We start from the raw sequence: 46,006 nt of genomic DNA, 5'->3' as shown, positions 1-46,006 counted from the left end.
ACCGCGTGCGCACAGGTGCGCACCCTACGACCTGCGATGGCTACGGACTACCTGCAAACCATCCGCTACATCATCTCGCCAATGATCTCGACGATCTCGTCGCCGTACGAGGTGAGCTTCTTCTCCCCCACGCCCGATACGCCGCGCAGCTGGTCGAGCGAGGTCGGCTTGACCTTGGCGATTTCGCGCAGCGTCGCGTCCTGGAACACGACATAGGCCGGCACGCCGTGGGCGCGCGCGGTCTCGACGCGCCACCAGCGCAGCTTGTCGAAGATCGCCTGCTCGGACTTGGACAGCTCCGTCTCCTCGTACCCGCGCGGACTGCTGACGCGCTTTGGCTTGACCGGTTTCTGGTACTGCCGTAGCTGTACTTTCTGCTCACCCTTGAGCACCGCGCGCGCCAGTTCGGTGAGCTTGAGCGAGCTGAAGGCTTCGTGGTCGACCGTGACGAAGCCGAGCGCGATCGCCTGGCGCAGGATAGCGCGCCATTCCTGTTCGCTGCGGTCGCTGCCCACGCCGTACACTGACAGCTTGTCGTGGTGCCACTGCATGATCCGTTCCGATTCCGCACCGCGCAGCACGTCGATCACGTGTCCGGCCGCGAAGCGCTGGCCAACTCGATAGATCGTCGACAGCAGCTTTTGCATCGGCACCGTGCCGTCGAACGAGACCGGCGGGACCAGGCAGGTGTCGCAGTTGCCGCACGGGCTGGAGCCTTCGCCGAAGTATTCGAGCAGGCGCATGCGCCGGCATGACAGGGTCTCGCACAGGCCGAGCATCGCATCGAGCTTGGTCGACAGCACGCGCTTGAAGTTTTCGTCGGCTTCGGATTCGTCGATCATGCGCCGCTGCAGCACCACGTCCTGCAGGCCGTATGCCATCCAGGCGCTGGCCGGCATGCCGTCACGCCCGGCGCGTCCGGTCTCCTGGTAGTAGCCCTCGATGCTCTTGGGCAGATCAAGGTGGCACACGAAGCGCACGTCCGGTTTGTCGATGCCCATGCCGAACGCGATCGTCGCCACCATTACGATGTTCTCTTCGCGCAGAAAACGCGCCTGGTTGGCGGCGCGCTTCGCATGCTCCATGCCGGCGTGGTAGGGCAGGGCCTTGATTCCGCTCTCGTTCAGGAACTCGGCGGTTTCCTCGACCTTTTTGCGCGACAGGCAGTACACGATGCCCGAGTCGCCGGAATGCTCGGTGGTGATGAAGTCCAGCAGCTGCTTGCGGCCGTTGGTTTTTTCAACAATCGAGTAGCGGATGTTGGGGCGGTCGAACGACGAGACGAACTGGCGCGCGTCCTCCAGCTGCAGCCGGTGCGCGATCTCGGCGCGCGTCATGCGGTCCGCGGTGGCGGTCAGCGCGATGCGCGGCACCTGCGGGAAGCGCTCGTGCAGGATCGACAGCCGGATGTATTCGGGCCGGAAGTCGTGGCCCCATTGCGAGACGCAGTGCGCCTCGTCGATCGCAAACAGGGCGATATTCGAGGCCTCGAACAGCTCCAGGCAGCGCGGCGTCATCAGGCGCTCGGGCGCCACGTACACCAGGTCCAGTTCACCGGTGCGCACCTGGCGCTCGACGCGCAGGGTCTCATCAAAACTCTGGGTCGAATTGAGGAAGGCCGCGCGCACGCCCACTTCGGCCAGCGCGTCGACCTGGTCCTGCATCAGCGCGATCAGCGGCGAGATCACGACGCCGACGCCGTCGCGCAGCAGCGCCGGGATCTGGTAGCACAGCGACTTGCCGCCGCCGGTGGGCATCAGCACCAGCGCGTCGCCGCCGCTTGCCACGTGCCCGACGATGTCGGCCTGCTGCCCGCGAAACGCCGGGTAGCCGAATACCGTCTGCAGCAGGTGCAGCGCGCCTGAGCCGATGTCGCTTGTCATTGCCTTACTCCGCCCAGACGATCCACTCGAAATAGCCGGTGGCCAGGATCATCAGGCCGAACGCGATCCGGTACCAGGCGAACGCGGTGAAGTCATGGGTGCTGATGTAGCGCAGCAGCCAGCGCACGCACAGGAAGGCGGAGACGAAGGCGGCCACGCCGCCGATGCCAAAGAGCGGCAGGTCGGCGCTCGAGAGCATGGCGCGCTCCTTGAGCACGGAGTAGAAGGTAGCTGCCAGCAGGGTCGGGATCGCGAGGAAGAACGAGAATTCGGTGGCCGCCTTGCGCGACAGGCCGAACAGCATGCCGCCGATGATGGTCGCGCCCGAGCGGCTGGTGCCTGGGATCAGCGCGAACGCCTGGGCGCAGCCGACCTTGAGCGCGTCGATCACGGTCATGTCGTCGACGGTTTCGATGCGGGTGGCGGCCGGGATGGTCTTGTGGCGGCGCTCGGCCCACAGGATCACCAGCGCGCCGACGATGAAGGCGAGCGCCACCGGCACCGGGGCGAACAGGTGGGCCTTGATCGCCTTGTTAAACAGCAGGCCGAGCACGGCGGCCGGCAGGAAGGCGACCACCAGGTTGAGCGCGAACTTCTGCTGGCGCGCGTCGCTGGCCAGCCCCCCCAGCACGGCGCCGATACGCGCCCGGTATTCCCACATCACGGCCAGGATCGCCCCGGCCTGGATCGCGATATCAAAGACCTTCGCCTTTTCGGTCGTGAAGTTGAGCAGGCTGCCGGCCAGGATCAGGTGGCCGGTCGACGAAATCGGGAGGAATTCGGTAAAGCCCTCGACCAGGCCCATGATGAGCGCTTTGAACGCGAGAATGATGTCCATGTCTTGTTGATGTGGAATGATTGGGGAATGCGAGCACGGAAGGAAAGCGACGCGGCCGGAAGCTTACCATGAGCGCGCCGGCGCGCGGTGGCGGCGCTCAACCGTCGGTACATTTTGTAATCAGGCGGTCAGCCTAGCAGTTGTCCGGCCTGGTGATGGCTTCGACATGCCCAAGCCAACGCATCGCTTGTTCGCGGCTCTCACCACAAAACTCCTCCGCAGGTTGGAGCGACGAGCAGACCGCCGGCCGGTCAGGATGACCAAAAATCTTGCACCGCTCGAACTCGTCAAGCTGCACACATCTGACGCCCGCTGGTTTCCCGTCCGGCATTCCGGGAATGGGGCTGCTGATTGACGGCGCGATGCAGCACGCGCCGCAGTTGTCGCGGCATTTCATTTTTTGCTCAACTGGCAATGGTTCGTCAAATCCATGCCACTCCTTGTAAGTTTCGCCGCATGTTGTCCATATTATAGGTGGCCGGTATCCCCGCCGGGGCATGACCCAAGCGTCGTGGCATGGGAATGGGCGTCCCCCGCGCTTGACTGCCCCCTGACCCGGGTCTATATTCGATGAATCCTTTATAAGTTGTCGAACAGAAGCAATGGAAGGTTCCCTTGACACCAAGCCCCGCTGGGAGCGCCGCAAGGATGCGCGTCCCGAGGAGCTGCTGGCTGCCGCAGTCGACCTGTTCGTCGAACGCGGCTTCGCCTCGACCCGGCTGGAAGACGTGGCGCGCCGCGCCGGCGTCTCGAAAGGCACGCTGTACCTGTATTACGAGAACAAGGAAGAACTGTTCAAGGCGGTGGTGCGCAACAGCATCGTGCGCGCGCTCGGCGAAGCCGAGGATTCGATCGCCGGCTTCGACGGCCACAGCGCCGACCTGCTGCGCATCCTGATCCACGGCTGGTGGCAGAGGCTCGGCGCGACCAAGGCGTCGGGCATCATCAAGCTTGTCATGGCCGAGGCCGGTAACTTTCCTGAGCTGGCGCAGTTTTACCGGGAAGAAGTGATTGACCGCGGCACCAAAATGATTTCGAGCATGCTGGAACGGGCCGTCGCATCCGGCGAGTTCCGCCCGGTCGACGTCAATATGGTCACCCAGGTCATCATCGCGCCGATGCTCATGCTCGTCACCTGGAGGCATTCGGTCGCGCCCTGCAATGGCTCGGAACTGGACCCGATGGTCTTCCTCGACACCTTTCTCGACCTCACCCTGCGCGGCCTGCTGCCGGCCGATAACCCGCACCGCACCTCGTCCGCCTGAGCCCCCGCACACGTCAGCGCCTGAATTTCAGGCGTTCATTCCCTCCAAACTGCAGACTGTCGCAATTTCCGACGAAGTCTGCTGTCATCTCGTTAATATGTGCTCCTGAGGCCGTTCAACGATAAAATATCGGATTATTTATTTTTTCACCCCGAGTATTGAGATGAATATCGAACAAGCCCGCTTCAATATGATCGAACAGCAGATCCGCCCGTGGAACGTGCTGGACCCGGACGTGCTGGAACTGCTGCACGTGGTCAAGCGCGAACAGTTCGTGCCGGAAGCCTACCAGACCCTGGCTTTCGCCGACGTTGAAATCCCGCTGCCGGGCGGTGAGTCGATGCTCGCGCCCAAGATCGAGGCGCGCCTGCTGCAAGAGATCATGCTGAAGAAGCAAGATAATGTGCTGCTGGTGGGCAGCGGTTCGGGTTATCTGGCCGCGCTGCTGGCATACAAGGGCCGCCATGTGACCGCGGTCGAGATCTCGCCGGAACTGAAGGAACTGAGCGAACGGAACCTGGCCAAGGCCGGGATCACCAACGTGACCGTGGAACTGGGCAACGGCGCCCAAGGCTGGGCCAAGGGCGCGCCGTACGATGTGATCGTGATCTCGGGCTCGCTGGCGCTGCTGCCGGAAGCCTTCCTGAAGGAGCTGAACGTGGGCGGGCGCGTGGCCGCGATCGTGGGCGAACCGCCGGTCATGTCGTGCAACATCATCACCCGCGTGGACGAGACGGCGTACGAAACGGTCAAGGTGTTCGAGACCAACCTCAAGCGCCTGACCGGCGCGCCGGAACCGTCGCACTTTGCGTTTTAACGGGACCAGATATGGAACACATTACCGCGCTCGAGTTGGCGGCCTGGCTGGCCGACCCGGCGCGTCCGCGCCCGCTGCTCCTGGACGTGCGCGAAAACTGGGAATACGAGACCTGCCACATCGAGGGGGCAACCCTGATGCCGATGCACCTGGTGCCGATTCGCTGCGGCGAACTGGATGACGACCAGGACATCGTCTGCATCTGCCACCACGGTGCACGCAGCATGCAGGTCGCGGCCTTCCTGGAGCGGAACGGATTTAGCAGGATTACCAATTTGACGGGCGGAATACACGCCTGGGCCGTGCAGGTCGAGCCTTCGATGCCGAAGTATTGACCTGTTTCCATAACTTTCGAGGACTCCGATGGAGAAAGCAATGCAGAAACCCCTAATCGCCGTGCTGCTGGCCAGCGCGTTTGTTTCGCTCAATGCAGGCGCCGCTGACCTGATCCAGGTGTACCAGCAGGCGCTGGCGAACGACGCGGTCTTTGCGAGCGCGCGCGCCGCCGTCGAGGCTGGCCGGGAAAAGTCGACCCAGGGGCGTTCACTGTTGCTGCCATCGGCCCTCGTCAGCGGCTCCGTCGTCAAGAACCATTTCAACAACCTGCCGGCGAACGTCGGGGAAACGGTTGTGATCAACGGCGTCCCGGTGAAGGTGCAGGAAAGCCGCGGCGACACCCGTTCCAATGAATTCACGGTCTCGCTGTCACAGCCGCTGTACCGCTGGGATCGCTGGGAGACCTACCAGCAAAGCAAGCTGCAGCAGTCGATTGCCGAGGCAAGCTTCGCCCAGGCGCAGCAGGACCTGATCACGCGCGTCGCGCAGGCTTACTTTGATGTGCTGGCCGCGCAGGACACGCTGGAATCGACGCGCGCCGAGAAGGCCGCGGTGACCGAGCAGCTGGCATCGGCCAAGCGCAACTTCGAGGTCGGCACCCAGACCATCACCGACACCCACGAGGCGCAGGCGGCCTACGACCTGGTGGTGTCGCGCGAGTTCGCTGCCGTCAATGACCTGGACGTCAAGCGCGCCGCACTGCAGGCGATCATCGGCAAGGCGCCGGACAACCTGGCCCCGCTCAAGCCGGGCGTCACGTTGAGCGCGCCGCAGCCGATGGCGATCGACAACTGGACCTCGGCCGCGGAGAACCAGAATTACGGCGTGGTGGCGTCAACGCTGAACCTGGAAGTGGCCAAGCGCGAGATTTCGAAGCAGCGCGCCGGTCACTACCCGACGCTGGACCTGGTCGCCAGTTCCCGGCACACCAAGCTCGACGGCGATACCAATTCGCCGGGCACGGTCAAGAACAATGCGATCGGCGTGCAGTGGAGCGTGCCGCTGTTTAGCGGCTTTGGCGTGACCAGCCGCGTGCGCGAGGCGATCTCGCTGGAAGACAAGGCGCGCAACGACCTGGAGGCCAACCGCCGCAGCGCGGCCCTGAACGCGCGCCAGGCCTTCCTGGGCGTGAACAGCGGAATGGCGCAGGTGAAGGCACTGGAGGCGGCCGAGGTGTCGAGCCAGTCGGCGCTGGAATCGAACAAGCTGGGTTACCAGGTCGGCGTGCGCATCAACATCGACGTGCTCAACGCCCAGCGCCAGCTGTACTCGACCCGCACCCAACTGGCGCTGGCGCGCTACCAGACGATCGTCAACGGCCTCAAGCTCAAGTCCGCCGCCGGCGCGCTGCGTGAAGAAGACCTGGTGCCGGTGAATAACCTGCTGCAGAAATAACGACAGCCCTTTCGTTTCAAGACAAAAACGGCGCCGCGGCGCCGTTTTTGTTTGTGCGGGCGTTGCGCTTGTCGGACACTGCCGCAATTGGCCCACGCTCCGAACTTCCGAAGTCAGCCTCGATCAAATTCCGCACACTCCGCAGTTCGAAATCCATCTTTCCCGCAAGACGCGCGATTGGTGGGGGGCGCTGTTTGTCTTTTCAAAACAGAGCCGAACCGCGGTTTTATTTGTCCCTGTAGCGAAAGAAGGAGTATGCCATGGCTGGTCATTCCGAAGTGTTGAAACGCCGCTTGCAGGTTTCGTCGTCGCTTGCCGGAGCGGTATTTTTTATCTCGCTTGCCCTTGGCACCGGCAACGCAATGGCCCGGAACTGGGTCGTCCACCATCCGGGTAATATCTTGATCGCGGACCAGTTTAATAACCGCGTCATCGAGATCAACCCGAATACCCACCAGATTGTCTGGCAGTTCGGGACGGGGTCCGACAAAGCCGGGCCGGACACGGTGGTCGGCGCCAACGATGCCGAGGCCGTCGGGCCCTTGACCCTGATCACCGGTACCGGCATCCCCGCTGCTTCGCCGCCGCTGCCCGGCTGTTCGACCCCGGCCACCGGCTGCCTGGACAACCGCGTGTTCGTCGTCGACTGGAACGGTCGCATCCTCTGGCAATACGGCAAGGCCGGCGTCGCCGGCAGCGGCTTCAACGAGCTCAACACTCCGGTGCAGGCTTCGGCCTTCTTCGGCTTCCAGCGCCGTGTCGGTCCGCATTTCCTGATCACCGACCAGGGCAACCAGCGCGTGATCATCGTGGACCGTGACCGCCGCCTGGTCTTCCAGTACGGTACCACCGGGGCCAAAGGAAACGGGCCGAACCAGCTCAATACGCCGAACAGCGCGCAATTGCTGGACAACGGGAATATCCTGATTGCAGACAAGGGCAATAACCGCGCGATCGAGGTCACCCTGGAAAATACGATCGTCAAGCAATTCACCGCCGGCGGCACGCTCAATGGCGTCGCTTTTGCCAGCCGTCTGCCCAATGGCGATACGCTGGTGACCGATTCCAATAACAATCGCGTGGTCGAGCTCAATCCGAATGACCAGATTGTTTGGGAATATGTGACCAACATGCAGCCGGGCAGCAATCCGAAACCCTTGCCGACGCGCGCGGTGCGGCTGACGAACGGGGATACCCTGATCAGCGACCAGTTCAATCAGCGCGTGATCCAAGTGACCCAGGCTAAGCAGATCGTCTTCCAGCAGGGGCAGCTCAATGTCGCGGGAAGCGGGCTCAACCAGCTCAACGGCCCGCACGACGCCAAGAAGATCGGCGACTACACCGGCTTGACGTCGATTAACAACGAGCAGACCGTCATCGAGTTCTTGCGCGCCCTGCGCGCGGCTTTGCCGTCACTGCCGCGGACGCCGTGATGCGGTGACAGCGAGGCGACAAAACGGCCCGGTCCGCAATTGCGCCGGGCCGTTTGCTGTCAGCTCGTAAGTCCCGCGCCGCCCTGGTTGTCTTTCCGCTGGATCAGCTCGACCTTGTAGCCGTCCGGATCGGTGATGAAGGCGATCACGGTGGTGCCGCCCTTGACCGGGCCTGGTTCGCGCGTGATGTTGCCGCCCTTGGCACGCACTTGCTCGCACACCTCGTAGATGTCCTCGGCCGAAATCGCGAGGTGGCCATAGGCCGTGCCGATCTCGTACTGCTCCACGCCGTAGTTGTAGGTCAGTTCCAGCTCCGCGTGGTCGGGGTTGTTGCCGTAGCCCACGAAGGCCAGCGTGTATTTGTACTCGGGGTTGTCGCTGGTGCGCAGCAGCTTCATGCCGAGTACTTTGGTGTAGAAGTCGATCGAGCGCTGCAGGTCGCCGACCCGCAGCATGGTGTGCAGAATGCGCATTCGTGGTCCTTGATAATGAAAGTGAAAAGGCGATTGTATGCGCGCGGGGCGATCTTTGCCGATGCGCATGGGGAATCGTCGTAGGGTGCGCACCTGTGCGCATGCGGTCATCGCGTGCAGACTTGCGGCCGTGATTCCACTGCGCCACGTTCGCGAACCGCGTGCGCACAGGTGCGCACCCTACGCCTCCTATTCGCCGTGCTGCCGTGCCCCAGCTACGACTCCAGCCGCGCATTCATCGTGATCTGGGCATTGAGCAGTTTCGACACCGGGCAGTTCTGCTTGGCCGCCTGGGCCGCCGTCTCGAACGCCGACTGGTCGGCGCCGGGAATGTTGGCGACCACGTCCAGATGCACGGCCGGGATCGCAAAGCCCTCACCAACCTTGTCCAGCGAAACAGTCGCGGTGGTGGCGATGCGGCTCGGAGTCAGCCCGGCCGCGCCAAGCTGCGCCGACAGCGCCATCGAGAAGCAGCCGGCATGCGCCGCCGCAATCAGCTCTTCGGGATTGGTGCCGGCGCCGCTTTCGAACCGGCTGGAAAAGCCGTATTGCGCGTCTTGCAGGACCCCGCTGTGGGTCGAGACGGTGCCCTTGCCATCCTTCAGGCCGCCATTCCAGACGGCGCTTCCTGTGCGTTTGATCATGCTGTCCTCCGCGTAAGTTTTGTCACTGTATCGCCGCCCGGCGCTTCATTGTTTCTTCCCGCTCGAGCCGCGATCGTGCATGTCATGCGCGCGGTCCGGCTGCGGGTTGGCCTGGCCGGTCGCTCCCGGCGCCGGCTGCACCACCTCTTCCAGCCCCGTGTCGCCGCCGCGCATGTCGGTGTCGACCAGGCCCTGGGCCAGGTCCTCGGCAGCCTGCTTGATGATGCCGCGCGGCCGCTGGTCGTGCTCATCGGGCGACTCGTCGCGTTCGTTCGGCTGGAGTTTGTCCGGGTAGTGCTCCGGGCTGGCGGTATTGATGGAGCGGTCTTTGCTGTCGGTCGCCATGGCAACTCTCCTTCACGTCTGCAGTTGCATGAATCCTAAGCGTTCGGGAGCAAGCAAGTCGCGCAATTGGATGATGCAAATTTGCAATTAACTGGTTAACATGCTGTCTTCAAGTTATCAAACAGGGACGCAGCCTTGAATTCCGAAGTCATTCTTCACGAGCCGGTCAGCCAGTGCCCGAACTGCGAGTCGGCGGTGAGCGGCCACTTTTGCCACCAGTGCGGACAGGAGACCAAGCTGCACGTGCCATCGGCCGGCGAGTTCCTGCACGAGTTCGTGGGCCACTACGTCGCGCTCGAAGGCAAGCTGTGGAAGTCGCTGGCGCTGCTGTTGTTTCGTCCCGGGCGGCTGACGCTCGAGTACCTGCAGGGCCGGCGCGCGCGCTATGTGCTGCCGCTGCGGCTGTACCTGACTTTCAGCCTGATCTTCTTCGTGCTGTTCAAGTTAAGCGGCAACGGCCACGGCAATGACCAGGCCGGGCACGAAAGCGCCAAGCTGCGCGCCGAGATCCACGCCCAGGCGGATGACAAGTCGCGCGAAGCTGACGGCCGCACGGACGGCGAATTTCGCAACCTGCTGGCGAAGGTCCATCCCAAGCTGGCCGAAAAGGCGACCAAGTTCACCGACCTGTCCGACAAAGAGCAGCAGCACCAGCTGGTGGCGGCCTTCTTCGGCTACGCGCCGTACGCGGTGTTCTGCATGATGCCGCTGTTTGCCGCCTATCTGAAGCTGCTCTACCTCGGCTCGGGCCGGCGCTATGGCGAGCACCTGCTGTTCGCGCTGCACACCAACGCGTTCGCGTTCCTGATGCTGACCCTGCTGCTGGTGACGCCATCCTTCATCCCTTACGTGCACGGACTGCTGGGATTGTGGCTGGTGTTCTACCTGCCGGCCGCCATGCGCCGGGTCTACGGCGGCAGCCGGCGCATGACCGCGCTGCGCTGGATCGTGCTGATGGCGCTGCACGGCATTAGCATCGGGATGGCGCTCGTGGCCGCGCTGCTGATGGCTATCCTGGTCTGAACTTGCGATCGCCCGGCCGCCGCCGCTATACTGTGTGTTTGTACAGTATTTGCTGGGCGGCCTTGTAGCAGAAGCAGGAATTATCGGTTAATCTCCGCGTGTTCCGTCACCGTCCGCGCACCAATCCTATGTCCGCTACGCCTGAACCGCAAAAAATCATCGCGCTGGTCGTGCGGCACAACACGGCCGGCATCGAAGGCCCGGTCACCAACATCGTCCAGTTCCTGCAGCACGCCGGCTACCGCGTTGTGTTCGAGGCCGAGACCGCGGCCCACGTGCGCCTGCCCGGCATCGACGCGATGACGGTCACTGAAATCGGCGAGCGCGCAAGCGCGGCGGTGGTGGTCGGCGGCGACGGCACCATGCTCGGCATCGCGCGCCAGCTGGCCAGGTACGAGGTGCCGCTGATCGGTATTAACCAGGGCCGCCTGGGCTTCATGACCGATATCCCGATCGAGCGCATGGTGCCGGCGCTGGGCGAGATTCTCGAGGGCCAGGCCAGTGCCGAAAAGCGCACGCTGCTCCAGGGGCGGGTGCTGCGCGCCGGCGAGGAGATCTTTTGCGCCGTCGCGGTCAACGACGTGGTGGTCGCGCGCGGCACCGGCGCCGGCATGGCCGAGCTGAAGGTCACGGTCGACGGGCAGTTCATGTACAACCAGCGTTCGGACGGGCTGATCGTGGCCACGCCGACCGGCTCGACCGCCTACGCGCTGTCGGCCGGCGGGCCGCTGCTGCACCCGACGCTGGCCGGCATATCGCTGGTGCCGATCGCGCCGCACGCGCTGTCGAACCGCCCGATCGTGGTGCCCGACTCCAGCGAGATCGTGGTCGAGATCGTCGGCGGGCGCGACATCTCGGTCAACTTCGACATGCAGACCTTCGCCAGCCTGCAGCACGGCGACAAAATCGTGATCGCGCGCGCGCCGCACAGCATCACCTTCCTGCATCCGGAAGGCTGGAGCTATTACCACACGCTGCGCGAAAAGCTGCACTGGAACGAATAAGCCGCCCAACCTCTAAGCCGCAAGATAAGAAACGACACACAGGAGACCAGGTTTTTCATGCTGCGCACACTCACCATCCGCGACTTCGTCATCGTCGATTCGATCGAACTTGAATTCTCCAGCGGTTTTTCCGTTTTCACCGGCGAGACCGGCGCCGGCAAGTCGATCCTGATCGATGCGCTGCAGTTGGCGCTGGGCGGGCGGGGCGAGGCCAGCATGGTGCGCGAGGGCGCAGCCAAGGCCGACATCAGCGCCGACTTCGCGGTGAACGAGGCGGCCGGCAACTGGCTGGCGCAGCACGAGTTCGCGGTCGAGGAGGGCGGGGCGCTGCTGCGCCGCGTGATCGACAACGCCGGCCGCTCCAAGGCCTACATCAACGGCATCGCCGCCACCGCCGCCCAGCTGCGCGAGCTGGGCGACCTGCTGGTCGATATCCACGGCCAGCACGCGCACCAGTCGCTGCTCAAGCTTGACGCACAGCGCGCTTTGCTCGACAACCAGGTCGCGGTGCGCAACCCGGCCGCGCGCGGCGAGGTCCAAGCGGTGGCCAATGCGTACAAGGCGTGGCGCGCGTTGTCGCGCCAGCGCGAGGAATACGAAACCAATGCCAAGAACGTGCTGCTCGAACGCGAGCGGCTCGAGTGGCAGGTGGGGGAGCTGGACAAGCTGGCCGCCAAGCCGGGCGAATGGGCCGAGATCACCAACGAGCACAGCCGCCTGTCGCATGCGGCCAGCCTGCTCGAAGGGGCGCAGGAAGCGCTGGCTGTCATCTCGGAGTCGGATCATCCGATCCTGTCGCAGCTGTCGTCGCTGAACCAGAAGCTGTCCAAGCTGGCCGACGTCGACGCGGGGCTGCAGGGGGTGCTCGACTGCCTTGAGCCGGCCCGCATCCAGCTGCAGGAAGCAGTGTATGCGCTGAACAATTATCTGGACAAGGTCGAGCTCGATCCCGACCGGCTGCAGCAGGTCGAGGCACGGCTGGACGCGCTCCACACCACCGCGCGCAAGTTCCGCGTGGCGCCGGAAGCGCTGCCGGAAGAACACGCGACGCTGTCCGGCAAGCTGCGGCAGTTGGCCGACGCGACCGACATCGACGGCCTGCGCAAGCAGGAAGAACAGGCGCAGGCGGCGTACATGGGCGCGGCCGAACAGCTTTCGCGCACCCGCACGCAGGCGGCCAGCCTTCTGAGCAGCCAGGTGACGGCCGCGATGCAGGAATTGTCGATGAGCGGCGGCAGCTTCGTGGTCGCCCTCAACGCTTGCGAACCGGGTGCGCACGGGCTCGAGCAGGTCGAGTTCATGGTCGCTGGCCACGCCGGTGTTGCGCCGCGGCCGCTGGCCAGGGTGGCGTCGGGCGGCGAACTGGCGCGCATCGCGCTGGCCATTTCCGTCATCACGTCCGACGCGACCACCACGCCGACCCTGATTTTCGACGAGGTCGACACCGGCATCGGCGGCGGCGTGGCCGAGGTGGTGGGGCGCCTGCTCAAACGTCTTGGACAAAGCCGCCAGGTGCTGTGCGTGACCCACCTGCCGCAGGTGGCGAGCCAGGCCAACCAGCACTTCCAGGTGGCCAAGGGCACCACCGAGGCGGGCAAGACGGCCTCGCGCATCGAAGTGCTCGACAGCCAGTCACGGGTGGAGGAAGTGGCGCGTATGCTGGGCGGCATCGAGATCACCGAAACCACGCGTAAGCACGCGCGGGAATTGCTGGCGTCGTAACGGTTGACCTGAGGCGTAGGGGGCGCGGGGCCGCCGAGGACCTGTGCGCACGCGGTCACCGTTTGCGGGCTCGCGGCGCGGCCACCACTGCGCACCCGTACCGCGTGCGCACTGGTGCGCACCCTACGGTGATCAGTCAGGCCCGGCCGTTTGCAGGCGCAGTGGCGTAGGGTGCGCACCTGTGCGCACGCGGTCAACGCTTGCGGGCTCGCGGCGCGGCCACCACTACACACCCGTACCGCGTGCGCACAGTTGCGCACCCTACGAAATTCGGATGCGCCGGTGATCAGGCCGACCCCGCCGTCTGCAGCCGCAGACGGGCCGCCCATTCGCGCAGCGCGTGCGGCGGCCGCCCCAGCACCTGCTGCACGCCGTCGGCCAGCGTGGACGCGTGGTGCAGGCGCACCAGCGAGTGCAGTTCCATGAGCGCGTCGACCAGCCATGCCGGCATCCCGCTGTCTTCCTGCGCCTTTCTCGCCGCCTCCTCCGTCACGTTGACGTAGGTGTACTTGTGGCCGAGTTCCTCGCTCATGACCTGCAGCGCTTCAGCCGTGCTCAGCGGATCGGGGCCGGTGAGCTCGTAGACCTTGCCCGCGTAGCCGTCGTGCGTCAGCACCTTGGCCACCACCTCGCCGATATCGGCCGGGTCGGCCCACGCGGCCTTGCCGTCGCCGTTGGGCAGGTATACCGTGCTGTCGCGCGTCGGCACCACGCCGTAGTAATTGATCAGGTTATCCATGAAAAAGGTCGGCCGCAGGATGGTCCAGGCAATGCCGCTGGCCTTCACTTCCCGTTCGGCGGCAAAATGCTGGCGTTCCAGGATGATGCCCGGATCGGCATCGGCCCCCATCACCGACAGGCGCACGATGTGTTTGACCCCCGCGCGCTTGGCCGTGGCGATCGCCTGCAGCACGTAGCCCACCTGGCGCTCGCTGTTGGGGGTGAGCAGGAACAGGTGTTCCACGCCTTCCATTGCCCTCTGGTAGCTGGACAAGTCGTCCCAGTCGAAGCGCACCGTCTCCGCCTTGACCGCGGCGCGCGAGCCGGAGCGCACCGCCACCTTGAACGGCACGCCCGCCGTGTGCAGCGCGTGCATGGCGGCCCTGCCGATCGTGCCGGTCGCCCCTGTCAACAAGATCATCTCCGCCTCCACTGTGCTGCCAATCCACAACGGGATCGGAAGAACGTAGATTCGCAGCGCTTGCGAGAGGTTCCGGAGCTGGCGATGTACAACTTATAATAGTCGGTCAATCCTTCCATCCGCCCCGCTCATGCCGTTTAAAACAGAACCGCAGCACACCCATGGTGCCGTGCCGCACACCGCGATCGTCCTGGTCAACCTCGGCACGCCCGATGCCCCGACCCGCTCCGCGGTGCGCCGTTATCTGAAGGAATTCCTATCCGATCCGCGGGTGGTGGAGATTCCGCCGCGCCTGTGGTCGCTCATCTTGCACCTGTTCATCCTGCCATTTCGCTCAGGCAAATCGGCAGCCAAATACCGGAAGATCTGGACCCGCGAGGGTTCGCCGCTCAAGGTGCACACCGAGAAGCAGGCGGCGCTGCTGCAGACGCTGCTCCAGGAGCGTGGCCACGACGGGGTGCGGGTGGTAATGGCGATGCGCTACGGCGCGCCGGCGTTGCCCGAGGTGCTGGACCAGCTCAAGCTTGATGGCGTGGACCGCATTGCGCTGCTGCCCGCCTACCCGCAGTATTCCGGAACCACCACCGGCTCGATCTGGGATGCGGTGTTCGGCCACTACCGCCAGATTCGCAATGTGCCCGAGCTGCGGCTGGTGAAGCACTACCACGACCATGACGGCTACCTCGACGCGCTGCGCGACAGCGTGCTGGCCTACTGGGACGCGCATGGCCGCGGCGACAAGCTGGTGATGAGCTTTCATGGCGTACCCAAGCGGACCCTGCTGCTGGGCGACCCTTACCACTGCGAATGCCACAAGACCGCGCGCCTGCTGGCGCGCCGGCTAGGCCTGGCGCCCGACGATTACGTGGTCACCTTCCAGTCCCGCTTTGGCCGCGCCGAGTGGCTGCAGCCTTACACCGCGCCTACCGTGGCGGAACTGGCGCGCGCCGGCACGCGCCGGGTGGACGTGATCTGCCCCGGCTTTATCGGCGACTGCCTGGAAACGCTGGAGGAAATCGGGATGGAGGTCAAGCACGAGTTCGAGGCGGCGGGCGGCCAGGATTTCCATTACATCCCGTGCCTGAATGAATCGCCGGCCTGGATCGCGGGACTGGCGGAGATTGCGGAGCAGCACCTGATCGGCTGGCCGACGATGATGAGCCCGGCGGGGCGGGAAGCGGAGCGGCGCGATGCCCAGCTGGGTCGCGAGCAGGCGCTGCGTCAGGGAGCGGCCGCGTAATATCCGCTCAAGGCGGCCCCTCAAGGCGGCGGCACCGTCCCTGCTAAAATGTTATGTTTTACGGAGAGGTGCCAACGCCGGCGTAGCATATCCACGCCAAGGCCGCGATGGCATAGGCCACCACCACACCGCTGATCAGTTGAAGTTTCATGGGTTCTCCCGCACCTGCCGTCAGCGGCAGGATTTAACAAATAATAAAACTATCAATGAAGGAAAGTATTCGCTGGCGGGTAAATGTTGTAACGAAATGTTGATATTTTTGCTTGGCTTGGCCGTTTGCTTTTTCTGCATGGCAGTTTAGCAATACCTCTTGAAAATGGAGGAGTGCGCCCCATGTTGGGTGCTATGTAGCAATCCGGACAAGTCAGTTAATCCGTCAAGTCCTTGATTCTTAGGAGTTTTTCGATGCAAGACCAAGAAAACCAAGAGGTGTCCAATCAGCCCGAGGGCCAGGACGCGGTCAATCAGCAGCCGGAGCAGGCTGCGCCAAGCGAGCCCGGCCTGGAAGAGCAGCTGAGCGCGACTGAAGCCAAGCTGGCTGAGGTGCATGACGCATTCATGCGCGCCAAGGCCGAGACCGAGAATATCCGCCGCCGCGCGCAGGAGGATGTGAGCAAGGCGCACAAGTTCGCCATCGAAAGCTTCGCCGAGGCGATGGTGCCGGTGCGCGACAGCCTCGAGATGGCCCTGAAGGTCGAGTCGCCGACCGTGGAATCGATCAAGGAAGGCGTCGAAATGACGCTCAAGCAATTGGCCTCCGCGTTCGAGAAGAACCGCCTGATCGAAATCCTGCCCCAGCCGGGGGACAAGCTGGACCCGATGAAGCACCAGGCGATCGCCGTGGTGCCGTCGGACCAGGAGCCGAACACTGTCGTCAGTGTGTTGCAAAAAGGCTACATGATCGCCGATCGCCTGCTGCGTCCGGCCATTGTGACTGCAGCGCAACCCAAATAAACAGAATGATCTGCTGCAACGCAAGGCAGGCCCGCTTTCCGGTGAGCCGAAACTCTTGAAAGCACGCAGTTTTTCCTCATATTAGAACCAATCAAAAACACTTCAGTACAAAAAGGGAAAAAATCATGGGCAGAATTATCGGTATCGACCTGGGGACCACCAACTCCTGCGTCGCGATCGTGGAAAACGGTCAGCCAAAGGTGATCGAGAACGCCGAGGGCGCACGCACCACGCCGTCGATCATTGCGTATCAGGATGACGGCGAGATTCTGGTCGGCGCGCCGGCCAAGCGCCAGGCGGTCACCAACCCCAAGAACACGCTGTTTGCCGTCAAGCGCCTGATCGGCCGCAAGTTCGATGAGAAGGAAGTGCAGAAGGACATCGCCCTGATGCCTTACGAGATCATCAAGGCCGACAACGGCGACGCCTGGATCGGCGTGCGCGACAAGAAGCTGGCGCCGCCGCAGATCTCGGCAGAAACGCTGCGCAAGATGAAGAAGACCGCCGAGGACTACCTGGGCGAGGAAGTGACCGAAGCCGTGATCACGGTGCCGGCCTACTTCAACGACTCGCAGCGCCAGGCCACCAAGGACGCCGGCCGCATCGCCGGCCTGGACGTCAAGCGCATCATCAACGAGCCGACCGCGGCCGCGCTGGCTTTCGGCCTGGACAAGACCGACAAGGGCGACCGCAAGATCGCCGTGTATGACCTGGGCGGCGGCACGTTCGACGTCTCGATCATCGAGATCGCCGACGTCGAAGGCGAGAAGCAGTTCGAGGTGCTGTCGACCAACGGCGACACCTTCCTGGGCGGCGAAGACTTCGACCAGCGCGTGATCGACTACATCATCGACGAGTTCAAGAAGACCTCCGGCATCGACCTGAAGAAGGACCCGATCGCCCTGCAGCGCATCAAGGCCTCGGCCGAGCGCGCCAAGATCGAACTGTCGTCGTCGCAGCAGACCGAAATCAACGAGCCGTACATCGCCATGGCCAACGGCGCGCCTGCGCACCTGACCATGAAGATCACCCGCGCCAAGCTGGAAGCGCTGGTGGAGGAACTGGTCGAGCGCACCATCGAGCCGTGCCGCACCGCGATCAAGGACGCCGGCATCAAGGTGTCGGACATCGACGACATCATCCTGGTCGGCGGCATGACCCGCATGCCGAAGGTGCAGGAGAAGGTCAAGGAGTACTTCGGCAAGGAGCCGCGCAAGGACGTCAACCCGGACGAGGCGGTGGCCGTGGGCGCCGCGATCCAGGGTTCGGTGCTGACCGGCGAGCGCAAGGACCTGCTGCTGCTGGACGTGACCCCGCTGTCGCTGGGCATCGAGACCCTGGGCGGCGTGATGACCAAGATGATCCACAAGAACACCACGATCCCGACCAAGTTCTCGCAGGTGTTCTCGACCGCGGACGACAACCAGCCGGCCGTGACCATCAAGGTCTACCAGGGCGAGCGCGAAATGGCGCAGGCCAACAAGACGCTGGGCGAGTTCAACCTCGAAGGCATCCCGCCGGCACCGCGCGGCACCCCGCAGATCGAAGTGACCTTCGACATCGACGCCAACGGCATCCTGCACGTGTCGGCCAAGGACAAGGCCACCGGCAAGGAGAACAAGATCACCATCAAGGCCAACTCGGGTCTGTCCGAGGCGGAAATCCAGAAGATGGTGAAGGACGCCGAACTGAACGCGGCCGACGACAAGCGCCTCAAGGAGCTGGCCGAGGCGCGCAACCACGGCGACGCGCTGGTGCATTCGACCCGCAAGTCGCTGACGGAATACGGCGACAAGCTCGATGGCGGCGAGAAGGAAAAGATCGAAGCGGCGATCGGCGAGCTGGAAGGCGTGCTCAAGAGCGGCGACAAGGCCGAGATCGACGCCAAGGTGGCGGCGCTGTCGACGGCGGCCCAGAAGCTGGGCGAGAAGATGTACGCCGACATGCAGGCGGCCGGAGCACAGGCCGGTGCGGCCGGCGCGGCCGAGGCTGGCGCGGGCGAGTCGTCGGCAGGCGCCAAGCAGGATGACGTCGTCGACGCCGAATTCAAGGAAGTCAAAGACGCGAAGTAAGCTGTAAAATCGCGGAACCAGCCGAGCCGATGTGACCAGGAAATGGTTCTCCGGCTCGGTTCTTTTTGCACAGACAGTTTTAAATAAACAGCAAGGTGCCGACAAATGGCAAAGCGTGATTTTTACGAGATCCTCGGGGTCGCGAAAAATGCCTCGGAAGAGGACATCAAGAAGGCTTATCGCAAGCTCGCGATGAAATACCATCCTGACCGCAATCCGGATAACAAGGAAGCGGAGGAGAAGTTCAAGGAGGTCAAAGAAGCCTACGAGATGCTGACCAATCCGGAGAAGCGCGAGGCCTATGACCGATACGGGCACGCCGGCGTCGACCCCAACATGGGCGGCGGCGGCTTTGGCGGCGGATTCGGCGCCGGCGGTTTCGGCGACGCGTTCGGCGACATCTTCGGGGACATCTTCGGCGGCGGCCGGCGCAGCAGCGGCGGCCCGCAGGTGTACCGCGGCGCCGACCTGCGCTACAACCTGGAGATCACGCTGGAGCAAGCCGCCAACGGCTTTGACACCACCATCCGCGTGCCCAGCTGGGACAAGTGCGACACCTGCCACGGCAGCGGCGCCAAGCCCGGCACCGCGCCGGTCACCTGCTCGACCTGCCACGGTCACGGCCAGGTACGCATGCAGCAGGGTTTCTTTTCCATCCAGCAGACCTGCCCCAAGTGCCACGGCAGCGGCAAGGTCATTCCGGAACCGTGCGCGGCCTGCGGCGGCGCCGGACGCATCAAGCGCAACAAGACGCTGGAAGTGAAGATCCCGGCCGGTATCGACAACGGCATGCGCATCCGCTCGACCGGCAACGGCGAGCCGGGCACCAACGGCGGGCCGCCGGGCGACCTGTACGTGGAGATCCACATCAAGCCGCACCCGGTGTTCCAGCGCGAAGGCGACGACCTGCATTGCGAAATGCCGATCTCGTTTTCCAAGGCGGCGCTGGGCGGCGAGATCGAGGTGCCGACCCTGTCGGGCAAGGTATCGTTCACGGTGCCGGAAGGCACCCAGACTGGCAAGACCTTCCGCCTGAAGGGCAAGGGCATCAAGGGCGTGCGCTCCGGCTACGCGGGCGACCTGTTCTGCCACGTGGTGGTGGAAACGCCGGTCAAGCTGACCGACAAGCAGAAGGACCTGCTACGCGAATTCGACCGCCTGACCAAAGAGGGCGGTTCCAAGCACAGCCCGCAGAGCAAGGGCTGGATGGACAAGGTCAAGGACTTCTTCGAGTAAGCAATCCAAAGCAACCGCTGAGCGCCCCGGCCCTCGGCGGTTTTTCGTAGGGTGCGCACCCGTGCGCACGCGTGACGCATGAACAGTGTTGGCCACGCACGGGGGCAGGAAAGGTATGAGCGCACCCTGCCAGCACTAACCAAACGGGAATCACATGGCTCAAACCCCCACCGGCCTCACCGCCGAAGACCTCTTTGAACGCAACCGCAAGTGGGCAGCGTTGATGATCGACCAGGACCCGGACTTCTTCAAGGACCTGGCTTCGCAGCAGGCGCCCGAGTACCTGTGGATCGGCTGCTCGGACAGCCGCGTGCCGGCCAACGAACTGGTGGGCATGGCGCCGGGCGAACTGTTCGTCCACCGCAACATCGCCAACGTGGTGGTGCATTCGGACCTGAACTGCCTGACCGTGCTGCAGTTCGCGATTGACGTGCTCAAGGTCAAGCACATCATCCTGTGCGGCCACTACGGCTGCTCGGGCGTGTCTGCCGCGTTGAATAACACCAGAGTGGGCCTGGCCGACAACTGGCTGCGCCACGTGCGCGACGTGCACGACAAGCACGAGAAATACCTGGGCAACGTGAGCGGCGCGGCCGCCGCCAACCGCCTGGTCGAGCTGAACGTGGCCGAGCAGGTGATCAACGTGGCGCAGACGACGGTCGTGCGCGACGCCTGGGAACGCGGCCAGCCGCTGACCATCCACAGCTGGGTCTACGGCGTGCACGACGGCCTGTTGCGCGACCTGGGCATTACCGTCAGCAGCCATGAAGAGATCGCGCCCAAGCTCGAGGTGATCCTGCAGCGCTACCTGGAAGCGGGAGCGCAACGGTGAACGGTGACGGGCAAGGCGAGCTGGCGCGGCTGCGCGACCTGGTGCGCGAGTTCGTCGACGAGCGCGACTGGGACCAGTTCCACACGCCCAAGAACCTGGCCGCGGCGCTGTCGGTCGAGGCGGCCGAGCTGCTGGAGCATTTCCAGTGGCTGCAGAACGGCCGCCGCGACGAACTGGGCGAGGACAAGCTGCGCCAGGTGCGTCACGAGATCGCCGATGTGATGGTGTACCTGGTGCGCATCGCGGACAAGCTGGACATCGACCTGATGAGCGCTGTCGAGGAAAAGATGGTCATCAACCGCGCCAAGTACCCGGCCGCGCTGGTGCGCGGCGATGCGCGCAAGTACAGTGAGTACAAACACGCGGACCAGCGCGCGGCTGACTGAATCACAACAATAGTTAGCCCAAAAACCGTCGTCCCCGCGTAGGCGGGGACCCATAGTGAGCATCTATTCACGCGGCCTATGGGTTCCCGCCTGTGCGGGAACGACGTGTTATTTTTCGTGCGCTGGTGATTCAGTTACGATTCGAGTAGGCCGCGCCCCAAGTTCGCCACGGCTACCGCGCGTGCCGAAGTCGATGCCTGCGCCGCGCCGCCCTCCAGCCTGAACACCGCCACCACACCAGCCAGCCGCGCCGACTGTTCCTGCAGCGCCTGCGCGGCGGTCGACGCCTGCTCCACCAGCGCCGCGTTCTGCTGCGTGACCGCATCCATCTCCACGATCGCCCGGTTGATCTGCTCGATCCCGCTTTCCTGCTCGCGGCTGGCGGCCGCGATCTCGCCCATGATGTCGGTGACCCGGCGCACGCTGGTGACGATCTCGTCCATCGTGGTGCCGGCCTGATTGACCAGCCGGCTGCCCTGGTCCACCTTCTCGACCGAATCGTCGATCAGAGTCTTGATCTCCTTGGCCGCCGCGGCCGAGCGTTGGGCCAGGCTGCGCACTTCGCTGGCCACCACCGCAAACCCGCGTCCCTGTTCGCCGGCGCGCGCCGCTTCCACCGCCGCGTTCAGCGCCAGGATGTTGGTCTGGAACGCGATGCCGTCGATGACCCCGATGATGTCGGCGATCTTGTCGGCCGACGCGTGGATCGCGCTCATCGTGCTGACCACTTCGTTCACCACGGCGCCGCCGCGTCGTGCCACACTTGATGCCGATTCGGCCAGTTGGTTGGCCTGCCGCGCATTGTCGGCATTTTGCTTGACCGTGCCGGTCAGTTCCTCCATCGAGGATGCCGTTTCCTCCAGCGCCCCGGCCTGCTGCTCGGTGCGCGACGACAGGTCCAGGTTGCCGGACGCGATCTGGCTCGACGCGGCTGCGATCGTGTCGGTGCCGCCGCGCACCTGGCCCACGATGTTCTGGAGCGCCGCGTTCATCTCCTTGAGCGCTTGCAGCAGCTGGCCGGTTTCGTCCTTGCTGTGAACATCGATCCGGCTGGTCAGGTCGCCGGTCGCGACGGTCTGCGCGATCCGCACCGCCTCTTTCAACGGGCGGGTGATCGAACGGGTGATCTGCCAGCCAACCGCAATCGCGATCAGCACGGCAGCCAGGCCCACGCCGCCCAGCAGCAGGCGGCTGTGAGCATAATGGCGCTCGCTGGTGACGTAGTCCTCGTTATTGCGTACGCCTTGCTCATCGCCCAGCTCCTTGAGCGCTTTCGCCCACGCCTTCATGGCCGGCACCACGCGCTCGCGCAGCAGGTGCCCGGCCTCGTCGTTCCTGTTCTGCCGGCCCAGGTCCAGGGTTTCGGCCAACAGGGGCGCGGCGCTGGCGCGCGCGGCCGCGACCTTCTTGAGCAGCGCGCGGGTCTGGTCATCCTTGGTCATCGTGTTGATGACGCCTTCGGCGCTGTCATAGTCCTTCCATGCCTGCTTGATCGAGTCCGACTGCGCGGCCAGTTCCTCGTGCGTGGACAGCAGGATCATGTCGCGCACGCCGATCGACAGCATGCGCTGCGCATCGCGCATGTCGGTGGCGGCGTCCAGGCTGACGTTGTTAACTTTGACAACCGTGGCGAGCAGGTCATTGGTGGCGGCCATGCCGGTGAGTCCGCTCCAGACGACCACGACGAGCAACGCCAATATCGTGCCAAAGCCGAGCGTGAGGCGCTGGCCGATCTTTAAATTCTTCATTTTTTCGAACGCTTTACTGTTTTATTTGAATGACAATTTCAGGCGGGTGCTGGGATGAGGAAATTTATAACCCGCATGCATATCTTAGTAGGATTAGTCCTACAAGTAAGTTGCGAAGTGTATATAAATCTTTATGGGTGGAAATCCAGCAACGGAAAGACGTAGGGTGTGCAGCTTTGCTGCGCACGCGGTCACGGCATGCGGGCTCGCGGCTGCCGCGCCACTGCGCTGAATTTGCGAACCGCGTGCGCAGCAAAGCTGCACACCCTACGTCTTTCCGTTGCTGGATTTCCACCCATAAAGATTTATATACACTTCGCAACTTACTTGTAGGACTAATCCTACTAAGATATGCATGCGGGTTATAAATTTCCTCATCCCAGCACCCGCCTGAAATTGTCATTCAAATAAAACAGTAAAGCGTTCGAAAAAATGAAGAATTTAAAGATCGGCCAGCGCCTCACGCTCGGCTTTGGCACGATATTGGCGTTGCTCGTCGTGGTCGTCTGGAGCGGACTCACCGGCATGGCCGCCACCAATGACCTGCTCGCCACGGTTGTCAAAGTTAACAACGTCAGCCTGGACGCCGCCACCGACATGCGCGATGCGCAGCGCATGCTGTCGATCGGCGTGCGCGACATGATCCTGCTGTCCACGCACGAGGAACTGGCCGCGCAGTCGGACTCGATCAAGCAGGCATGGAAGGACTATGACAGCGCCGAAGGCGTCATCAACACGATGACCAAGGATGACCAGACCCGCGCGCTGCTCAAGAAGGTCGCGGCCGCGCGCGCCAGCGCCGCGCCCCTGTTGGCCGAAACCCTGGACCTGGGCCGGCAGAACAGGAACGACGAGGCCGGGCACCTGCTGCGCGAGCGCGTGGTGCCGGCCATGAAGGCGTGGGCGAAAGCGCTCAAGGAGCTGGGCGATGAGCAAGGCGTACGCAATAACGAGGACTACGTCACCAGCGAGCGCCATTATGCTCACAGCCGCCTGCTGCTGGGCGGCGTGGGCCTGGCTGCCGTGCTGATCGCGATTGCGGTTGGCTGGCAGATCACCCGTTCGATCACCCGCCCGTTGAAAGAGGCGGTGCGGATCGCGCAGACCGTCGCGACCGGCGACCTGACCAGCCGGATCGATGTTCACAGCAAGGACGAAACCGGCCAGCTGCTGCAAGCGCTCAAGGAGATGAACGCGGCGCTCCAGAACATCGTGGGCCAGGTGCGCGGCGGCACCGACACGATCGCAGCCGCGTCGAGCCAGATCGCGTCCGGCAACCTGGACCTGTCGTCGCGCACCGAGCAGCAGGCCGGGGCGCTGGAGGAAACGGCATCCTCGATGGAGGAACTGACCGGCACGGTCAAGCAAAATGCCGACAATGCGCGGCAGGCCAACCAACTGGCCGAATCGGCATCAAGTGTGGCACGACGCGGCGGCGCCGTGGTGAACGAAGTGGTCAGCACGATGAGCGCGATCCACGCGTCGGCCGACAAGATCGCCGACATCATCGGGGTCATCGACGGCATCGCGTTCCAGACCAACATCCTGGCGCTGAACGCGGCGGTGGAAGCGGCGCGCGCCGGCGAACAGGGACGCGGGTTTGCGGTGGTGGCCAGCGAAGTGCGCAGCCTGGCCCAACGCTCGGCCGCGGCGGCCAAGGAGATCAAGACTCTGATCGACGATTCGGTCGAGAAGGTGGACCAGGGCAGCCGGCTGGTCAATCAGGCCGGCACCACGATGGACGAGATCGTCACCAGCGTGCGCCGGGTCACCGACATCATGGGCGAGATCGCGGCCGCCAGCCGCGAGCAGGAAAGCGGGATCGAGCAGATCAACCGGGCGATCGTGGAGATGGATGCGGTCACGCAGCAGAACGCGGCGCTGGTGGAGCAGGCGTCGACCGCCGCGCAGGCGCTGCAGGAACAGTCGGCGCGGCTGGCTGGTGTGGTGGCGGTGTTCAGGCTGGAGGGCGGCGCGGCGCAGGCATCGACTTCGGCACGCGCGGTAGCCGTGGCGAACTTGGGGCGCGGCCTACTCGAATCGTAACTGAATCACCAGCGCACGAAAAATAACACGTCGTTCCCGCACAGGCGGGAACCCATAGGCCGCGTGAATAGATGCTCACTATGGGTCCCCGCCTACGCGGGGACGACGGTTTTTGGGCTAACTATTGTTGTGATTCAGTCAGCCGCGCGCTGGTCCGCGTGTTTGTACTCACTGTACTTGCGCGCATCGCCGCGCACCAGCGCGGCCGGGTACTTGGCGCGGTTGATGACCATCTTTTCCTCGACAGCGCTCATCAGGTCGATGTCCAGCTTGTCCGCGATGCGCACCAGGTACACCATCACATCGGCGATCTCGTGACGCACCTGGCGCAGCTTGTCCTCGCCCAGTTCGTCGCGGCGGCCGTTCTGCAGCCACTGGAAATGCTCCAGCAGCTCGGCCGCCTCGACCGACAGCGCCGCGGCCAGGTTCTTGGGCGTGTGGAACTGGTCCCAGTCGCGCTCGTCGACGAACTCGCGCACCAGGTCGCGCAGCCGCGCCAGCTCGCCTTGCCCGTCACCGTTCACCGTTGCGCTCCCGCTTCCAGGTAGCGCTGCAGGATCACCTCGAGCTTGGGCGCGATCTCTTCATGGCTGCTGACGGTAATGCCCAGGTCGCGCAACAGGCCGTCGTGCACGCCGTAGACCCAGCTGTGGATGGTCAGCGGCTGGCCGCGTTCCCAGGCGTCGCGCACGACCGTCGTCTGCGCCACGTTGATCACCTGCTCGGCCACGTTCAGCTCGACCAGGCGGTTGGCGGCGGCCGCGCCGCTCACGTTGCCCAGGTATTTCTCGTGCTTGTCGTGCACGTCGCGCACGTGGCGCAGCCAGTTGTCGGCCAGGCCCACTCTGGTGTTATTCAACGCGGCAGACACGCCCGAGCAGCCGTAGTGGCCGCACAGGATGATGTGCTTGACCTTGAGCACGTCAATCGCGAACTGCAGCACGGTCAGGCAGTTCAGGTCCGAATGCACCACCACGTTGGCGATGTTGCGGTGGACGAACAGTTCGCCCGGCGCCATGCCCACCAGTTCGTTGGCCGGCACGCGGCTGTCCGAGCAGCCGATCCACAGGTACTCGGGCGCCTGCTGCGAAGCCAGGTCCTTGAAGAAGTCCGGGTCCTGGTCGATCATCAACGCTGCCCACTTGCGGTTGCGTTCAAAGAGGTCTTCGGCGGTGAGGCCGGTGGGGGTTTGAGCCATGTGATTCCCGTTTGGTTAGTGCTGGCAGGGTGCGCTCATACCTTTCCTGCCCCCGTGCGTGGCCAACACTGTTCATGCGTCACGCGTGCGCACGGGTGCGCACCCTACGAAAAACCGCCGAGGGCCGGGGCGCTCAGCGGTTGCTTTGGATTGCTTACTCGAAGAAGTCCTTGACCTTGTCCATCCAGCCCTTGCTCTGCGGGCTGTGCTTGGAACCGCCCTCTTTGGTCAGGCGGTCGAATTCGCGTAGCAGGTCCTTCTGCTTGTCGGTCAGCTTGACCGGCGTTTCCACCACCACGTGGCAGAACAGGTCGCCCGCGTAGCCGGAGCGCACGCCCTTGATGCCCTTGCCCTTCAGGCGGAAGGTCTTGCCAGTCTGGGTGCCTTCCGGCACCGTGAACGATACCTTGCCCGACAGGGTCGGCACCTCGATCTCGCCGCCCAGCGCCGCCTTGGAAAACGAGATCGGCATTTCGCAATGCAGGTCGTCGCCTTCGCGCTGGAACACCGGGTGCGGCTTGATGTGGATCTCCACGTACAGGTCGCCCGGCGGCCCGCCGTTGGTGCCCGGCTCGCCGTTGCCGGTCGAGCGGATGCGCATGCCGTTGTCGATACCGGCCGGGATCTTCACTTCCAGCGTCTTGTTGCGCTTGATGCGTCCGGCGCCGCCGCAGGCCGCGCACGGTTCCGGAATGACCTTGCCGCTGCCGTGGCACTTGGGGCAGGTCTGCTGGATGGAAAAGAAACCCTGCTGCATGCGTACCTGGCCGTGACCGTGGCAGGTCGAGCAGGTGACCGGCGCGGTGCCGGGCTTGGCGCCGCTGCCGTGGCAGGTGTCGCACTTGTCCCAGCTGGGCACGCGGATGGTGGTGTCAAAGCCGTTGGCGGCTTGCTCCAGCGTGATCTCCAGGTTGTAGCGCAGGTCGGCGCCGCGGTACACCTGCGGGCCGCCGCTGCTGCGCCGGCCGCCGCCGAAGATGTCCCCGAAGATGTCGCCGAACGCGTCGCCGAAACCGCCGGCGCCGAATCCGCCGCCAAAGCCGCCGCCGCCCATGTTGGGGTCGACGCCGGCGTGCCCGTATCGGTCATAGGCCTCGCGCTTCTCCGGATTGGTCAGCATCTCGTAGGCTTCTTTGACCTCCTTGAACTTCTCCTCCGCTTCCTTGTTATCCGGATTGCGGTCAGGATGGTATTTCATCGCGAGCTTGCGATAAGCCTTCTTGATGTCCTCTTCCGAGGCATTTTTCGCGACCCCGAGGATCTCGTAAAAATCACGCTTTGCCATTTGTCGGCACCTTGCTGTTTATTTAAAACTGTCTGTGCAAAAAGAACCGAGCCGGAGAACCATTTCCTGGTCACATCGGCTCGGCTGGTTCCGCGATTTTACAGCTTACTTCGCGTCTTTGACTTCCTTGAATTCGGCGTCGACGACGTCATCCTGCTTGGCGCCTGCCGACGACTCGCCCGCGCCAGCCTCGGCCGCGCCGGCCGCACCGGCCTGTGCTCCGGCCGCCTGCATGTCGGCGTACATCTTCTCGCCCAGCTTCTGGGCCGCCGTCGACAGCGCCGCCACCTTGGCGTCGATCTCGGCCTTGTCGCCGCTCTTGAGCACGCCTTCCAGCTCGCCGATCGCCGCTTCGATCTTTTCCTTCTCGCCGCCATCGAGCTTGTCGCCGTATTCCGTCAGCGACTTGCGGGTCGAATGCACCAGCGCGTCGCCGTGGTTGCGCGCCTCGGCCAGCTCCTTGAGGCGCTTGTCGTCGGCCGCGTTCAGTTCGGCGTCCTTCACCATCTTCTGGATTTCCGCCTCGGACAGACCCGAGTTGGCCTTGATGGTGATCTTGTTCTCCTTGCCGGTGGCCTTGTCCTTGGCCGACACGTGCAGGATGCCGTTGGCGTCGATGTCGAAGGTCACTTCGATCTGCGGGGTGCCGCGCGGTGCCGGCGGGATGCCTTCGAGGTTGAACTCGCCCAGCGTCTTGTTGGCCTGCGCCATTTCGCGCTCGCCCTGGTAGACCTTGATGGTCACGGCCGGCTGGTTGTCGTCCGCGGTCGAGAACACCTGCGAGAACTTGGTCGGGATCGTGGTGTTCTTGTGGATCATCTTGGTCATCACGCCGCCCAGGGTCTCGATGCCCAGCGACAGCGGGGTCACGTCCAGCAGCAGCAGGTCCTTGCGCTCGCCGGTCAGCACCGAACCCTGGATCGCGGCGCCCACGGCCACCGCCTCGTCCGGGTTGACGTCCTTGCGCGGCTCCTTGCCGAAGTACTCCTTGACCTTCTCCTGCACCTTCGGCATGCGGGTCATGCCGCCGACCAGGATGATGTCGTCGATGTCCGACACCTTGATGCCGGCGTCCTTGATCGCGGTGCGGCACGGCTCGATGGTGCGCTCGACCAGTTCCTCCACCAGCGCTTCCAGCTTGGCGCGGGTGATCTTCATGGTCAGGTGCGCAGGCGCGCCGTTGGCCATGGCGATGTACGGCTCGTTGATTTCGGTCTGCTGCGACGACGACAGTTCGATCTTGGCGCGCTCGGCCGAGGCCTTGATGCGCTGCAGGGCGATCGGGTCCTTCTTCAGGTCGATGCCGGAGGTCTTCTTGAACTCGTCGATGATGTAGTCGATCACGCGCTGGTCGAAGTCTTCGCCGCCCAGGAAGGTGTCGCCGTTGGTCGACAGCACCTCGAACTGCTTCTCGCCTTCGACGTCGGCGATCTCGATGATCGAGACGTCGAACGTGCCGCCGCCCAGGTCATACACGGCGATCTTGCGGTCGCCCTTGTCGGTCTTGTCCAGGCCGAAAGCCAGCGCGGCCGCGGTCGGCTCGTTGATGATGCGCTTGACGTCCAGGCCGGCGATGCGGCCGGCGTCCTTGGTGGCCTGGCGCTGCGAGTCGTTGAAGTAGGCCGGCACCGTGATCACGGCTTCGGTCACTTCCTCGCCCAGGTAGTCCTCGGCGGTCTTCTTCATCTTGCGCAGCGTTTCTGCCGAGATCTGCGGCGGCGCCAGCTTCTTGTCGCGCACGCCGATCCAGGCGTCGCCGTTGTCGGCCTTGATGATCTCGTAAGGCATCAGGGCGATGTCCTTCTGCACTTCCTTCTCATCGAACTTGCGGCCGATCAGGCGCTTGACGGCAAACAGCGTGTTCTTGGGGTTGGTGACCGCCTGGCGCTTGGCCGGCGCGCCGACCAGAATCTCGCCGTCATCCTGATACGCAATGATCGACGGCGTGGTGCGTGCGCCCTCGGCGTTCTCGATCACCTTTGGCTGACCGTTTTCCACGATCGCGACGCAGGAGTTGGTGGTCCCCAGGTCGATACCGATAATTCTGCCCATGATTTTTTCCCTTTTTGTACTGAAGTGTTTTTGATTGGTTCTAATATGAGGAAAAACTGCGTGCTTTCAAGAGTTTCGGCTCACCGGAAAGCGGGCCTGCCTTGCGTTGCAGCAGATCATTCTGTTTATTTGGGTTGCGCTGCAGTCACAATGGCCGGACGCAGCAGGCGATCGGCGATCATGTAGCCTTTTTGCAACACACTGACGACAGTGTTCGGCTCCTGGTCCGACGGCACCACGGCGATCGCCTGGTGCTTCATCGGGTCCAGCTTGTCCCCCGGCTGGGGCAGGATTTCGATCAGGCGGTTCTTCTCGAACGCGGAGGCCAATTGCTTGAGCGTCATTTCGACGCCTTCCTTGATCGATTCCACGGTCGGCGACTCGACCTTCAGGGCCATCTCGAGGCTGTCGCGCACCGGCACCATCGCCTCGGCGAAGCTTTCGATGGCGAACTTGTGCGCCTTGCTCACATCCTCCTGCGCGCGGCGGCGGATATTCTCGGTCTCGGCCTTGGCGCGCATGAATGCGTCATGCACCTCAGCCAGCTTGGCTTCAGTCGCGCTCAGCTGCTCTTCCAGGCCGGGCTCGCTTGGCGCAGCCTGCTCCGGCTGCTGATTGACCGCGTCCTGGCCCTCGGGCTGATTGGACACCTCTTGGTTTTCTTGGTCTTGCATCGAAAAACTCCTAAGAATCAAGGACTTGACGGATTAACTGACTTGTCCGGATTGCTACATAGCACCCAACATGGGGCGCACTCCTCCATTTTCAAGAGGTATTGCTAAACTGCCATGCAGAAAAAGCAAACGGCCAAGCCAAGCAAAAATATCAACATTTCGTTACAACATTTACCCGCCAGCGAATACTTTCCTTCATTGATAGTTTTATTATTTGTTAAATCCTGCCGCTGACGGCAGGTGCGGGAGAACCCATGAAACTTCAACTGATCAGCGGTGTGGTGGTGGCCTATGCCATCGCGGCCTTGGCGTGGATATGCTACGCCGGCGTTGGCACCTCTCCGTAAAACATAACATTTTAGCAGGGACGGTGCCGCCGCCTTGAGGGGCCGCCTTGAGCGGATATTACGCGGCCGCTCCCTGACGCAGCGCCTGCTCGCGACCCAGCTGGGCATCGCGCCGCTCCGCTTCCCGCCCCGCCGGGCTCATCATCGTCGGCCAGCCGATCAGGTGCTGCTCCGCAATCTCCGCCAGTCCCGCGATCCAGGCCGGCGATTCATTCAGGCACGGGATGTAATGGAAATCCTGGCCGCCCGCCGCCTCGAACTCGTGCTTGACCTCCATCCCGATTTCCTCCAGCGTTTCCAGGCAGTCGCCGATAAAGCCGGGGCAGATCACGTCCACCCGGCGCGTGCCGGCGCGCGCCAGTTCCGCCACGGTAGGCGCGGTGTAAGGCTGCAGCCACTCGGCGCGGCCAAAGCGGGACTGGAAGGTGACCACGTAATCGTCGGGCGCCAGGCCTAGCCGGCGCGCCAGCAGGCGCGCGGTCTTGTGGCATTCGCAGTGGTAAGGGTCGCCCAGCAGCAGGGTCCGCTTGGGTACGCCATGAAAGCTCATCACCAGCTTGTCGCCGCGGCCATGCGCGTCCCAGTAGGCCAGCACGCTGTCGCGCAGCGCGTCGAGGTAGCCGTCATGGTCGTGGTAGTGCTTCACCAGCCGCAGCTCGGGCACATTGCGAATCTGGCGGTAGTGGCCGAACACCGCATCCCAGATCGAGCCGGTGGTGGTTCCGGAATACTGCGGGTAGGCGGGCAGCAGCGCAATGCGGTCCACGCCATCAAGCTTGAGCTGGTCCAGCACCTCGGGCAACGCCGGCGCGCCGTAGCGCATCGCCATTACCACCCGCACCCCGTCGTGGCCACGCTCCTGGAGCAGCGTCTGCAGCAGCGCCGCCTGCTTCTCGGTGTGCACCTTGAGCGGCGAACCCTCGCGGGTCCAGATCTTCCGGTATTTGGCTGCCGATTTGCCTGAGCGAAATGGCAGGATGAACAGGTGCAAGATGAGCGACCACAGGCGCGGCGGAATCTCCACCACCCGCGGATCGGATAGGAATTCCTTCAGATAACGGCGCACCGCGGAGCGGGTCGGGGCATCGGGCGTGCCGAGGTTGACCAGGACGATCGCGGTGTGCGGCACGGCACCATGGGTGTGCTGCGGTTCTGTTTTAAACGGCATGAGCGGGGCGGATGGAAGGATTGACCGACTATTATAAGTTGTACATCGCCAGCTCCGGAACCTCTCGCAAGCGCTGCGAATCTACGTTCTTCCGATCCCGTTGTGGATTGGCAGCACAGTGGAGGCGGAGATGATCTTGTTGACAGGGGCGACCGGCACGATCGGCAGGGCCGCCATGCACGCGCTGCACACGGCGGGCGTGCCGTTCAAGGTGGCGGTGCGCTCCGGCTCGCGCGCCGCGGTCAAGGCGGAGACGGTGCGCTTCGACTGGGACGACTTGTCCAGCTACCAGAGGGCAATGGAAGGCGTGGAACACCTGTTCCTGCTCACCCCCAACAGCGAGCGCCAGGTGGGCTACGTGCTGCAGGCGATCGCCACGGCCAAGCGCGCGGGGGTCAAACACATCGTGCGCCTGTCGGTGATGGGGGCCGATGCCGATCCGGGCATCATCCTGGAACGCCAGCATTTTGCCGCCGAACGGGAAGTGAAGGCCAGCGGCATTGCCTGGACCATCCTGCGGCCGACCTTTTTCATGGATAACCTGATCAATTACTACGGCGTGGTGCCGACGCGCGACAGCACGGTATACCTGCCCAACGGCGACGGCAAGGCCGCGTGGGCCGACCCGGCCGATATCGGCGAGGTGGTGGCCAAGGTGCTGACGCACGACGGCTACGCGGGCAAGGTCTACGAGCTCACCGGCCCCGATCCGCTGAGCACGGCTGAAGCGCTGCAGGTCATGAGCGAGGAACTCGGCCACAAGTACACCTACGTCAACGTGACGGAGGAGGCGGCGAGAAAGGCGCAGGAAGACAGCGGGATGCCGGCATGGCTGGTCGACGCGCTCATGGAACTGCACTCGCTGGTGCGCCTGCACCACGCGTCCACGCTGGCCGACGGCGTGCAGCAGGTGCTGGGGCGGCCGCCGCACGCGCTGCGCGAATGGGCGGCCCGTCTGCGGCTGCAGACGGCGGGGTCGGCCTGATCACCGGCGCATCCGAATTTCGTAGGGTGCGCAACTGTGCGCACGCGGTACGGGTGTGTAGTGGTGGCCGCGCCGCGAGCCCGCAAGCGTTGACCGCGTGCGCACAGGTGCGCACCCTACGCCACTGCGCCTGCAAACGGCCGGGCCTGACTGATCACCGTAGGGTGCGCACCAGTGCGCACGCGGTACGGGTGCGCAGTGGTGGCCGCGCCGCGAGCCCGCAAACGGTGACCGCGTGCGCACAGGTCCTCGGCGGCCCCGCGCCCCCTACGCCTCAGGTCAACCGTTACGACGCCAGCAATTCCCGCGCGTGCTTACGCGTGGTTTCGGTGATCTCGATGCCGCCCAGCATACGCGCCACTTCCTCCACCCGTGACTGGCTGTCGAGCACTTCGATGCGCGAGGCCGTCTTGCCCGCCTCGGTGGTGCCCTTGGCCACCTGGAAGTGCTGGTTGGCCTGGCTCGCCACCTGCGGCAGGTGGGTCACGCACAGCACCTGGCGGCTTTGTCCAAGACGTTTGAGCAGGCGCCCCACCACCTCGGCCACGCCGCCGCCGATGCCGGTGTCGACCTCGTCGAAAATCAGGGTCGGCGTGGTGGTCGCGTCGGACGTGATGACGGAAATGGCCAGCGCGATGCGCGCCAGTTCGCCGCCCGACGCCACCCTGGCCAGCGGCCGCGGCGCAACACCGGCGTGGCCAGCGACCATGAACTCGACCTGCTCGAGCCCGTGCGCACCCGGTTCGCAAGCGTTGAGGGCGACCACGAAGCTGCCGCCGCTCATCGACAATTCCTGCATCGCGGCCGTCACCTGGCTGCTCAGAAGGCTGGCCGCCTGCGTGCGGGTGCGCGAAAGCTGTTCGGCCGCGCCCATGTACGCCGCCTGCGCCTGTTCTTCCTGCTTGCGCAGGCCGTCGATGTCGGTCGCGTCGGCCAACTGCCGCAGCTTGCCGGACAGCGTCGCGTGTTCTTCCGGCAGCGCTTCCGGCGCCACGCGGAACTTGCGCGCGGTGGTGTGGAGCGCGTCCAGCCGTGCCTCGACCTGCTGCAGCCGGTCGGGATCGAGCTCGACCTTGTCCAGATAATTGTTCAGCGCATACACTGCTTCCTGCAGCTGGATGCGGGCCGGCTCAAGGCAGTCGAGCACCCCCTGCAGCCCCGCGTCGACGTCGGCCAGCTTGGACAGCTTCTGGTTCAGCGACGACAGCTGCGACAGGATCGGATGATCCGACTCCGAGATGACAGCCAGCGCTTCCTGCGCCCCTTCGAGCAGGCTGGCCGCATGCGACAGGCGGCTGTGCTCGTTGGTGATCTCGGCCCATTCGCCCGGCTTGGCGGCCAGCTTGTCCAGCTCCCCCACCTGCCACTCGAGCCGCTCGCGTTCGAGCAGCACGTTCTTGGCATTGGTTTCGTATTCCTCGCGCTGGCGCGACAACGCGCGCCACGCCTTGTACGCATTGGCCACCGCTTGGACCTCGCCGCGCGCGGCCGGGTTGCGCACCGCGACCTGGTTGTCGAGCAAAGCGCGCTGTGCGTCAAGCTTGAGCAGCGACTGGTGCGCGTGCTGGCCGTGGATATCGACCAGCAGGTCGCCCAGCTCGCGCAGCTGGGCGGCGGTGGCGGCGATGCCGTTGATGTAGGCCTTGGAGCGGCCGGCGTTGTCGATCACGCGGCGCAGCAGCGCCCCGCCCTCCTCGACCGCGAACTCGTGCTGCGCCAGCCAGTTGCCGGCCGCCTCGTTCACCGCGAAGTCGGCGCTGATGTCGGCCTTGGCTGCGCCCTCGCGCACCATGCTGGCCTCGCCCCGCCCGCCCAGCGCCAACTGCAGCGCATCGATCAGGATCGACTTGCCGGCGCCGGTCTCGCCGGTGAAAACGGAAAAACCGCTGGAGAATTCAAGTTCGATCGAATCGACGATGACGAAGTCGCGGATGGTGAGTGTGCGCAGCATGAAAAACCTGGTCTCCTGTGTGTCGTTTCTTATCTTGCGGCTTAGAGGTTGGGCGGCTTATTCGTTCCAGTGCAGCTTTTCGCGCAGCGTGTGGTAATAGCTCCAGCCTTCCGGATGCAGGAAGGTGATGCTGTGCGGCGCGCGCGCGATCACGATTTTGTCGCCGTGCTGCAGGCTGGCGAAGGTCTGCATGTCGAAGTTGACCGAGATGTCGCGCCCGCCGACGATCTCGACCACGATCTCGCTGGAGTCGGGCACCACGATCGGGCGGTTCGACAGCGCGTGCGGCGCGATCGGCACCAGCGATATGCCGGCCAGCGTCGGGTGCAGCAGCGGCCCGCCGGCCGACAGCGCGTAGGCGGTCGAGCCGGTCGGCGTGGCCACGATCAGCCCGTCCGAACGCTGGTTGTACATGAACTGCCCGTCGACCGTGACCTTCAGCTCGGCCATGCCGGCGCCGGTGCCGCGCGCGACCACCACGTCGTTGACCGCGACGGCGCAAAAGATCTCCTCGCCGGCGCGCAGCACCCGCCCCTGGAGCAGCGTGCGCTTTTCGGCACTGGCCTGGCCCTCGAGAATCTCGCCCAGCGCCGGCACCATGCGCTCGATCGGGATATCGGTCATGAAGCCCAGGCGGCCCTGGTTAATACCGATCAGCGGCACCTCGTACCTGGCCAGCTGGCGCGCGATGCCGAGCATGGTGCCGTCGCCGCCGACCACCACCGCCGCGCTTGCGCGCTCGCCGATTTCAGTGACCGTCATCGCGTCGATGCCGGGCAGGCGCACGTGGGCCGCGGTCTCGGCCTCGAACACAACGCGGTAGCCGGCGTGCTGCAGGAACTGGACGATGTTGGTGACCGGGCCTTCGATGCCGGCCGTGTTGTGCCGCACGACCAGCGCGATGATTTTTTGCGGTTCAGGCGTAGCGGACATAGGATTGGTGCGCGGACGGTGACGGAACACGCGGAGATTAACCGATAATTCCTGCTTCTGCTACAAGGCCGCCCAGCAAATACTGTACAAACACACAGTATAGCGGCGGCGGCCGGGCGATCGCAAGTTCAGACCAGGATAGCCATCAGCAGCGCGGCCACGAGCGCCATCCCGATGCTAATGCCGTGCAGCGCCATCAGCACGATCCAGCGCAGCGCGGTCATGCGCCGGCTGCCGCCGTAGACCCGGCGCATGGCGGCCGGCAGGTAGAACACCAGCCACAATCCCAGCAGTCCGTGCACGTAAGGGATGAAGGATGGCGTCACCAGCAGCAGGGTCAGCATCAGGAACGCGAACGCGTTGGTGTGCAGCGCGAACAGCAGGTGCTCGCCATAGCGCCGGCCCGAGCCGAGGTAGAGCAGCTTCAGATAGGCGGCAAACAGCGGCATCATGCAGAACACCGCGTACGGCGCGTAGCCGAAGAAGGCCGCCACCAGCTGGTGCTGCTGCTCTTTGTCGGACAGGTCGGTGAACTTGGTCGCCTTTTCGGCCAGCTTGGGATGGACCTTCGCCAGCAGGTTGCGAAATTCGCCGTCCGTGCGGCCGTCAGCTTCGCGCGACTTGTCATCCGCCTGGGCGTGGATCTCGGCGCGCAGCTTGGCGCTTTCGTGCCCGGCCTGGTCATTGCCGTGGCCGTTGCCGCTTAACTTGAACAGCACGAAGAAGATCAGGCTGAAAGTCAGGTACAGCCGCAGCGGCAGCACATAGCGCGCGCGCCGGCCCTGCAGGTACTCGAGCGTCAGCCGCCCGGGACGAAACAACAGCAGCGCCAGCGACTTCCACAGCTTGCCTTCGAGCGCGACGTAGTGGCCCACGAACTCGTGCAGGAACTCGCCGGCCGATGGCACGTGCAGCTTGGTCTCCTGTCCGCACTGGTGGCAAAAGTGGCCGCTCACCGCCGACTCGCAGTTCGGGCACTGGCTGACCGGCTCGTGAAGAATGACTTCGGAATTCAAGGCTGCGTCCCTGTTTGATAACTTGAAGACAGCATGTTAACCAGTTAATTGCAAATTTGCATCATCCAATTGCGCGACTTGCTTGCTCCCGAACGCTTAGGATTCATGCAACTGCAGACGTGAAGGAGAGTTGCCATGGCGACCGACAGCAAAGACCGCTCCATCAATACCGCCAGCCCGGAGCACTACCCGGACAAACTCCAGCCGAACGAACGCGACGAGTCGCCCGATGAGCACGACCAGCGGCCGCGCGGCATCATCAAGCAGGCTGCCGAGGACCTGGCCCAGGGCCTGGTCGACACCGACATGCGCGGCGGCGACACGGGGCTGGAAGAGGTGGTGCAGCCGGCGCCGGGAGCGACCGGCCAGGCCAACCCGCAGCCGGACCGCGCGCATGACATGCACGATCGCGGCTCGAGCGGGAAGAAACAATGAAGCGCCGGGCGGCGATACAGTGACAAAACTTACGCGGAGGACAGCATGATCAAACGCACAGGAAGCGCCGTCTGGAATGGCGGCCTGAAGGATGGCAAGGGCACCGTCTCGACCCACAGCGGGGTCCTGCAAGACGCGCAATACGGCTTTTCCAGCCGGTTCGAAAGCGGCGCCGGCACCAATCCCGAAGAGCTGATTGCGGCGGCGCATGCCGGCTGCTTCTCGATGGCGCTGTCGGCGCAGCTTGGCGCGGCCGGGCTGACTCCGAGCCGCATCGCCACCACCGCGACTGTTTCGCTGGACAAGGTTGGTGAGGGCTTTGCGATCCCGGCCGTGCATCTGGACGTGGTCGCCAACATTCCCGGCGCCGACCAGTCGGCGTTCGAGACGGCGGCCCAGGCGGCCAAGCAGAACTGCCCGGTGTCGAAACTGCTCAATGCCCAGATCACGATGAATGCGCGGCTGGAGTCGTAGCTGGGGCACGGCAGCACGGCGAATAGGAGGCGTAGGGTGCGCACCTGTGCGCACGCGGTTCGCGAACGTGGCGCAGTGGAATCACGGCCGCAAGTCTGCACGCGATGACCGCATGCGCACAGGTGCGCACCCTACGACGATTCCCCATGCGCATCGGCAAAGATCGCCCCGCGCGCATACAATCGCCTTTTCACTTTCATTATCAAGGACCACGAATGCGCATTCTGCACACCATGCTGCGGGTCGGCGACCTGCAGCGCTCGATCGACTTCTACACCAAAGTACTCGGCATGAAGCTGCTGCGCACCAGCGACAACCCCGAGTACAAATACACGCTGGCCTTCGTGGGCTACGGCAACAACCCCGACCACGCGGAGCTGGAACTGACCTACAACTACGGCGTGGAGCAGTACGAGATCGGCACGGCCTATGGCCACCTCGCGATTTCGGCCGAGGACATCTACGAGGTGTGCGAGCAAGTGCGTGCCAAGGGCGGCAACATCACGCGCGAACCAGGCCCGGTCAAGGGCGGCACCACCGTGATCGCCTTCATCACCGATCCGGACGGCTACAAGGTCGAGCTGATCCAGCGGAAAGACAACCAGGGCGGCGCGGGACTTACGAGCTGACAGCAAACGGCCCGGCGCAATTGCGGACCGGGCCGTTTTGTCGCCTCGCTGTCACCGCATCACGGCGTCCGCGGCAGTGACGGCAAAGCCGCGCGCAGGGCGCGCAAGAACTCGATGACGGTCTGCTCGTTGTTAATCGACGTCAAGCCGGTGTAGTCGCCGATCTTCTTGGCGTCGTGCGGGCCGTTGAGCTGGTTGAGCCCGCTTCCCGCGACATTGAGCTGCCCCTGCTGGAAGACGATCTGCTTAGCCTGGGTCACTTGGATCACGCGCTGATTGAACTGGTCGCTGATCAGGGTATCCCCGTTCGTCAGCCGCACCGCGCGCGTCGGCAAGGGTTTCGGATTGCTGCCCGGCTGCATGTTGGTCACATATTCCCAAACAATCTGGTCATTCGGATTGAGCTCGACCACGCGATTGTTATTGGAATCGGTCACCAGCGTATCGCCATTGGGCAGACGGCTGGCAAAAGCGACGCCATTGAGCGTGCCGCCGGCGGTGAATTGCTTGACGATCGTATTTTCCAGGGTGACCTCGATCGCGCGGTTATTGCCCTTGTCTGCAATCAGGATATTCCCGTTGTCCAGCAATTGCGCGCTGTTCGGCGTATTGAGCTGGTTCGGCCCGTTTCCTTTGGCCCCGGTGGTACCGTACTGGAAGACCAGGCGGCGGTCACGGTCCACGATGATCACGCGCTGGTTGCCCTGGTCGGTGATCAGGAAATGCGGACCGACACGGCGCTGGAAGCCGAAGAAGGCCGAAGCCTGCACCGGAGTGTTGAGCTCGTTGAAGCCGCTGCCGGCGACGCCGGCCTTGCCGTATTGCCAGAGGATGCGACCGTTCCAGTCGACGACGAACACGCGGTTGTCCAGGCAGCCGGTGGCCGGGGTCGAACAGCCGGGCAGCGGCGGCGAAGCAGCGGGGATGCCGGTACCGGTGATCAGGGTCAAGGGCCCGACGGCCTCGGCATCGTTGGCGCCGACCACCGTGTCCGGCCCGGCTTTGTCGGACCCCGTCCCGAACTGCCAGACAATCTGGTGGGTATTCGGGTTGATCTCGATGACGCGGTTATTAAACTGGTCCGCGATCAAGATATTACCCGGATGGTGGACGACCCAGTTCCGGGCCATTGCGTTGCCGGTGCCAAGGGCAAGCGAGATAAAAAATACCGCTCCGGCAAGCGACGACGAAACCTGCAAGCGGCGTTTCAACACTTCGGAATGACCAGCCATGGCATACTCCTTCTTTCGCTACAGGGACAAATAAAACCGCGGTTCGGCTCTGTTTTGAAAAGACAAACAGCGCCCCCCACCAATCGCGCGTCTTGCGGGAAAGATGGATTTCGAACTGCGGAGTGTGCGGAATTTGATCGAGGCTGACTTCGGAAGTTCGGAGCGTGGGCCAATTGCGGCAGTGTCCGACAAGCGCAACGCCCGCACAAACAAAAACGGCGCCGCGGCGCCGTTTTTGTCTTGAAACGAAAGGGCTGTCGTTATTTCTGCAGCAGGTTATTCACCGGCACCAGGTCTTCTTCACGCAGCGCGCCGGCGGCGGACTTGAGCTTGAGGCCGTTGACGATCGTCTGGTAGCGCGCCAGCGCCAGTTGGGTGCGGGTCGAGTACAGCTGGCGCTGGGCGTTGAGCACGTCGATGTTGATGCGCACGCCGACCTGGTAACCCAGCTTGTTCGATTCCAGCGCCGACTGGCTCGACACCTCGGCCGCCTCCAGTGCCTTCACCTGCGCCATTCCGCTGTTCACGCCCAGGAAGGCCTGGCGCGCGTTCAGGGCCGCGCTGCGGCGGTTGGCCTCCAGGTCGTTGCGCGCCTTGTCTTCCAGCGAGATCGCCTCGCGCACGCGGCTGGTCACGCCAAAGCCGCTAAACAGCGGCACGCTCCACTGCACGCCGATCGCATTGTTCTTGACCGTGCCCGGCGAATTGGTATCGCCGTCGAGCTTGGTGTGCCGGGAACTGGCGACCAGGTCCAGCGTCGGGTAGTGACCGGCGCGCTGCTTCGAAATCTCGCGCTTGGCCACTTCCAGGTTCAGCGTTGACGCCACCACGCCGTAATTCTGGTTCTCCGCGGCCGAGGTCCAGTTGTCGATCGCCATCGGCTGCGGCGCGCTCAACGTGACGCCCGGCTTGAGCGGGGCCAGGTTGTCCGGCGCCTTGCCGATGATCGCCTGCAGTGCGGCGCGCTTGACGTCCAGGTCATTGACGGCAGCGAACTCGCGCGACACCACCAGGTCGTAGGCCGCCTGCGCCTCGTGGGTGTCGGTGATGGTCTGGGTGCCGACCTCGAAGTTGCGCTTGGCCGATGCCAGCTGCTCGGTCACCGCGGCCTTCTCGGCGCGCGTCGATTCCAGCGTGTCCTGCGCGGCCAGCACATCAAAGTAAGCCTGCGCGACGCGCGTGATCAGGTCCTGCTGCGCCTGGGCGAAGCTTGCCTCGGCAATCGACTGCTGCAGCTTGCTTTGCTGGTAGGTCTCCCAGCGATCCCAGCGGTACAGCGGCTGTGACAGCGAGACCGTGAATTCATTGGAACGGGTGTCGCCGCGGCTTTCCTGCACCTTCACCGGGACGCCGTTGATCACAACCGTTTCCCCGACGTTCGCCGGCAGGTTGTTGAAATGGTTCTTGACGACGGAGCCGCTGACGAGGGCCGATGGCAGCAACAGTGAACGCCCCTGGGTCGACTTTTCCCGGCCAGCCTCGACGGCGGCGCGCGCGCTCGCAAAGACCGCGTCGTTCGCCAGCGCCTGCTGGTACACCTGGATCAGGTCAGCGGCGCCTGCATTGAGCGAAACAAACGCGCTGGCCAGCAGCACGGCGATTAGGGGTTTCTGCATTGCTTTCTCCATCGGAGTCCTCGAAAGTTATGGAAACAGGTCAATACTTCGGCATCGAAGGCTCGACCTGCACGGCCCAGGCGTGTATTCCGCCCGTCAAATTGGTAATCCTGCTAAATCCGTTCCGCTCCAGGAAGGCCGCGACCTGCATGCTGCGTGCACCGTGGTGGCAGATGCAGACGATGTCCTGGTCGTCATCCAGTTCGCCGCAGCGAATCGGCACCAGGTGCATCGGCATCAGGGTTGCCCCCTCGATGTGGCAGGTCTCGTATTCCCAGTTTTCGCGCACGTCCAGGAGCAGCGGGCGCGGACGCGCCGGGTCGGCCAGCCAGGCCGCCAACTCGAGCGCGGTAATGTGTTCCATATCTGGTCCCGTTAAAACGCAAAGTGCGACGGTTCCGGCGCGCCGGTCAGGCGCTTGAGGTTGGTCTCGAACACCTTGACCGTTTCGTACGCCGTCTCGTCCACGCGGGTGATGATGTTGCACGACATGACCGGCGGTTCGCCCACGATCGCGGCCACGCGCCCGCCCACGTTCAGCTCCTTCAGGAAGGCTTCCGGCAGCAGCGCCAGCGAGCCCGAGATCACGATCACATCGTACGGCGCGCCCTTGGCCCAGCCTTGGGCGCCGTTGCCCAGTTCCACGGTCACGTTGGTGATCCCGGCCTTGGCCAGGTTCCGTTCGCTCAGTTCCTTCAGTTCCGGCGAGATCTCGACCGCGGTCACATGGCGGCCCTTGTATGCCAGCAGCGCGGCCAGATAACCCGAACCGCTGCCCACCAGCAGCACATTATCTTGCTTCTTCAGCATGATCTCTTGCAGCAGGCGCGCCTCGATCTTGGGCGCGAGCATCGACTCACCGCCCGGCAGCGGGATTTCAACGTCGGCGAAAGCCAGGGTCTGGTAGGCTTCCGGCACGAACTGTTCGCGCTTGACCACGTGCAGCAGTTCCAGCACGTCCGGGTCCAGCACGTTCCACGGGCGGATCTGCTGTTCGATCATATTGAAGCGGGCTTGTTCGATATTCATCTCAATACTCGGGGTGAAAAAATAAATAATCCGATATTTTATCGTTGAACGGCCTCAGGAGCACATATTAACGAGATGACAGCAGACTTCGTCGGAAATTGCGACAGTCTGCAGTTTGGAGGGAATGAACGCCTGAAATTCAGGCGCTGACGTGTGCGGGGGCTCAGGCGGACGAGGTGCGGTGCGGGTTATCGGCCGGCAGCAGGCCGCGCAGGGTGAGGTCGAGAAAGGTGTCGAGGAAGACCATCGGGTCCAGTTCCGAGCCATTGCAGGGCGCGACCGAATGCCTCCAGGTGACGAGCATGAGCATCGGCGCGATGATGACCTGGGTGACCATATTGACGTCGACCGGGCGGAACTCGCCGGATGCGACGGCCCGTTCCAGCATGCTCGAAATCATTTTGGTGCCGCGGTCAATCACTTCTTCCCGGTAAAACTGCGCCAGCTCAGGAAAGTTACCGGCCTCGGCCATGACAAGCTTGATGATGCCCGACGCCTTGGTCGCGCCGAGCCTCTGCCACCAGCCGTGGATCAGGATGCGCAGCAGGTCGGCGCTGTGGCCGTCGAAGCCGGCGATCGAATCCTCGGCTTCGCCGAGCGCGCGCACGATGCTGTTGCGCACCACCGCCTTGAACAGTTCTTCCTTGTTCTCGTAATACAGGTACAGCGTGCCTTTCGAGACGCCGGCGCGGCGCGCCACGTCTTCCAGCCGGGTCGAGGCGAAGCCGCGTTCGACGAACAGGTCGACTGCGGCAGCCAGCAGCTCCTCGGGACGCGCATCCTTGCGGCGCTCCCAGCGGGGCTTGGTGTCAAGGGAACCTTCCATTGCTTCTGTTCGACAACTTATAAAGGATTCATCGAATATAGACCCGGGTCAGGGGGCAGTCAAGCGCGGGGGACGCCCATTCCCATGCCACGACGCTTGGGTCATGCCCCGGCGGGGATACCGGCCACCTATAATATGGACAACATGCGGCGAAACTTACAAGGAGTGGCATGGATTTGACGAACCATTGCCAGTTGAGCAAAAAATGAAATGCCGCGACAACTGCGGCGCGTGCTGCATCGCGCCGTCAATCAGCAGCCCCATTCCCGGAATGCCGGACGGGAAACCAGCGGGCGTCAGATGTGTGCAGCTTGACGAGTTCGAGCGGTGCAAGATTTTTGGTCATCCTGACCGGCCGGCGGTCTGCTCGTCGCTCCAACCTGCGGAGGAGTTTTGTGGTGAGAGCCGCGAACAAGCGATGCGTTGGCTTGGGCATGTCGAAGCCATCACCAGGCCGGACAACTGCTAGGCTGACCGCCTGATTACAAAATGTACCGACGGTTGAGCGCCGCCACCGCGCGCCGGCGCGCTCATGGTAAGCTTCCGGCCGCGTCGCTTTCCTTCCGTGCTCGCATTCCCCAATCATTCCACATCAACAAGACATGGACATCATTCTCGCGTTCAAAGCGCTCATCATGGGCCTGGTCGAGGGCTTTACCGAATTCCTCCCGATTTCGTCGACCGGCCACCTGATCCTGGCCGGCAGCCTGCTCAACTTCACGACCGAAAAGGCGAAGGTCTTTGATATCGCGATCCAGGCCGGGGCGATCCTGGCCGTGATGTGGGAATACCGGGCGCGTATCGGCGCCGTGCTGGGGGGGCTGGCCAGCGACGCGCGCCAGCAGAAGTTCGCGCTCAACCTGGTGGTCGCCTTCCTGCCGGCCGCCGTGCTCGGCCTGCTGTTTAACAAGGCGATCAAGGCCCACCTGTTCGCCCCGGTGCCGGTGGCGCTCGCCTTCATCGTCGGCGCGCTGGTGATCCTGTGGGCCGAGCGCCGCCACAAGACCATCCCGGCCGCCACCCGCATCGAAACCGTCGACGACATGACCGTGATCGACGCGCTCAAGGTCGGCTGCGCCCAGGCGTTCGCGCTGATCCCAGGCACCAGCCGCTCGGGCGCGACCATCATCGGCGGCATGCTGTTCGGCCTGTCGCGCAAGGCGGCCACCGAATTCTCGTTCTTCCTCGCGATCCCGACCCTGCTGGCAGCTACCTTCTACTCCGTGCTCAAGGAGCGCGCCATGCTCTCGAGCGCCGACCTGCCGCTCTTTGGCATCGGCGGCGTGGCCGCCTTCGTCTCCGCCTTCCTGTGCGTGCGCTGGCTGCTGCGCTACATCAGCACCCATGACTTCACCGCGTTCGCCTGGTACCGGATCGCGTTCGGCCTGATGATCCTGGCCACCGGCTATTTCGAGTGGATCGTCTGGGCGGAGTAAGGCAATGACAAGCGACATCGGCTCAGGCGCGCTGCACCTGCTGCAGACGGTATTCGGCTACCCGGCGTTTCGCGGGCAGCAGGCCGACATCGTCGGGCACGTGGCAAGCGGCGGCGACGCGCTGGTGCTGATGCCCACCGGCGGCGGCAAGTCGCTGTGCTACCAGATCCCGGCGCTGCTGCGCGACGGCGTCGGCGTCGTGATCTCGCCGCTGATCGCGCTGATGCAGGACCAGGTCGACGCGCTGGCCGAAGTGGGCGTGCGCGCGGCCTTCCTCAATTCGACCCAGAGTTTTGATGAGACCCTGCGCGTCGAGCGCCAGGTGCGCACCGGTGAACTGGACCTGGTGTACGTGGCGCCCGAGCGCCTGATGACGCCGCGCTGCCTGGAGCTGTTCGAGGCCTCGAATATCGCCCTGTTTGCGATCGACGAGGCGCACTGCGTCTCGCAATGGGGCCACGACTTCCGGCCCGAATACATCCGGCTGTCGATCCTGCACGAGCGCTTCCCGCAGGTGCCGCGCATCGCGCTGACCGCCACCGCGGACCGCATGACGCGCGCCGAGATCGCGCACCGGCTGCAGCTGGAGGACGCGCGCCAGTTCGTCTCGTCGTTCGACCGCCCCAACATCCGCTACTCGATTGTTGAAAAAACCAACGGCCGCAAGCAGCTGCTGGACTTCATCACCACCGAGCATTCCGGCGACTCGGGCATCGTGTACTGCCTGTCGCGCAAAAAGGTCGAGGAAACCGCCGAGTTCCTGAACGAGAGCGGAATCAAGGCCCTGCCCTACCACGCCGGCATGGAGCATGCGAAGCGCGCCGCCAACCAGGCGCGTTTTCTGCGCGAAGAGAACATCGTAATGGTGGCGACGATCGCGTTCGGCATGGGCATCGACAAACCGGACGTGCGCTTCGTGTGCCACCTTGATCTGCCCAAGAGCATCGAGGGCTACTACCAGGAGACCGGACGCGCCGGGCGTGACGGCATGCCGGCCAGCGCCTGGATGGCATACGGCCTGCAGGACGTGGTGCTGCAGCGGCGCATGATCGACGAATCCGAAGCCGACGAAAACTTCAAGCGCGTGCTGTCGACCAAGCTCGATGCGATGCTCGGCCTGTGCGAGACCCTGTCATGCCGGCGCATGCGCCTGCTCGAATACTTCGGCGAAGGCTCCAGCCCGTGCGGCAACTGCGACACCTGCCTGGTCCCGCCGGTCTCGTTCGACGGCACGGTGCCGATGCAAAAGCTGCTGTCGACGATCTATCGAGTTGGCCAGCGCTTCGCGGCCGGACACGTGATCGACGTGCTGCGCGGTGCGGAATCGGAACGGATCATGCAGTGGCACCACGACAAGCTGTCAGTGTACGGCGTGGGCAGCGACCGCAGCGAACAGGAATGGCGCGCTATCCTGCGCCAGGCGATCGCGCTCGGCTTCGTCACGGTCGACCACGAAGCCTTCAGCTCGCTCAAGCTCACCGAACTGGCGCGCGCGGTGCTCAAGGGTGAGCAGAAAGTACAGCTACGGCAGTACCAGAAACCGGTCAAGCCAAAGCGCGTCAGCAGTCCGCGCGGGTACGAGGAGACGGAGCTGTCCAAGTCCGAGCAGGCGATCTTCGACAAGCTGCGCTGGTGGCGCGTCGAGACCGCGCGCGCCCACGGCGTGCCGGCCTATGTCGTGTTCCAGGACGCGACGCTGCGCGAAATCGCCAAGGTCAAGCCGACCTCGCTCGACCAGCTGCGCGGCGTATCGGGCGTGGGGGAGAAGAAGCTCACCTCGTACGGCGACGAGATCGTCGAGATCATTGGCGAGATGATGTAGCGGATGGTTTGCAGGTAGTCCGTAGCCATCGCAGGTCGTAGGGTGCGCACCTGTGCGCACGCGGT

Annotated in this window: 44 protein-coding genes; 22 read left to right on the top strand and 22 right to left on the bottom strand. The window is 64.0% G+C overall.

The genetic code is table 11. From position 1 onward, the window contains the following. Positions 1-65: 65 nt before the first annotated feature. From recQ (E4O92_RS22265) to E4O92_RS22255, 3 genes are all read right to left on the bottom strand, one after another. Entirely contained in the window at positions 66-1,883 is a 1,818-nt protein-coding gene (gene recQ, locus E4O92_RS22265) for a DNA helicase RecQ (protein ID WP_135191821.1), read from the bottom strand. 4 nt (positions 1,884-1,887) lie between these two features. Next, positions 1,888-2,721, bottom strand: coding sequence for an undecaprenyl-diphosphate phosphatase (locus E4O92_RS22260; RefSeq protein ID WP_135191822.1), 834 nt, complete (start codon positions 2,719-2,721; stop codon positions 1,888-1,890). A gap of 133 nt (positions 2,722-2,854) precedes the next feature. Beyond that, entirely contained in the window at positions 2,855-3,118 is a 264-nt protein-coding gene (locus E4O92_RS22255; RefSeq protein WP_135191823.1) for a YkgJ family cysteine cluster protein, read from the bottom strand. A gap of 205 nt (positions 3,119-3,323) precedes the next feature. On the opposite strand from E4O92_RS22255, the gene E4O92_RS22250 reads away from it, so the two are divergent. From E4O92_RS22250 to E4O92_RS22230, 5 genes are all read left to right on the top strand, one after another. Next, on the top strand, positions 3,324-3,986 hold the full coding sequence (locus E4O92_RS22250; protein ID WP_135191824.1) for a TetR/AcrR family transcriptional regulator: 663 nt from the start codon (positions 3,324-3,326) through the stop codon (positions 3,984-3,986). Positions 3,987-4,149: 163 nt separating this feature from the next. Continuing rightward, positions 4,150-4,803 carry a protein-L-isoaspartate O-methyltransferase family protein gene (locus tag E4O92_RS22245; protein ID WP_135191825.1) on the top strand — a complete coding sequence of 218 codons (654 nt, stop codon included), beginning with the start codon at positions 4,150-4,152 and terminating at the stop codon, positions 4,801-4,803. Between the two features lie 11 nt (positions 4,804-4,814). Next, a complete protein-coding gene (locus E4O92_RS22240) occupies positions 4,815-5,138 on the top strand; it encodes a rhodanese-like domain-containing protein (RefSeq protein ID WP_135191826.1) in 324 nt (107 codons plus the stop codon). A 40-nt stretch (positions 5,139-5,178) separates the two neighbouring features. Next, positions 5,179-6,534: a TolC family outer membrane protein gene (locus E4O92_RS22235; protein ID WP_135191827.1), complete on the top strand. Its 1,356-nt coding sequence runs from the start codon at positions 5,179-5,181 to the stop codon at positions 6,532-6,534. 260 nt (positions 6,535-6,794) lie between these two features. Then, entirely contained in the window at positions 6,795-7,967 is a 1,173-nt protein-coding gene (locus E4O92_RS22230; RefSeq protein ID WP_135191828.1) for an NHL repeat-containing protein, read from the top strand. 59 nt (positions 7,968-8,026) lie between these two features. Here E4O92_RS22230 and gloA (E4O92_RS22225) read toward each other — a convergent pair whose 3' ends face one another. The 3 genes from gloA (E4O92_RS22225) to E4O92_RS22215 all read right to left on the bottom strand — a co-directional run bounded on the left by gloA (E4O92_RS22225) (position 8,027) and on the right by E4O92_RS22215 (position 9,429). Beyond that, positions 8,027-8,440 (bottom strand): lactoylglutathione lyase, encoded by a 414-nt coding sequence (gene gloA, locus E4O92_RS22225; protein WP_135191829.1) that lies wholly within the window; start codon positions 8,438-8,440, stop codon positions 8,027-8,029. A 215-nt stretch (positions 8,441-8,655) separates the two neighbouring features. Then, positions 8,656-9,081: an OsmC family protein gene (locus tag E4O92_RS22220; protein WP_167759862.1), complete on the bottom strand. Its 426-nt coding sequence runs from the start codon at positions 9,079-9,081 to the stop codon at positions 8,656-8,658. 48 nt (positions 9,082-9,129) lie between these two features. Further along, entirely contained in the window at positions 9,130-9,429 is a 300-nt protein-coding gene (locus tag E4O92_RS22215; protein ID WP_135191831.1) for a hypothetical protein, read from the bottom strand. Positions 9,430-9,564: 135 nt separating this feature from the next. On the opposite strand from E4O92_RS22215, the gene E4O92_RS22210 reads away from it, so the two are divergent. The 3 genes from E4O92_RS22210 to recN (E4O92_RS22200) all read left to right on the top strand — a co-directional run bounded on the left by E4O92_RS22210 (position 9,565) and on the right by recN (E4O92_RS22200) (position 13,178). Beyond that, positions 9,565-10,452 carry a DUF3667 domain-containing protein gene (locus E4O92_RS22210; protein ID WP_135191832.1) on the top strand — a complete coding sequence of 296 codons (888 nt, stop codon included), beginning with the start codon at positions 9,565-9,567 and terminating at the stop codon, positions 10,450-10,452. 128 nt (positions 10,453-10,580) lie between these two features. Further along, positions 10,581-11,456, top strand: a complete 876-nt coding sequence (locus E4O92_RS22205) for an NAD kinase (protein ID WP_135191833.1) — start codon at positions 10,581-10,583, stop codon at positions 11,454-11,456. Between the two features lie 57 nt (positions 11,457-11,513). Then, positions 11,514-13,178 carry a DNA repair protein RecN gene (recN, locus tag E4O92_RS22200; protein ID WP_135191834.1) on the top strand — a complete coding sequence of 555 codons (1,665 nt, stop codon included), beginning with the start codon at positions 11,514-11,516 and terminating at the stop codon, positions 13,176-13,178. A gap of 286 nt (positions 13,179-13,464) precedes the next feature. Here the strand turns inward: recN (E4O92_RS22200) and E4O92_RS22195 are convergent, their stop codons facing one another. Beyond that, complete coding sequence (locus E4O92_RS22195) at positions 13,465-14,319, bottom strand: SDR family oxidoreductase (protein WP_135191835.1); 855 nt, start codon at positions 14,317-14,319, stop codon at positions 13,465-13,467. 130 nt (positions 14,320-14,449) lie between these two features. On the opposite strand from E4O92_RS22195, the gene hemH (E4O92_RS22190) reads away from it, so the two are divergent. The 6 genes from hemH (E4O92_RS22190) (at position 14,450) to E4O92_RS22165 (ending at position 21,039) form a co-directional block, all read left to right on the top strand. Next, entirely contained in the window at positions 14,450-15,559 is a 1,110-nt protein-coding gene (gene hemH, locus E4O92_RS22190; protein WP_135191836.1) for a ferrochelatase, read from the top strand. 405 nt (positions 15,560-15,964) lie between these two features. Then, entirely contained in the window at positions 15,965-16,513 is a 549-nt protein-coding gene (grpE, locus tag E4O92_RS22185; RefSeq protein WP_135191837.1) for a nucleotide exchange factor GrpE, read from the top strand. Positions 16,514-16,638: 125 nt separating this feature from the next. Then, positions 16,639-18,585 (top strand): molecular chaperone DnaK, encoded by a 1,947-nt coding sequence (gene dnaK / locus E4O92_RS22180; protein WP_135191838.1) that lies wholly within the window; start codon positions 16,639-16,641, stop codon positions 18,583-18,585. 105 nt (positions 18,586-18,690) lie between these two features. Beyond that, on the top strand, positions 18,691-19,821 hold the full coding sequence (gene dnaJ / locus E4O92_RS22175; protein ID WP_135191839.1) for a molecular chaperone DnaJ: 1,131 nt from the start codon (positions 18,691-18,693) through the stop codon (positions 19,819-19,821). A 154-nt stretch (positions 19,822-19,975) separates the two neighbouring features. Then, the gene (can, locus tag E4O92_RS22170) at positions 19,976-20,653 is read left to right on the top strand and encodes a carbonate dehydratase (protein WP_135090756.1); all 678 of its coding nucleotides are present in this window, start codon (positions 19,976-19,978) and stop codon (positions 20,651-20,653) included. After that, on the top strand, positions 20,650-21,039 hold the full coding sequence (locus tag E4O92_RS22165; RefSeq protein WP_135090755.1) for a nucleotide pyrophosphohydrolase: 390 nt from the start codon (positions 20,650-20,652) through the stop codon (positions 21,037-21,039). The genes can (E4O92_RS22170) and E4O92_RS22165 overlap by 4 nt, the downstream gene beginning before the upstream one ends. 134 nt (positions 21,040-21,173) lie before the next feature. On the opposite strand, the gene E4O92_RS22160 is transcribed toward E4O92_RS22165, so the two are convergent. After that, a complete protein-coding gene (locus tag E4O92_RS22160) occupies positions 21,174-22,787 on the bottom strand; it encodes a methyl-accepting chemotaxis protein (protein ID WP_135191840.1) in 1,614 nt (537 codons plus the stop codon). 432 nt (positions 22,788-23,219) lie between these two features. Between E4O92_RS22160 and E4O92_RS22155 the strand changes: the two genes are divergently transcribed. Further along, positions 23,220-24,833 carry a methyl-accepting chemotaxis protein gene (locus E4O92_RS22155; protein ID WP_135191840.1) on the top strand — a complete coding sequence of 538 codons (1,614 nt, stop codon included), beginning with the start codon at positions 23,220-23,222 and terminating at the stop codon, positions 24,831-24,833. A gap of 134 nt (positions 24,834-24,967) precedes the next feature. Here E4O92_RS22155 and E4O92_RS22150 read toward each other — a convergent pair whose 3' ends face one another. The 6 genes from E4O92_RS22150 to hemH (E4O92_RS22125) all read right to left on the bottom strand — a co-directional run bounded on the left by E4O92_RS22150 (position 24,968) and on the right by hemH (E4O92_RS22125) (position 31,557). Further along, entirely contained in the window at positions 24,968-25,357 is a 390-nt protein-coding gene (locus E4O92_RS22150) for a nucleotide pyrophosphohydrolase (RefSeq protein WP_135090755.1), read from the bottom strand. Further along, positions 25,354-26,031, bottom strand: coding sequence for a carbonate dehydratase (gene can, locus E4O92_RS22145; RefSeq protein ID WP_135090756.1), 678 nt, complete (start codon positions 26,029-26,031; stop codon positions 25,354-25,356). The genes E4O92_RS22150 and can (E4O92_RS22145) overlap by 4 nt, the downstream gene beginning before the upstream one ends. A 154-nt stretch (positions 26,032-26,185) precedes the next feature. Continuing rightward, positions 26,186-27,316: a molecular chaperone DnaJ gene (dnaJ, locus tag E4O92_RS22140; protein ID WP_135191839.1), complete on the bottom strand. Its 1,131-nt coding sequence runs from the start codon at positions 27,314-27,316 to the stop codon at positions 26,186-26,188. A gap of 105 nt (positions 27,317-27,421) precedes the next feature. Further along, positions 27,422-29,368, bottom strand: a complete 1,947-nt coding sequence (gene dnaK, locus E4O92_RS22135; RefSeq protein WP_135191838.1) for a molecular chaperone DnaK — start codon at positions 29,366-29,368, stop codon at positions 27,422-27,424. 125 nt (positions 29,369-29,493) lie between these two features. Beyond that, positions 29,494-30,042 carry a nucleotide exchange factor GrpE gene (gene grpE / locus E4O92_RS22130; RefSeq protein ID WP_135191837.1) on the bottom strand — a complete coding sequence of 183 codons (549 nt, stop codon included), beginning with the start codon at positions 30,040-30,042 and terminating at the stop codon, positions 29,494-29,496. A 405-nt stretch (positions 30,043-30,447) separates the two neighbouring features. Then, positions 30,448-31,557 carry a ferrochelatase gene (gene hemH / locus E4O92_RS22125; protein WP_135191836.1) on the bottom strand — a complete coding sequence of 370 codons (1,110 nt, stop codon included), beginning with the start codon at positions 31,555-31,557 and terminating at the stop codon, positions 30,448-30,450. Between the two features lie 130 nt (positions 31,558-31,687). Between hemH (E4O92_RS22125) and E4O92_RS22120 the strand changes: the two genes are divergently transcribed. Further along, on the top strand, positions 31,688-32,542 hold the full coding sequence (locus E4O92_RS22120; RefSeq protein ID WP_135191835.1) for an SDR family oxidoreductase: 855 nt from the start codon (positions 31,688-31,690) through the stop codon (positions 32,540-32,542). Positions 32,543-32,828: 286 nt separating this feature from the next. On the opposite strand, the gene recN (E4O92_RS22115) is transcribed toward E4O92_RS22120, so the two are convergent. From recN (E4O92_RS22115) to E4O92_RS22105, 3 genes are all read right to left on the bottom strand, one after another. Beyond that, positions 32,829-34,493 carry a DNA repair protein RecN gene (gene recN / locus E4O92_RS22115; protein WP_135191834.1) on the bottom strand — a complete coding sequence of 555 codons (1,665 nt, stop codon included), beginning with the start codon at positions 34,491-34,493 and terminating at the stop codon, positions 32,829-32,831. Positions 34,494-34,550: 57 nt separating this feature from the next. Beyond that, a complete protein-coding gene (locus E4O92_RS22110) occupies positions 34,551-35,426 on the bottom strand; it encodes an NAD kinase (protein ID WP_135191833.1) in 876 nt (291 codons plus the stop codon). A 128-nt stretch (positions 35,427-35,554) separates the two neighbouring features. Further along, positions 35,555-36,442: a DUF3667 domain-containing protein gene (locus E4O92_RS22105; protein WP_135191832.1), complete on the bottom strand. Its 888-nt coding sequence runs from the start codon at positions 36,440-36,442 to the stop codon at positions 35,555-35,557. A 135-nt stretch (positions 36,443-36,577) separates the two neighbouring features. Here E4O92_RS22105 and E4O92_RS22100 point away from each other — a divergent pair, with 135 nt between their 5' ends. The 3 genes from E4O92_RS22100 (at position 36,578) to gloA (E4O92_RS22090) (ending at position 37,980) form a co-directional block, all read left to right on the top strand. After that, positions 36,578-36,877, top strand: a complete 300-nt coding sequence (locus E4O92_RS22100) for a hypothetical protein (protein ID WP_135191831.1) — start codon at positions 36,578-36,580, stop codon at positions 36,875-36,877. 48 nt (positions 36,878-36,925) lie between these two features. Beyond that, entirely contained in the window at positions 36,926-37,351 is a 426-nt protein-coding gene (locus E4O92_RS22095; protein WP_167759862.1) for an OsmC family protein, read from the top strand. Positions 37,352-37,566: 215 nt separating this feature from the next. Beyond that, entirely contained in the window at positions 37,567-37,980 is a 414-nt protein-coding gene (gene gloA, locus E4O92_RS22090) for a lactoylglutathione lyase (protein WP_135191829.1), read from the top strand. Positions 37,981-38,039: 59 nt separating this feature from the next. Here the strand turns inward: gloA (E4O92_RS22090) and E4O92_RS22085 are convergent, their stop codons facing one another. The 5 genes from E4O92_RS22085 to E4O92_RS22065 all read right to left on the bottom strand — a co-directional run bounded on the left by E4O92_RS22085 (position 38,040) and on the right by E4O92_RS22065 (position 42,683). Then, positions 38,040-39,212, bottom strand: a complete 1,173-nt coding sequence (locus E4O92_RS22085) for an NHL repeat-containing protein (protein WP_135191828.1) — start codon at positions 39,210-39,212, stop codon at positions 38,040-38,042. 260 nt (positions 39,213-39,472) lie between these two features. Continuing rightward, positions 39,473-40,828: a TolC family outer membrane protein gene (locus E4O92_RS22080; RefSeq protein ID WP_135191827.1), complete on the bottom strand. Its 1,356-nt coding sequence runs from the start codon at positions 40,826-40,828 to the stop codon at positions 39,473-39,475. A 40-nt stretch (positions 40,829-40,868) separates the two neighbouring features. Further along, positions 40,869-41,192: a rhodanese-like domain-containing protein gene (locus tag E4O92_RS22075; protein WP_135191826.1), complete on the bottom strand. Its 324-nt coding sequence runs from the start codon at positions 41,190-41,192 to the stop codon at positions 40,869-40,871. A gap of 11 nt (positions 41,193-41,203) precedes the next feature. Continuing rightward, positions 41,204-41,857 (bottom strand): protein-L-isoaspartate O-methyltransferase family protein, encoded by a 654-nt coding sequence (locus E4O92_RS22070; RefSeq protein WP_135191825.1) that lies wholly within the window; start codon positions 41,855-41,857, stop codon positions 41,204-41,206. Positions 41,858-42,020: 163 nt separating this feature from the next. Then, positions 42,021-42,683 carry a TetR/AcrR family transcriptional regulator gene (locus E4O92_RS22065; RefSeq protein WP_135191824.1) on the bottom strand — a complete coding sequence of 221 codons (663 nt, stop codon included), beginning with the start codon at positions 42,681-42,683 and terminating at the stop codon, positions 42,021-42,023. Between the two features lie 205 nt (positions 42,684-42,888). Between E4O92_RS22065 and E4O92_RS22060 the strand changes: the two genes are divergently transcribed. The 3 genes from E4O92_RS22060 to recQ (E4O92_RS22050) all read left to right on the top strand — a co-directional run bounded on the left by E4O92_RS22060 (position 42,889) and on the right by recQ (E4O92_RS22050) (position 45,941). Then, positions 42,889-43,152, top strand: a complete 264-nt coding sequence (locus tag E4O92_RS22060; RefSeq protein WP_135191823.1) for a YkgJ family cysteine cluster protein — start codon at positions 42,889-42,891, stop codon at positions 43,150-43,152. 133 nt (positions 43,153-43,285) lie between these two features. Next, positions 43,286-44,119, top strand: a complete 834-nt coding sequence (locus tag E4O92_RS22055; RefSeq protein WP_135191822.1) for an undecaprenyl-diphosphate phosphatase — start codon at positions 43,286-43,288, stop codon at positions 44,117-44,119. 4 nt (positions 44,120-44,123) lie between these two features. Further along, a complete protein-coding gene (recQ, locus tag E4O92_RS22050; RefSeq protein WP_135191821.1) occupies positions 44,124-45,941 on the top strand; it encodes a DNA helicase RecQ in 1,818 nt (605 codons plus the stop codon). Positions 45,942-46,006: the final 65 nt, after the last annotated feature.

Origin of the sequence: Massilia horti, assembly GCF_004614195.1 — a bacterium.
GTDB classification, from domain to species: domain Bacteria; phylum Pseudomonadota; class Gammaproteobacteria; order Burkholderiales; family Burkholderiaceae_D; genus Telluria; species Telluria horti.
This window is presented reverse-complemented; position numbering and strand designations above follow the sequence as displayed.

Coding starts and splice junctions, on each gene's coding strand:
- recQ (WP_135191821.1), bottom strand. CDS start 1,883: ATGACAAGCGACATCGGCTCAGGCGCGCTGCACCTGCTGCAGACGGTA.
- E4O92_RS22260 (WP_135191822.1), bottom strand. CDS start 2,721: ATGGACATCATTCTCGCGTTCAAAGCGCTCATCATGGGCCTGGTCGAG.
- E4O92_RS22255 (WP_135191823.1), bottom strand. CDS start 3,118: ATGAAATGCCGCGACAACTGCGGCGCGTGCTGCATCGCGCCGTCAATC.
- E4O92_RS22250 (WP_135191824.1), top strand. CDS start 3,324: ATGGAAGGTTCCCTTGACACCAAGCCCCGCTGGGAGCGCCGCAAGGAT.
- E4O92_RS22245 (WP_135191825.1), top strand. CDS start 4,150: ATGAATATCGAACAAGCCCGCTTCAATATGATCGAACAGCAGATCCGC.
- E4O92_RS22240 (WP_135191826.1), top strand. CDS start 4,815: ATGGAACACATTACCGCGCTCGAGTTGGCGGCCTGGCTGGCCGACCCG.
- E4O92_RS22235 (WP_135191827.1), top strand. CDS start 5,179: ATGCAGAAACCCCTAATCGCCGTGCTGCTGGCCAGCGCGTTTGTTTCG.
- E4O92_RS22230 (WP_135191828.1), top strand. CDS start 6,795: ATGGCTGGTCATTCCGAAGTGTTGAAACGCCGCTTGCAGGTTTCGTCG.
- gloA (WP_135191829.1), bottom strand. CDS start 8,440: ATGCGCATTCTGCACACCATGCTGCGGGTCGGCGACCTGCAGCGCTCG.
- E4O92_RS22215 (WP_135191831.1), bottom strand. CDS start 9,429: ATGGCGACCGACAGCAAAGACCGCTCCATCAATACCGCCAGCCCGGAG.
- E4O92_RS22205 (WP_135191833.1), top strand. CDS start 10,581: ATGTCCGCTACGCCTGAACCGCAAAAAATCATCGCGCTGGTCGTGCGG.
- recN (WP_135191834.1), top strand. CDS start 11,514: ATGCTGCGCACACTCACCATCCGCGACTTCGTCATCGTCGATTCGATC.
- E4O92_RS22195 (WP_135191835.1), bottom strand. CDS start 14,319: ATGATCTTGTTGACAGGGGCGACCGGCACGATCGGCAGGGCCGCCATG.
- hemH (WP_135191836.1), top strand. CDS start 14,450: ATGCCGTTTAAAACAGAACCGCAGCACACCCATGGTGCCGTGCCGCAC.
- grpE (WP_135191837.1), top strand. CDS start 15,965: ATGCAAGACCAAGAAAACCAAGAGGTGTCCAATCAGCCCGAGGGCCAG.
- dnaK (WP_135191838.1), top strand. CDS start 16,639: ATGGGCAGAATTATCGGTATCGACCTGGGGACCACCAACTCCTGCGTC.
- dnaJ (WP_135191839.1), top strand. CDS start 18,691: ATGGCAAAGCGTGATTTTTACGAGATCCTCGGGGTCGCGAAAAATGCC.
- can (WP_135090756.1), top strand. CDS start 19,976: ATGGCTCAAACCCCCACCGGCCTCACCGCCGAAGACCTCTTTGAACGC.
- E4O92_RS22160 (WP_135191840.1), bottom strand. CDS start 22,787: ATGAAGAATTTAAAGATCGGCCAGCGCCTCACGCTCGGCTTTGGCACG.
- E4O92_RS22155 (WP_135191840.1), top strand. CDS start 23,220: ATGAAGAATTTAAAGATCGGCCAGCGCCTCACGCTCGGCTTTGGCACG.
- can (WP_135090756.1), bottom strand. CDS start 26,031: ATGGCTCAAACCCCCACCGGCCTCACCGCCGAAGACCTCTTTGAACGC.
- dnaJ (WP_135191839.1), bottom strand. CDS start 27,316: ATGGCAAAGCGTGATTTTTACGAGATCCTCGGGGTCGCGAAAAATGCC.
- dnaK (WP_135191838.1), bottom strand. CDS start 29,368: ATGGGCAGAATTATCGGTATCGACCTGGGGACCACCAACTCCTGCGTC.
- grpE (WP_135191837.1), bottom strand. CDS start 30,042: ATGCAAGACCAAGAAAACCAAGAGGTGTCCAATCAGCCCGAGGGCCAG.
- hemH (WP_135191836.1), bottom strand. CDS start 31,557: ATGCCGTTTAAAACAGAACCGCAGCACACCCATGGTGCCGTGCCGCAC.
- E4O92_RS22120 (WP_135191835.1), top strand. CDS start 31,688: ATGATCTTGTTGACAGGGGCGACCGGCACGATCGGCAGGGCCGCCATG.
- recN (WP_135191834.1), bottom strand. CDS start 34,493: ATGCTGCGCACACTCACCATCCGCGACTTCGTCATCGTCGATTCGATC.
- E4O92_RS22110 (WP_135191833.1), bottom strand. CDS start 35,426: ATGTCCGCTACGCCTGAACCGCAAAAAATCATCGCGCTGGTCGTGCGG.
- E4O92_RS22100 (WP_135191831.1), top strand. CDS start 36,578: ATGGCGACCGACAGCAAAGACCGCTCCATCAATACCGCCAGCCCGGAG.
- gloA (WP_135191829.1), top strand. CDS start 37,567: ATGCGCATTCTGCACACCATGCTGCGGGTCGGCGACCTGCAGCGCTCG.
- E4O92_RS22085 (WP_135191828.1), bottom strand. CDS start 39,212: ATGGCTGGTCATTCCGAAGTGTTGAAACGCCGCTTGCAGGTTTCGTCG.
- E4O92_RS22080 (WP_135191827.1), bottom strand. CDS start 40,828: ATGCAGAAACCCCTAATCGCCGTGCTGCTGGCCAGCGCGTTTGTTTCG.
- E4O92_RS22075 (WP_135191826.1), bottom strand. CDS start 41,192: ATGGAACACATTACCGCGCTCGAGTTGGCGGCCTGGCTGGCCGACCCG.
- E4O92_RS22070 (WP_135191825.1), bottom strand. CDS start 41,857: ATGAATATCGAACAAGCCCGCTTCAATATGATCGAACAGCAGATCCGC.
- E4O92_RS22065 (WP_135191824.1), bottom strand. CDS start 42,683: ATGGAAGGTTCCCTTGACACCAAGCCCCGCTGGGAGCGCCGCAAGGAT.
- E4O92_RS22060 (WP_135191823.1), top strand. CDS start 42,889: ATGAAATGCCGCGACAACTGCGGCGCGTGCTGCATCGCGCCGTCAATC.
- E4O92_RS22055 (WP_135191822.1), top strand. CDS start 43,286: ATGGACATCATTCTCGCGTTCAAAGCGCTCATCATGGGCCTGGTCGAG.
- recQ (WP_135191821.1), top strand. CDS start 44,124: ATGACAAGCGACATCGGCTCAGGCGCGCTGCACCTGCTGCAGACGGTA.